The 56,202-nt window shown below is 72.0% G+C and carries 50 protein-coding genes and 1 CRISPR repeat array (1 of these 51 only partly in view); of the genes, 20 read left to right on the plus strand and 30 right to left on the minus strand.

Annotation, left to right across the window (positions count from 1 at the left end):
- Positions 1 to 24 precede the first annotated feature (24 nt).
- Positions 25 to 1,205: direct repeats of the CRISPR family, unit length 37 nt; unit sequence GTTTCAACCCACGCTCCGCCCCGAAGAGCGGAGCGAC.
- A 183-nt stretch (positions 1,206 to 1,388) separates the two neighbouring features.
- The 10 genes from cas2 to U8525_RS18400 form a co-directional block, all read right to left on the minus strand.
- The gene (cas2, locus tag U8525_RS18355; RefSeq protein WP_374267429.1) at positions 1,389 to 1,679 is read right to left on the minus strand and encodes a CRISPR-associated endonuclease Cas2; all 291 of its coding nucleotides are present in this window, start codon (positions 1,677 to 1,679) and stop codon (positions 1,389 to 1,391) included.
- Positions 1,680 to 1,685: 6 nt separating this feature from the next.
- Complete coding sequence (gene cas1c / locus U8525_RS18360) at positions 1,686 to 2,714, minus strand: type I-C CRISPR-associated endonuclease Cas1c (RefSeq protein WP_374267431.1); 1,029 nt, start codon at positions 2,712 to 2,714, stop codon at positions 1,686 to 1,688.
- On the minus strand, positions 2,711 to 3,370 hold the full coding sequence (gene cas4 / locus U8525_RS18365) for a CRISPR-associated protein Cas4 (RefSeq protein ID WP_374267433.1): 660 nt from the start codon (positions 3,368 to 3,370) through the stop codon (positions 2,711 to 2,713). Before cas4 ends, cas1c begins: the two co-directional genes overlap by 4 nt.
- A complete protein-coding gene (gene cas7c / locus U8525_RS18370; protein WP_374267435.1) occupies positions 3,367 to 4,305 on the minus strand; it encodes a type I-C CRISPR-associated protein Cas7/Csd2 in 939 nt (312 codons plus the stop codon). The genes cas4 and cas7c overlap by 4 nt, the downstream gene beginning before the upstream one ends.
- A 42-nt stretch (positions 4,306 to 4,347) precedes the next feature.
- Positions 4,348 to 6,099 carry a type I-C CRISPR-associated protein Cas8c/Csd1 gene (gene cas8c, locus U8525_RS18375; protein ID WP_374267437.1) on the minus strand — a complete coding sequence of 584 codons (1,752 nt, stop codon included), beginning with the start codon at positions 6,097 to 6,099 and terminating at the stop codon, positions 4,348 to 4,350.
- Positions 6,096 to 6,758, minus strand: coding sequence for a type I-C CRISPR-associated protein Cas5c (gene cas5c, locus U8525_RS18380; protein ID WP_374267441.1), 663 nt, complete (start codon positions 6,756 to 6,758; stop codon positions 6,096 to 6,098). Before cas5c ends, cas8c begins: the two co-directional genes overlap by 4 nt.
- Positions 6,759 to 6,789: 31 nt before the next feature.
- Complete coding sequence (locus U8525_RS18385) at positions 6,790 to 9,033, minus strand: CRISPR-associated endonuclease Cas3'' (RefSeq protein WP_374267443.1); 2,244 nt, start codon at positions 9,031 to 9,033, stop codon at positions 6,790 to 6,792.
- A 112-nt stretch (positions 9,034 to 9,145) separates the two neighbouring features.
- Entirely contained in the window at positions 9,146 to 10,096 is a 951-nt protein-coding gene (locus U8525_RS18390) for a ribokinase (protein ID WP_374267445.1), read from the minus strand.
- Positions 10,093 to 10,794 carry a dienelactone hydrolase family protein gene (locus U8525_RS18395; protein ID WP_374267447.1) on the minus strand — a complete coding sequence of 234 codons (702 nt, stop codon included), beginning with the start codon at positions 10,792 to 10,794 and terminating at the stop codon, positions 10,093 to 10,095. Before U8525_RS18395 ends, U8525_RS18390 begins: the two co-directional genes overlap by 4 nt.
- Positions 10,795 to 10,814: 20 nt before the next feature.
- The gene (locus U8525_RS18400; protein WP_374267449.1) at positions 10,815 to 11,486 is read right to left on the minus strand and encodes a phosphoribosyltransferase; all 672 of its coding nucleotides are present in this window, start codon (positions 11,484 to 11,486) and stop codon (positions 10,815 to 10,817) included.
- Positions 11,487 to 11,791: 305 nt separating this feature from the next.
- Between U8525_RS18400 and adh the strand changes: the two genes are divergently transcribed.
- Entirely contained in the window at positions 11,792 to 13,318 is a 1,527-nt protein-coding gene (gene adh, locus U8525_RS18405; RefSeq protein ID WP_374267451.1) for an aldehyde dehydrogenase, read from the plus strand.
- A gap of 9 nt (positions 13,319 to 13,327) precedes the next feature.
- Positions 13,328 to 13,717, plus strand: coding sequence for a DUF779 domain-containing protein (locus U8525_RS18410; RefSeq protein WP_374267453.1), 390 nt, complete (start codon positions 13,328 to 13,330; stop codon positions 13,715 to 13,717).
- 24 nt (positions 13,718 to 13,741) lie between these two features.
- Here U8525_RS18410 and U8525_RS18415 read toward each other — a convergent pair whose 3' ends face one another.
- The 7 genes from U8525_RS18415 to U8525_RS18445 form a co-directional block, all read right to left on the minus strand.
- Positions 13,742 to 16,543, minus strand: coding sequence for a GAF domain-containing protein (locus U8525_RS18415; RefSeq protein WP_374267455.1), 2,802 nt, complete (start codon positions 16,541 to 16,543; stop codon positions 13,742 to 13,744).
- A 208-nt stretch (positions 16,544 to 16,751) separates the two neighbouring features.
- On the minus strand, positions 16,752 to 17,027 hold the full coding sequence (locus U8525_RS18420; RefSeq protein ID WP_374267457.1) for a DUF5985 family protein: 276 nt from the start codon (positions 17,025 to 17,027) through the stop codon (positions 16,752 to 16,754).
- Positions 17,028 to 17,039: 12 nt separating this feature from the next.
- A complete protein-coding gene (locus tag U8525_RS18425) occupies positions 17,040 to 17,297 on the minus strand; it encodes a DUF5985 family protein (protein ID WP_374267459.1) in 258 nt (85 codons plus the stop codon).
- Positions 17,290 to 17,697: a hypothetical protein gene (locus tag U8525_RS18430; RefSeq protein WP_374267461.1), complete on the minus strand. Its 408-nt coding sequence runs from the start codon at positions 17,695 to 17,697 to the stop codon at positions 17,290 to 17,292. The genes U8525_RS18425 and U8525_RS18430 overlap by 8 nt, the downstream gene beginning before the upstream one ends.
- A 128-nt stretch (positions 17,698 to 17,825) precedes the next feature.
- Positions 17,826 to 18,647 carry a hypothetical protein gene (locus U8525_RS18435; protein WP_374267463.1) on the minus strand — a complete coding sequence of 274 codons (822 nt, stop codon included), beginning with the start codon at positions 18,645 to 18,647 and terminating at the stop codon, positions 17,826 to 17,828.
- 39 nt (positions 18,648 to 18,686) lie between these two features.
- A complete protein-coding gene (locus U8525_RS18440; RefSeq protein ID WP_374267465.1) occupies positions 18,687 to 19,076 on the minus strand; it encodes a response regulator in 390 nt (129 codons plus the stop codon).
- Between the two features lie 14 nt (positions 19,077 to 19,090).
- Positions 19,091 to 20,563, minus strand: coding sequence for an RAD55 family ATPase (locus tag U8525_RS18445; RefSeq protein WP_374267467.1), 1,473 nt, complete (start codon positions 20,561 to 20,563; stop codon positions 19,091 to 19,093).
- A gap of 85 nt (positions 20,564 to 20,648) precedes the next feature.
- Between U8525_RS18445 and U8525_RS18450 the strand changes: the two genes are divergently transcribed.
- The 3 genes from U8525_RS18450 to U8525_RS18460 all read left to right on the plus strand — a co-directional run bounded on the left by U8525_RS18450 (position 20,649) and on the right by U8525_RS18460 (position 24,348).
- Entirely contained in the window at positions 20,649 to 21,995 is a 1,347-nt protein-coding gene (locus U8525_RS18450; protein ID WP_374267469.1) for a short-chain fatty acid transporter, read from the plus strand.
- Positions 21,996 to 22,116: 121 nt separating this feature from the next.
- Positions 22,117 to 22,620: a hypothetical protein gene (locus U8525_RS18455; RefSeq protein WP_374267471.1), complete on the plus strand. Its 504-nt coding sequence runs from the start codon at positions 22,117 to 22,119 to the stop codon at positions 22,618 to 22,620.
- A 375-nt stretch (positions 22,621 to 22,995) separates the two neighbouring features.
- Complete coding sequence (locus U8525_RS18460; RefSeq protein ID WP_374267473.1) at positions 22,996 to 24,348, plus strand: hypothetical protein; 1,353 nt, start codon at positions 22,996 to 22,998, stop codon at positions 24,346 to 24,348.
- Here the strand turns inward: U8525_RS18460 and U8525_RS18465 are convergent.
- Both U8525_RS18465 and U8525_RS18470 read right to left on the minus strand, forming a co-directional pair.
- Complete coding sequence (locus tag U8525_RS18465; protein ID WP_374267475.1) at positions 24,332 to 25,852, minus strand: Fic family protein; 1,521 nt, start codon at positions 25,850 to 25,852, stop codon at positions 24,332 to 24,334. The genes U8525_RS18460 and U8525_RS18465 overlap by 17 nt on opposite strands.
- A 178-nt stretch (positions 25,853 to 26,030) precedes the next feature.
- A complete protein-coding gene (locus U8525_RS18470) occupies positions 26,031 to 26,579 on the minus strand; it encodes a hypothetical protein (protein WP_374267476.1) in 549 nt (182 codons plus the stop codon).
- A gap of 285 nt (positions 26,580 to 26,864) precedes the next feature.
- On the opposite strand from U8525_RS18470, the gene U8525_RS18475 reads away from it, so the two are divergent.
- Both U8525_RS18475 and U8525_RS18480 read left to right on the plus strand, forming a co-directional pair.
- Positions 26,865 to 27,071 carry a cold-shock protein gene (locus U8525_RS18475; protein WP_014393434.1) on the plus strand — a complete coding sequence of 69 codons (207 nt, stop codon included), beginning with the start codon at positions 26,865 to 26,867 and terminating at the stop codon, positions 27,069 to 27,071.
- 262 nt (positions 27,072 to 27,333) lie between these two features.
- Positions 27,334 to 27,687 (plus strand): hypothetical protein, encoded by a 354-nt coding sequence (locus U8525_RS18480; protein WP_374267479.1) that lies wholly within the window; start codon positions 27,334 to 27,336, stop codon positions 27,685 to 27,687.
- Positions 27,688 to 27,857: 170 nt separating this feature from the next.
- Here U8525_RS18480 and U8525_RS18485 read toward each other — a convergent pair whose 3' ends face one another.
- Genes U8525_RS18485 through U8525_RS18500 form a run of 4 tightly spaced genes read right to left on the minus strand, consistent with a single transcriptional unit; the run spans position 27,858 to position 33,652 of the window.
- Positions 27,858 to 30,977 (minus strand): efflux RND transporter permease subunit, encoded by a 3,120-nt coding sequence (locus tag U8525_RS18485; RefSeq protein WP_374267481.1) that lies wholly within the window; start codon positions 30,975 to 30,977, stop codon positions 27,858 to 27,860.
- A 50-nt stretch (positions 30,978 to 31,027) separates the two neighbouring features.
- Positions 31,028 to 32,134 (minus strand): efflux RND transporter periplasmic adaptor subunit, encoded by a 1,107-nt coding sequence (locus U8525_RS18490; RefSeq protein ID WP_374267483.1) that lies wholly within the window; start codon positions 32,132 to 32,134, stop codon positions 31,028 to 31,030.
- Positions 32,131 to 32,892, minus strand: a complete 762-nt coding sequence (locus U8525_RS18495) for a TetR/AcrR family transcriptional regulator (RefSeq protein ID WP_374267485.1) — start codon at positions 32,890 to 32,892, stop codon at positions 32,131 to 32,133. Before U8525_RS18495 ends, U8525_RS18490 begins: the two co-directional genes overlap by 4 nt.
- Positions 32,893 to 32,950: 58 nt before the next feature.
- On the minus strand, positions 32,951 to 33,652 hold the full coding sequence (locus U8525_RS18500) for a DUF2293 domain-containing protein (protein ID WP_374267487.1): 702 nt from the start codon (positions 33,650 to 33,652) through the stop codon (positions 32,951 to 32,953).
- A gap of 129 nt (positions 33,653 to 33,781) precedes the next feature.
- On the opposite strand from U8525_RS18500, the gene rnz reads away from it, so the two are divergent.
- Entirely contained in the window at positions 33,782 to 34,705 is a 924-nt protein-coding gene (rnz, locus tag U8525_RS18505) for a ribonuclease Z (RefSeq protein ID WP_374267489.1), read from the plus strand.
- A 41-nt stretch (positions 34,706 to 34,746) separates the two neighbouring features.
- Here rnz and U8525_RS18510 read toward each other — a convergent pair whose 3' ends face one another.
- Positions 34,747 to 35,268 (minus strand): hypothetical protein, encoded by a 522-nt coding sequence (locus tag U8525_RS18510; RefSeq protein ID WP_374267491.1) that lies wholly within the window; start codon positions 35,266 to 35,268, stop codon positions 34,747 to 34,749.
- 215 nt (positions 35,269 to 35,483) lie between these two features.
- Between U8525_RS18510 and U8525_RS18515 the strand changes: the two genes are divergently transcribed.
- Complete coding sequence (locus tag U8525_RS18515; RefSeq protein ID WP_374267493.1) at positions 35,484 to 36,257, plus strand: rhomboid family intramembrane serine protease; 774 nt, start codon at positions 35,484 to 35,486, stop codon at positions 36,255 to 36,257.
- Positions 36,258 to 36,366: 109 nt separating this feature from the next.
- Complete coding sequence (locus tag U8525_RS18520; RefSeq protein ID WP_374267495.1) at positions 36,367 to 37,773, plus strand: NAD(P)/FAD-dependent oxidoreductase; 1,407 nt, start codon at positions 36,367 to 36,369, stop codon at positions 37,771 to 37,773.
- A 77-nt stretch (positions 37,774 to 37,850) separates the two neighbouring features.
- Here U8525_RS18520 and U8525_RS18525 read toward each other — a convergent pair whose 3' ends face one another.
- Entirely contained in the window at positions 37,851 to 38,507 is a 657-nt protein-coding gene (locus tag U8525_RS18525) for an HAD family hydrolase (RefSeq protein WP_374267497.1), read from the minus strand.
- A gap of 185 nt (positions 38,508 to 38,692) precedes the next feature.
- On the opposite strand from U8525_RS18525, the gene U8525_RS18530 reads away from it, so the two are divergent.
- A complete protein-coding gene (locus U8525_RS18530; RefSeq protein ID WP_374267688.1) occupies positions 38,693 to 40,372 on the plus strand; it encodes an amidohydrolase in 1,680 nt (559 codons plus the stop codon).
- On the opposite strand, the gene U8525_RS18535 is transcribed toward U8525_RS18530, so the two are convergent.
- Complete coding sequence (locus U8525_RS18535) at positions 40,373 to 42,394, minus strand: hypothetical protein (protein WP_374267499.1); 2,022 nt, start codon at positions 42,392 to 42,394, stop codon at positions 40,373 to 40,375.
- 135 nt (positions 42,395 to 42,529) lie between these two features.
- Here U8525_RS18535 and U8525_RS18540 point away from each other — a divergent pair, with 135 nt between their 5' ends.
- Positions 42,530 to 42,718, plus strand: a complete 189-nt coding sequence (locus U8525_RS18540; RefSeq protein ID WP_374267501.1) for a DUF6068 family protein — start codon at positions 42,530 to 42,532, stop codon at positions 42,716 to 42,718.
- 102 nt (positions 42,719 to 42,820) lie between these two features.
- On the plus strand, positions 42,821 to 44,071 hold the full coding sequence (locus U8525_RS18545; RefSeq protein WP_374267503.1) for a DUF6068 family protein: 1,251 nt from the start codon (positions 42,821 to 42,823) through the stop codon (positions 44,069 to 44,071).
- Here U8525_RS18545 and U8525_RS18550 read toward each other — a convergent pair.
- Entirely contained in the window at positions 44,065 to 45,900 is a 1,836-nt protein-coding gene (locus U8525_RS18550) for a patatin-like phospholipase family protein (protein ID WP_374267505.1), read from the minus strand. The two genes, U8525_RS18545 and U8525_RS18550, sit on opposite strands and share 7 nt — an antisense overlap.
- A 171-nt stretch (positions 45,901 to 46,071) precedes the next feature.
- On the opposite strand from U8525_RS18550, the gene U8525_RS18555 reads away from it, so the two are divergent.
- Positions 46,072 to 46,953: a bestrophin family protein gene (locus U8525_RS18555; protein ID WP_374267507.1), complete on the plus strand. Its 882-nt coding sequence runs from the start codon at positions 46,072 to 46,074 to the stop codon at positions 46,951 to 46,953.
- 93 nt (positions 46,954 to 47,046) lie between these two features.
- Here U8525_RS18555 and U8525_RS18560 read toward each other — a convergent pair whose 3' ends face one another.
- Together U8525_RS18560 and U8525_RS18565 are read right to left on the minus strand one after the other, a co-directional pair.
- Entirely contained in the window at positions 47,047 to 47,493 is a 447-nt protein-coding gene (locus tag U8525_RS18560; protein WP_374267509.1) for an organic hydroperoxide resistance protein, read from the minus strand.
- 36 nt (positions 47,494 to 47,529) lie between these two features.
- Complete coding sequence (locus tag U8525_RS18565; RefSeq protein ID WP_374267511.1) at positions 47,530 to 47,970, minus strand: MarR family winged helix-turn-helix transcriptional regulator; 441 nt, start codon at positions 47,968 to 47,970, stop codon at positions 47,530 to 47,532.
- A gap of 150 nt (positions 47,971 to 48,120) precedes the next feature.
- On the opposite strand from U8525_RS18565, the gene U8525_RS18570 reads away from it, so the two are divergent.
- The 4 genes from U8525_RS18570 to U8525_RS18585 all read left to right on the plus strand — a co-directional run bounded on the left by U8525_RS18570 (position 48,121) and on the right by U8525_RS18585 (position 50,868).
- Positions 48,121 to 48,903 (plus strand): HipA family kinase, encoded by a 783-nt coding sequence (locus U8525_RS18570; RefSeq protein WP_374267513.1) that lies wholly within the window; start codon positions 48,121 to 48,123, stop codon positions 48,901 to 48,903.
- The gene (locus U8525_RS18575) at positions 48,881 to 49,279 is read left to right on the plus strand and encodes a DUF3037 domain-containing protein (protein ID WP_374267515.1); all 399 of its coding nucleotides are present in this window, start codon (positions 48,881 to 48,883) and stop codon (positions 49,277 to 49,279) included. Before U8525_RS18570 ends, U8525_RS18575 begins: the two co-directional genes overlap by 23 nt.
- A gap of 149 nt (positions 49,280 to 49,428) precedes the next feature.
- Positions 49,429 to 50,400, plus strand: coding sequence for an endonuclease/exonuclease/phosphatase family protein (locus U8525_RS18580; protein ID WP_374267517.1), 972 nt, complete (start codon positions 49,429 to 49,431; stop codon positions 50,398 to 50,400).
- 75 nt (positions 50,401 to 50,475) lie between these two features.
- A complete protein-coding gene (locus U8525_RS18585) occupies positions 50,476 to 50,868 on the plus strand; it encodes a DUF488 domain-containing protein (RefSeq protein WP_374267519.1) in 393 nt (130 codons plus the stop codon).
- 1 nt (position 50,869) lies between these two features.
- Here U8525_RS18585 and U8525_RS18590 read toward each other — a convergent pair whose 3' ends face one another.
- Positions 50,870 to 51,721, minus strand: coding sequence for a DnaJ domain-containing protein (locus tag U8525_RS18590; RefSeq protein ID WP_374267521.1), 852 nt, complete (start codon positions 51,719 to 51,721; stop codon positions 50,870 to 50,872).
- 166 nt (positions 51,722 to 51,887) lie between these two features.
- Here U8525_RS18590 and U8525_RS18595 point away from each other — a divergent pair, with 166 nt between their 5' ends.
- On the plus strand, positions 51,888 to 54,497 hold the full coding sequence (locus tag U8525_RS18595) for a M1 family aminopeptidase (protein ID WP_374267523.1): 2,610 nt from the start codon (positions 51,888 to 51,890) through the stop codon (positions 54,495 to 54,497).
- 207 nt (positions 54,498 to 54,704) lie between these two features.
- On the plus strand, positions 54,705 to 56,202 hold the 5' portion of the coding sequence (locus tag U8525_RS18600; protein ID WP_374267525.1) for a PAS domain-containing protein. Its footprint extends 446 nt past the window's final position; only the first 1,498 of its 1,944 coding nucleotides appear in the window; it begins with the start codon at positions 54,705 to 54,707; the stop codon falls past the right edge of the window.

The following is a 56,202-nucleotide window of genomic DNA, read 5'->3' on the forward strand; positions in this document are numbered from 1 at the left end:
GCAGAACTTTGTGCCTTTGATGGTGTTTCAACCCACGCTCCGCCCCGAAGAGCGGAGCGACTCCAGCCGCAGCCGGTCCAGCTCGGCTTCCGACTGGTTTCAACCCACGCTCCGCCCCGAAGAGCGGAGCGACACTGACTTCGACGTGGCCAACCTGTTCAGCGCCTCAGTTTCAACCCACGCTCCGCCCCGAAGAGCGGAGCGACTCGACGAGCTGCCGCGAGTGCTCGACCGTCGTGGCGTTTCAACCCACGCTCCGCCCCGAAGAGCGGAGCGACTGATGGGAAGCAGCGCGGACTGGTCCTTTGAGCTGTTTCAACCCACGCTCCGCCCCGAAGAGCGGAGCGACGAGCTGTGGCTGGCGCGACGCTCGCTCAGGTTCAGGTTTCAACCCACGCTCCGCCCCGAAGAGCGGAGCGACTCCACGCGCTTCGCGATTGCCGGGCGCATGGTGGCGTTTCAACCCACGCTCCGCCCCGAAGAGCGGAGCGACGACGCATGCCGCGCCGTAGCCGAGTAGCGCGCCGACGTTTCAACCCACGCTCCGCCCCGAAGAGCGGAGCGACCACCACGTCCGGTCCCATTGGTCATGGTCGCCAAGTTTCAACCCACGCTCCGCCCCGAAGAGCGGAGCGACGGCGGACAATGCGACGTTGGTTGATGGCATCCGGTTTCAACCCACGCTCCGCCCCGAAGAGCGGAGCGACCGACACGGCTGAGGCTCAGGTGGAGGAGTTGAAGTTTCAACCCACGCTCCGCCCCGAAGAGCGGAGCGACTTCTGCTCCAGGTTCTTGAGCGACTGGGGCACGTTTCAACCCACGCTCCGCCCCGAAGAGCGGAGCGACGCTTGCCCTCCACCACGGTGTCTCGCATCACGGGGTTTCAACCCACGCTCCGCCCCGAAGAGCGGAGCGACGAGGCGCAGCTCTACACCACGATGCGACCGTTCGGTTTCAACCCACGCTCCGCCCCGAAGAGCGGAGCGACGTCGCCTGCCCGATGTCCCCCAGCGCGTCTGCGTCGTTTCAACCCACGCTCCGCCCCGAAGAGCGGAGCGACGCAGCCGCCGCAACAGCGCCGCCAGATGCTGCTTGCGGTTTCAACCCACGCTCCGCCCCGAAGAGCGGAGCGACTGACGTTCGCCATCGATGGCCTGACGCTCTACGAGTTTCAACCCACGCTCCGCCCCGAAGAGCGGAGCGACCCTACTGGTCATAACCTATGAAGTTTCCAAAGAAAATCCGCCCATTTCCGCGAACCTCCACGCCCCCACTGTCCATCCTCGACAATCGGACCACGCCCTCCTCGCAACCCCGCGGACCCGCTCGGGTTTCTCCGAGCGCGAACCTCGGGCGGCCGCTCCGTCCATCCAGGTTCGCGGCGCACATCACACGATGAGCGGCCCCGTGGGATCCAGGGGCGGCCTCACTCCGTGGTGCTCGCACCGGGCCTCCTCGTCCGCGTGCAGGAAATAGAAGCGCAGGCTGTCCTTCGTCAGCTCCGCCTCATCCAACAACCGCTGGCGCAAGGCCACCCATTCGCGCTTCCCCACCCGACACTCAAACAACGAATACTGCACCCGGACCCCGTGGTCCTTGCACGCCTCCGCGATGCGCCGCAGCCGCCGGGCCCCCGCCGCGTCATCGTTCGCCACGTCGTAGCAGACCAGCACGAGCATCCCCTCTCACCTCACCCGGAAGGGCGGATACACCTCCAGGTCGCCCCGGATCACCCGCGCCAGCAACAGCGCCTGGAGATGCGGCACCCGGCCCCAGGGCACCTGCTGCCCGAGGAACTCGTGCTGGACCTCCACCTGCTTCGCCTCCTGGTATGCCACCAGGAACGTCTTCCTCGCCGCGTCGCTCATCCTCCACCCACCCGCGGCATCCTCCACGAAGTCACCCGGCCCCACCTGTCCCCGGTTCACCAACGACAACACCAGCCGGTCCACCACCGCCGCCCGCAGCTCCTCCATCAGGTCCAGGGCCAACGACAGCCGGCCCGGCCGCTCCTCGTGCAGATACCCCACCGCCGCGTCCAGCCCCACCCCCGCCGCGGCTCCCGCGCAGTCCTGCGCCAGCAACGCGTACCCGAACGACAGCAGGGCGTTGATGCGATCCTTCGGCGGCCTCCGGCTCCGCCCCCCGAACCGGAACGCCTCCTCCTCCCGCTTCACCAGCAGGGGAAACGCCGCGAAGTACTCCCGCGCCGCGTTCCCCTCCACACCTCGCACCGCGTCCAGCGTCCCGGCGCGCCCCAACGCTCGCAGGCTCGACGCCAACTGCTCCGCCGCGTCCGCCAGGCCCTGCCTCCGGACCTCCGCCGCGTCGCGCCTCGCGTGCAGCAGGAACTGCCGCGCGTTGTAGACCTTGCCCGCCACCATCGCCCGCGCCAGCTCCAGCGTGCGGGCCGCGTCGTCCGCGCACCGGAACTGCCCCCGGCGCAGCACCACGTTCCCCCCAGGCACGCCCTCCACCCGCGCCAGGGAACGCCCCGTGGGAGAGAAGAACGCCACGTGCACGCCCGCCTCCGCCAGCGCGGACATCAGCTCCGGCGACACACCCACCCGGCCAAAACACACCACCGACGCCAGGTGCTGCAACGGCACCTGGATCCGTGTCGTCTCCTCCACCCGGACCACCACCGTCTCGTGGTCCTTGCGCAGGTACGCCCCGTCCGTCGTCACGAAGAGCGTGTTGAGCTGAAGGCTCACTCCCCCTCCTCCAGGTTCAGCATCCGCGCCAGATGCCGGGCCGCCCGTCCCGGCTGGGACACCGGCTCCGGCAGACAGCGCGCCCGCAACGAGCACGGCGGGCACCGCGCGTCGAACACCGCGCGCGGCACCCGCCGCTCCTGGATGAAGCCCGCCAGCCGGCGCGCCGCGGCCTCCGTCTCCTGCCGCAGCGCCACGTCGAACCGCACGCCCACCCGCCGGTGGCTCGCGCCGTAGAAGAGCGCGCCCTCCGGCACCGCCACGCCGTGCATCTCCTCCAGGCACAGCGCCTGGGCGCACAGCTGCACCCGGTCCGCGCGCTCCGACTTCAGCCGCCCCCGCTTGTGCTCCACCGGGAAGGGCCGCCACCCTCCCGGCACCGACGCGTCCGCGTGGTACTCCACCGCGTCCGCCTGCCCCACCAGACCCAGCCGCTCCGAGCGCAGCGGCAGCGCCCTCACCACCCTCCCGGCCCCACGGCGCTCGCTCCCCGCCCGGTCCACCCGTTCATGGAAGAGCCTCCCCGCCACGGTCGCCGCGTCCTCCTCCCAGACCCGCTCGACGTGGATGTGCGCCGCCTGCCGCTCGCAGTACACGAGGTGCTGCAAGCCAGAGATGGGCACCAGGGCATCGGACTCGCTGGGCCCTCCGCTCATCCGCCCAGCTCCATCACCTCCACGCCCTGCGGGACGCTGCCCACGCTCAGCGCGTAGTCCGCGAAGTCACGCGGCGGCTTCGAGTCGTCCTTGCGCCGCACCGACACGGCGTCGAACAGCTTGTGCGCGGGCGCGTTGCCCAGCTCACTCGCGTGCCGGAACACCAGCAGGCGCCGCGTCGCCATCAGCCCACGCGCGGCGCTCCGGTCGTGGTCGAACATCTCCACCAGCGCCTTCCACAGCAGGTCCAGGTCCGCCTCGCCGAAGCCCGTCTGCTTCGCCAGCGACGGCGACACGAAGCCGTGCGCACGGTACAGGCCGTAGGGCACCGTGGTCTTGCGGCCCATGGTGCGGTTGTCTCCGCCCTGGTTGTCCGCCTCCTTCTGCGTCGCCACCGCCATGCGCGTGATGGTGTGCTCCGCCGACACCACCGGGTCCAACGACCGTCCGAACGTGAGCTGCACCGGCCCCCGCACCTGCCCCGCGTTGGCCTCCTTCAGGGACATCACCGCCCCGAAGGTCCGCACGTCGAAGTAGCGCCGGCACATCTCGCCGCGCACCTTGCGCACCACCTCTCCTTCCGAGGACTTGCGCGGCTTCTTCTCCGCCTTGCCCTTGCCCTCCCCCTTCGGCGAGTCCGCCGCGGCCTCCGCCCCGGGCTCCTGCGCCTTCAGCCCCAGCCGCGCGTACGCCTCCGCGTGGAGCGCGGAGAGCACCCCGCGCTCCTTCACGTAGATGTCATGTCCATCCGCGTCGCCGTGGACGAGCTGCACGTAGTTGCGCACCTTGCGCTTGAGGCACACGTCGGTGACGAGCCCGTGGCCCGTCTCCGGGTCGATGCGCGGCAGGTTGCCCGCGTCGGGGTCACCGTTCGGGTTGCCATCCTTCACATCGAACAACAGGACGAAGTCGTAGCGGTTCTTGAGGTCGGACATGGGTCATTCACTCCAAAAAGACAGACAGGGGAGAAGGTGGGTTCAGGTCTCGGGCTGCTCGGCGTCCGCGGATGCCGCCTTGCGGAAGAAATCCTCGCGTTGCTGGTAGTAGCCCACGGCGAACAGGCCCTGGGCCTCCAGCGTCAGCGTGTGGGGCCAGGACTTCGAGGGGAACCGGTCCATGATCTGCCCCATCAGCTTGTCCAGCCAGCGGCCCGAGCGATCCGCCTTCGCCGCGTGGGCCGTCGAGAGCCGGATCAGCCTGGGCATCACGACGCCCGGGTTCGCCATCGCGGCGCCGAAGTAGCGGTCCTTGATGCTGGCGTTCACGTTCCCCAGCGCCGCGTACTGGAGCCGCTCCAGCACGGCGAACAGCCGGCCCAACTGATAGGACACCTCGGGACTGTCTGGGTTCAGCGCCATGGATACCTCCGGGAGTCGAGGGGAGAGCCGCCGCAGCCGGAGCAGCGTGGCCTTGATGAGCGCGCAACGCGCGTACAGCAGGAAGCCGGGGGCATCGCCCTTGTCGGGCACGCGCAGGCGGCGCAGGGCCGCCGCCAGCAGCTCGCGAGGCAACGGGCGGCGCATCATCGCCGCGCCCAGGAGCTTGCCGGCCAGATCCGGCGGATTGCCATTCCGCCCCGGCGGCTCCACGGCCCGCAGCAACTGCCACAAAGGCAGGGGCCGGCCCCGGCCTCCCTCCAGCCGTAGATCGTCGAACCACTCCCCCAGGCTCTGCTTGAGGTCGCGGACCGAGGACTCGAACCACTCGCGCACCACCACGCGCGCCGCGTTGCCTCCCAGCACCAACGCATAGAAGGGCCTGTCATCGAACGCCGCCGGCTCCAGGCCTCGCAGCGGAGCCTCCGCGAAGTGGAGCGCCTGCCGCACACCCGGCGGGCTCGAGGTCTCCTGCTGCGTGGCCGGCGCGTCGAGCAGGGCCAGCAGCGCATCCACCGCCTGCTCGGCCTCGCGCGTCCAGAAGACCGCCACCGCGTCCTCGCCGAGCGCCACCCCTCGCCGGAAGCGCCGCTCGCCATCTCCCGACAGCATGTGGTTGAGCGCCGTGACGTAGCCCTCCGCCACGGGCCGGGAGATGGGCGCGTTGTAGCCCTGGTCCAGGCCGTGGGAGCAGAACGCCTCCTCGTTGAAGGACACCAGCGACGCCCCCGCAGGCTGGGCGTTCGGCACCCGCTTGATGGACGGATGCAGGCGGGCCACCGGCCCCCACCGCCCCGTCACCAGGCACCGCATCGGCGGTCCTCCGTCTTCCTCCTCCGCGCTCCGCTTCCGGCGCCAGGCCTCGCGCAGCGCGGGCCGCTCATGCACCAACTGCACGTCATCCCCGGACCACCGGAAGGCCAGCCGCTCCTCACCGGTCCACTCGGCGCGCTGCTTCAGGATGCGCGGCAGCTCCGAGTCGAGCCGCCCCAGGAACGCGGCCACGGCGCGCGCCGCCGGGTCTTGAGTCTCCTTCGCCGCCGCGTCCACCAGCTCTCGGAACGCCGCGTTGCGCTCGGGGTTGCGGCGCGCCTTGGCCTCATCTCCACCGTGAGCCAATACATACTTGGCGTTGTCCACGAAGAAGCCGGGCAGGATGGCGTTGGCCCGCTTGGGGATGCGCGGCACATCCCGTCGGGGAACCCGGCCCTTCTCATCCGCGGTGGGCACCAGCGTGAGGAAGCGGCCGTCGTCCGCCACCACCAGGAAGAAGTCCACGGCCAGCGGCTCGACGTCGGGGTCCTCCAGCAGCCCCTCGCGCAGCGCATACTCATACAGCGCGCCAACCATCATGGGCGCACCTCCCCACCCTGCTCGCGCAGCACGGCTTCCAGTGGCGGCACCGTCAGCCGCCCCCCGGTCAACCTCGCGTCGAAGAACAGCGGCACCACGCCGTCCTGCCGATAGTCGAAGTCGTAGAACATCAGGCCCAGCGGCCGATCCACCTCCGGCTGGATGGGCACCACCTCCTCGGGCGCGGGCTCCACCGCCGCCGCGAACTCGCGGCAGCCCAGGTACGGGGCCTGGAACGTCTGCCCCTTCTCCAGCCGGCGCTCGAACATCTCCTCGAACTTGCGCAGGTTGTCCTCGGGCCCGGCGCGCTCCGTCAGGTGGAAGGAGGCGGACACCACGTAGTCCACGTTCTTCAGCGCCACCGTGTTGCGCTGGGCCCGGCGGTCCGGGTCGCTCGCGTAGAACTCCGTCCCCAGCGACATCCGCTGCTTCACCTCGTTGCGGCGGAAGCTCACCCACTGGATGGGCGCCAGCACCGCCACCTCGTGCACGCGCCAGCGGATGGCGGGCTTCCACAGCACCGACTCCACCAACCCCCGCGCCGCCGAGGGCGTCATCACCTCGTAGCTCACCCGCTCCACCTTCATCTCCGGCCGGCTGAAACACGCCACCGGCCCCCGGGCCCGGAGACGAAACACCCGGCTCACCTGTGCACTCATGTCGCCCTCCCGCGTGTCGTTCGCGCGTTCATCAACTGACCAGCTTCTCGGGGGCCCACGTCCCCACGCGCTCGGGCACCAACCCCAGACGCTTGTCGTAGGCCCCCTCCGCGGCCTCCAGGACCACCACCGTCTCCGCCACCCAGCGGGCGCAGTGGCTCTTCAGCCAGGCCTCCCGCTTCCCCTTCTCCACGTTCACCGTGAAGCGTTGCAGGCGCCGCAAGCGCTCACGCGAGGGCCCCAGCCGCTCCAGCTCCGCGACCGCCTCCCGCGCATCGCCATACGGAACGACCACCGGCGCGGACCAGTCGTCCTCGATGAACTGGAACAGCTCCGCCGTCGTCCTGAAGCACAGGGCCTCCCGGAGCGGCAGGAGGCCCTTCGCGTCCAGGGACTTCGCGCTGTAGAGCCCATGGAAGTAGCGCTGGAACAGGGCCGGGTCGAAGAGGTCCAGGTCCGGCGCCTCCGCGCGCAGCCCCTGCGTCACCGCCATCGCGGTCCGCGCCACGCCCCTCGGCGGCTTCGTGGGCGACAGGAACACGCGCAGCTCTCCGCCCTCCTCCAGCCGGCCCTCGCGGTTGCACCGGCCCGCGGCCTGGGCCAGCGCGTCCAGCCCGCCCAGCGCGCGGTAGACCACGGGGAAGTCCAGGTCCACGCCCGCCTCCACGAGCTGCGTGGACACCACGCGCACGGAGTCGCCCCTCGCCACCGCCTCGCGGATCCTCCCCAGCACCTCGCCCCGGTGCGCCGCGCACATGAGCGCGGACAGGTGGAAGGTGGATTCGTCACCCAGCCGCCGGTCCAACGCCTCGCAGACCTCGCGCGCATCCGCACGCTTATGCACGATGGCCAGCACGCTCCGCTCCGCCGCCAGCTCCTCCGCCAGGTGCTCGTGCGACAGCGGCTCCTCCGACGCGGGCCAGCGCACCCGGACCCGGCGCAGGCGCCCGAAGGCCTCGCGCGGCTCTGGCGCCAGCTCCCGCACCTGCTCGAAGCCCTCCAGCAAGCCGGGGCGTCGTCCCAGCGCGGGCTGGGTCGCGGTGCAGATGACCACCGACGCGCCGTAGTCCGTCACCAGCGTTCGCAGCACGTCCAGGATGGGCGCGAGCAGGTCGGGCGGCAGCGTCTGCGCCTCGTCCAGCACGATGACGCTGCCCGCCAGCCGGTGCAGCTTGCGGCACGGCCCGGGCCGGTTCGCGAACAGGCTCTCGAAGAGCTGCACGGTCGTCGTCACGATGACCGAGCGGTCCCAGTTCTCCGCCGCCACGCGGTTGCGGCTCGTCTCCCGCTGCGGGTCCCCACCGGAGTGGTGCTCCAGCACCGCGTCCTCGCCCAGCGCCTCCGCGTAGACGGCCGCGTTCTGCTCGATGATGGAGGTGAATGGGATGGCCACCACCACCCGCTCCAGCCCGTTGCGCGCCGCGTGCTCCAGCGCGAACGCCATCGACGCCAGCGTCTTGCCGCCCCCCGTGGGGACCGTCAGGCTGAAGATTCCAGGGCGCTCCGCGGCCTTGGCCAGACACGAGGCCAGCACCTCGGAGCGCACCCGGTTCACCTCCGACAGCGGTCCGCGCGCCCGCACGCGCGCCTCCAGCCGCTCCAGGTGCGCGCGCAGCCGGTCGCGCAGCGCTTCGATGGAGGGACCACCGCCGCGCAGCGCGGCCCTCCCGGCGTCGAAGAAGGCCTCCGTGTCCAGGAAGTCCGCGTCACAGAGCGCGGAGAAGCTCATCCGGATCCACATCTCCAACCGCCGGCTCCGCTCGCGCGCCGACTCCTGGCCCCCCGGCCTGGGGGCCAGAAAGGACGGAACCGCCGGGCGCGCATGGGGGCGCAGCAGCCCCTCCGGGATGGGCCACTTCAGGGCCTGCGCGTACAGCGCCTGACGGTCCGGCGCGTTGAGCCGGTCCAATTCGAGCTGCTCCTTGTCCGCCAGGCCGCTGTGGTGTCCCGCGATGATGAACGCCAGGAACAATCCCTGACCGCCCAGCATCGCCCGCGCATGCAGCGCTCCCGCCGTGGAGTGGTCTCGCGGGCCCACCGGCCCCTGCTGCTCCAGGTGGGCCTCGATGCCGTTCTCACGGCGGATCATGTTCTGGAACGCGACCGTGTACTTCCCCAGGTCGTGCCACCGGCCCGCGAGCCGCGCCCACTCCTCGGAGCCGAAGCGCCGCGCGAACCGCGCAGCCAGCTCGCCCACGGCCTCCAGGTGCTCCTCGAGCAGGTGCGGCCGGCCCTGCTCATCCACGTGTGCCCAGGCCGCGTGTGCATCAGACAAAATGTGCCCCCCTGGCGATGAGTGGCGTCAGCATGGAGCAAGGCCCATGCGCGCCGGCATCCCCCAGAAGAGGCATGGTGAGACAGCGGACGATGTGTCTTGAACGTCTCCGCTACGGCGGCCCGACCTGGACCTCCAGCTGCACATCCGAGAGCAAGCCGAGCACCTCGTCCCGATAGGGCAAGCCCCCCTGCGCCCCCAACCGCGTCGTCGCGATGGCCGCGGCCGCCTGAGCGAAGCGCGCGGCGGTGAGCAGCGGCTGGGACTCCGCCAGGGAGACGGCCAGCGCCGCGGAGAACGCATCCCCCGCTCCGGTGGAGTCCACGCTGTCCACCGGCAGCTCGGGCAGCCACGCCTCCTCCTCCCGTGACAAGAGCAGGCTGCCGCCCGGCGCCGCGATGATGGCCGCGCCCACGCCGCGCATCAGCAGGTTGCTCGCGGCACGGCTCGCGGAGGCCCGGTCATGCACCGGGATGCCCGTCAGCGTCCGGGCCTCGGCGGCGTTGGGCCGGATGACGTGGACATCTTCCAGCAACACCTCCGGCAGCGTCATGGCCGGCGCGGGATCCAACACCACCCGCACACCGGCGGCTCGCGCCAGCCGGACCGCCGCCTGGACCGCGGACAGCGGCACCTCCAACTGCACGAGCAGGACCTTCGCGGCGGCGATCCGCTCCGCGCTCCGCAGCACATCCCGGATGGAGAGCCTGTGATTGGCGCCCGGCGCGGAGAAGGTCTGCTTCCTCCCGCGCCCATCCACCATCACCAGCACCGCGCCAGCAGGCGCCTCCGGCTCGGACACCACCGACTCCAGCGACACGCCCTCCCGCTCCAGCCACGTCAGCTGCTCCAGGCCGCGCCGATCCGTCCCGACCCTCGCCACCAACGTGGCATCCGCCCCCAGCCTCACGGCGGCCACCGCGCCGTTGGCCCCCTTCCCTCCGAGCGCCTCCTGGAAGAGGTCCCCCTCCGCGCTCCCCCCCGTCTCCGGCAGCGACGGGCCGCGCACCAGGTAGTCCGTGGCCACGCCCCCCAGCACCGCGATGCGAGGACGCGGGCTCATGGCGGGACCTCGCCGGACAGGCGCTCCCGCGCGGCCGGAGCCAGGTGCTGGAGGAACCAGTTCCGGGCCAGCCCCGCCGCCTGCTTGAGCGTCCCCGGCTCCTCGAAGAGGTGGGTCGCGCCGGGAACGATCTCCAGCCGCTTGTGCGCGCGCAGCGCCTGCATCGCCTGACGGTTGAGCGCGATCACCTGCGTGTCGTCCCCACCCACGATGAGCAGCGTCGGCGCCCGCACCGCCGGCAGCACGGCGCCCGCGAGGTCCGGACGGCCGCCTCGGGACACCACCGCCTGAATGGCTTCGGGCGCACGCCCGGCGGCCACCAGCGCCGCCCCGACCCCCGTACTCGACCCCATCAACCCGAGTGGCTGGCTTCCCAGCTCCGGCACCCGCGCCAGCCACCGCGCGGCCCCCAGCAGCCGCCGCGCCAGCAGCTCGATGTCGAAGCGCAGGTGCCGCGTCCACCGCTCGGCCTCCTCCTCGTCCCGCGTGAGCAGGTCCATGAGCAGCGTCGCCAGGCCCGCGTGCTGAAACACGCCCGCGACGTACCGGTTGCGCGGGCTGAAGCGGCTGCTGCCGCTGCCGTGCGCGAACAGCACCACGCCCGAGGGCGCCTCCGGCACGCTCAGTGTCCCGTCCAGCCACACGCCGGGCTCCGCCTCCATCCGCACCGTGTGCTCCGTGATTCGTTGCTCAGCCATCCTTCAACCCTCCGCCGGGCTCACGGCGCCTGCGAGGCAGCCCCTTCTCCGTGCGCCGCTCGCGCCAGCAGCTCGCGCACCTCGTCGTCGGTGGTCTGCGTGAAGTCCTCGTACCATTGGCCCACCGCGTAGAACGGCGTCGGCGTGTGGACGCAGAGGACCGCGTCCGCCTCCCCCTGGAGCGACTCGCAGGTCTCCGGCGCCGCCACCGGCACGCCCATCACGATGCGCGCGGGGCGCTGCTGGCGGAGCGCTCGGAGCGCCGCCCGCATGGTGGAGCCCGTGGCCAGCCCGTCATCGACGAGGACCACCGTCCGCCCCTCCACGCGCGCCTGGGGCCTGCCGTCACGGAAGAGCCGCTCCCGCCGGAGCAGCTCCCGCGCCTCGCGCTCCGCCACCGCCGCGATGGCCGCCCCGGGGATCCCCAGCCTCCGCACCACGCCCTCATTGAGGACCTGGACCCCGCCCGTGGCGATGGCTCCCATGGCCAGCTCCTCGTGCCCCGGCGTGCCGAGCTTGCGCACCACGAACACGTCCAGCGGCGCGCCCAGCGCCCGAGCGACCTCGAACCCCACCGGTACGCCGCCGCGCGGCAGCGCCAGCACCAGCCGGTCCCCCCCACCCCCGAGCCGCACACGCAGCCGTTGGCCCAGCGCTCGGCCGGCGTCGAAGCGGTCTCGAAACAGTTGCATGTCATGCTCCCAGGACCTGCGAGACGTCCTCCCTCTTGAGGTGGAAGACCTGGGGGGCGGCAGCAAGGGCACCCTGCCTGCCCGCTCGCATCGCGCCCGGGTGACGGCGCGCTCGCCCAGCGCCCACCGCCCCGGGGCGGACACGACCGCGCCGTGTATGCCTTTGGGGCACCTGACCCGGCGATCAACCATTAACAAACATTTACATCCGCCCCTGCGCACATGACGCAGAGCGTCACCTGCCTATGGTCTGTTCCGCGTCAAAACCCCTCAGGAGTGCGTCAAAACCAACGCAGGGAGCCCCCATGTCGAAGGTCTATGAAGCGCCGGGTCAGAAGGGCAGCAAGGTCGAGTACAAGAGCCGCTACGGCAACTACATCGGCGGTGAGTTCGTCCCGCCCGTGAAGGGCCAGTACTTCGAGAACATCAGCCCCGTCACCGGCCGCCCCTTCTGCGAGATTCCGCGGTCCACGGCGGAGGACATCGAGAAGGCGCTGGACGCGGCGCACAAGGCGAAGGACGCGTGGGGCCGGATGGCCGCGGGCGAGCGGGCCAACATCCTGCTGAAGATCGCCGACCGCATGGAGCAGAACCTGGAGATGCTCGCCGTCTCCGAGACGTGGGACAACGGCAAGCCCGTCCGCGAGACGCTCGCCGCGGACCTGCCGCTCGCCATCGACCACTTCCGCTACTTCGCCGGCTGCATCCGCGGGCAGGAGGGCACGCTCAGCCAGCTGGACGACAACACCGTCGCCTACCACTTCAACGAGCCGCTCGGCGTCGTGGGGCAGATCATCCCCTGGAACTTCCCGCTGCTGATGGCCGCGTGGAAGCTGGCCCCCGCGCTGGCCGCCGGCAACTGCGTGGTGCTCAAGCCCGCGGAGCAGACCCCCGTCACCATCCTCAAGTTCGCGGAGCTGGTGGGCGACCTGCTCCCGCCCGGCGTGCTCAACATCGTGAACGGCTTCGGCATCGAGGCCGGCAAGCCGCTCGCCAGCAACAAGCGCATCTCCAAGATCGCCTTCACGGGTGAGACGACCACCGGCCGGCTCATCATGCAGTACGCCTCCGAGAACATCATCCCGGTCACCCTGGAGCTGGGCGGCAAGTCCCCCAACATCTTCTTCGAGGACGTCTTCGCCAGGGACGACGACTTCGCCCAGAAGGCGCTGGAGGGCTTCGCCATGTTCGCCCTCAACCAGGGCGAGGTCTGCACCTGCCCGTCGCGCTCGCTCGTCGCCGAGCGCTTCTACGACGAGTTCATCGCCAGGGCCGTGGAGCGCACGAAGCGCATCGTGCAGGGCAACCCGCTGGACACCGCGACGCAGATTGGCGCGCAGGCGTCCAACGACCAGCTGGAGAAGATCCTCAGCTACCTGGACATCGGCAGGAAGGAGGGCGCGAAGGTGCTCACCGGCGGCGGTCGCAAGACGCTGTCCGGCGCGCTGGCGGAGGGCTTCTACGTGGAGCCCACCATCTTCGAGGGCCACAACAAGATGCGCATCTTCCAGGAGGAGATCTTCGGCCCCGTCGTCGCGGTGACGAAGTTCAAGGACACGGCGGACGCGCTCGCGCTGGCCAACGAGACGCTCTACGGCCTGGGCGCCGGCGTGTGGACGCGCGACACCAACACCGCGTACCGCATGGGCCGCGGCATCCAGGCGGGCCGCGTCTGGGTGAACTGCTACCACCTGTACCCCGCGCACGCGGCCTTCGGCGGCTACAAGCAGTCCGGCATCGGCCGCGAGACGCACAAGATGATGCTCAATCACTACCAGCAGACGAAGAACATGCTCGTCAGCTACGACCCGAAGCCCATGGGCTTCTTCTAGGCCACGCCCATGCCCGTGCCGCGCGTCGACGTCACGCCGGCCGCCGAGGCCCTGCTCCGCAAGATGCAGGGCCTCCACGGCCCGCTCCTCTTCCACCAGTCCGGCGGCTGCTGCGACGGCAGCGCGCCCATGTGCTTCCCGCGCGGGGACTTCCGCGTGGGACAGGAGGACGTGTACCTGGGTGAAATCGTCGGCACGCCCTTCTACATCTCCGGCCCGCAGTTCCAGCTCTGGCGCCACACCCACCTCACCGTGGACGTGGTGCCCGGGCGCGGCAGCGGCTTCTCCGTCGAGGCCCCGGAGGGCGTGCGCTTCCTCATCCGCTCGCGCCTCTTCACCGACGACGAGCACCGCGCGCTCGAACAGGAGGGGCCGCCGCCCAAGGGGCCCCAGCACTGAAGGACAGGCGGGCCCCGGCCTCCCTCACGGCTCCGGGGGAGGCCGCGCCTCCGCCGCGCTCCGGGGCAGCCGCAGCGTGAAGGTGGCGCCCTGCCCCGGCTGGCTGTCCACGTCGATGCGGCCGCCCAGCGCCTCGACAATCTGGCGGCTGATGTAGAGCCCCAGCCCCATGCCGCCGTAGTGCCGCTCGCTCACCGCGCGCTCGAAGCGGCCGAAGAGGCGCGGCAGCGCGTCCGCCTCGATGCCGATGCCCTCGTCGCGCACCTCCAGCCAGGCCTCGTCGCGCGCGTCCACGCCCGCGCGCACCGTCACCGGGCAGCCCGCGCCGTACTTCGCCGCGTTGGTGAGCAGGTTCACCAGCACCTGCTCCAACCGCAGCGCGTCCCACTGGCCCGTCAGCGTGCGCGGCAGCTCCAGCTTCAAGGGACACCGCGCCTGCGCGAACACGTCCTCCAGCCGCTCCACCGCGTCGCGCGTGAGCTGCGCCAGGTCCACCTCCGCGCGCTCCAGCGACAGCTTGCCCAGGGACAGCCGGCTCACGTCCAGCAGGTTGTCCACCAGCGCCATCAGCCGCAGCACCTGCCGCTGCGCGGTGTTGAGCCTCCCCGTCACGGGCCCCGGCGCGCCGGCCGCCTCCAGCGCCCGGCCGATGAGGTTGTGCTGGAGGATGAGGCTGGTGAGCGGCGTCTTCAGCTCGTGGCTCGCCACGGAGAGGAACTCGTCGCGCAGGCGCACCGCGGCCTGGGCGTCGTGGAACAGGCGCGCGTTCTCCAGCGCCACGCTCACGCGCCGCGCCAGCTCCTCCGCCATGGTCACGTCCGCGGCCACCAGCGTGCGGTGGGGCTCGGCGGTGAACAGCGTGATGACGCCCAGCGTGCGGCCGCGCGCGCGCAGCGGCACCGACAGCACCGACGCGGGCGACAGGCTGTCCACCAGCGCCCGGTGCGCGTCGCTCGTGGAGACGGCGTCGCAGCGCTTGAAGTCCAGGCGCGACAGGAAGCAGACCTCGCCGGAGCGGAAGCACTGGAGCGCCGGGTGCGCGGGCCCCCGGCCCGTGCCGCCCAGCGCCGCCTTGAGCCGCGCGTCGTGCGTGGCCACGCGGTGGGCCGCCGTCACCCGCCGCAGCGTGCCGTCCGGCGCGGCCAGGTCCACCAGGCAGCCGGTGGCCACGTGGTCCACCACCAGCCGCGCCACCTCCGGCAGCGCCTCCTCCACGTCGTCCAGGCGCAGCGCCAGCACGCGGCTCGCGTCCAGCAGCAGTTGGAGCCGCTCCTCGGCCTCCTTGCGCCGGGTGACGTCCGCCATGGCGCCGGTGAACTCCGCCACCTTCCCGTCCGGCCCGGCGAAGGACTGCCCCACGCTGTGCAGCCAGCGCACGCCTCCGTCGCGGCGCACCACGCGGAACTCCAGCTCGAAGAAGCCCGGCGCCTCGCGCTGGAAGCGGAGGAACTCCGCCTCCACGTGCGGCCGGTCCTCCGGGTGGAGCTGCTCCAGCATGTCCCCCATCGGCACCGCGGAGTCCACCGCGGGCAGCCCCAGCATGTGGTTGAGCGCCGCGTCGCGCAGCTCCTTGCCGCGCACCAGGTCCAGGCGCCAGGTGCCGATGTCGCCCGTCACCAGCGCCTGCCGCAGCCGCTCCGTGCGCTCGCGCAGCGCTTCATAGAGCGCGGCCCGCTCCAGCGCCTGCGCGCACTGGTGCGCCAGCGCCTCCAGGAACGCGCGCTCCGCGGCGGGGAGGACGCGCGGCTCCGGCCACCCCAGCAGCAGCAGGCCCCGCGAGCGCGTCTCCCCCCACAGCGGCACCACCGCGCGGGCCCCCGGCCCCTGGCGGCGCGCGAGCGCCGCGTCCTCCGGGTAGCACGCGATGAACTCCTCCAGCGTCCCGAACCACTTCGCCTCGCTCCGGGGGGCCGGGGCCCCCGCTGGCGGCCGGGTGAACGCGGCCAGCGCCTCCTCGGCGTAGCCCAGCACGCGCAGCGGGCGCAGCCGGCCGTCCTCCTCCAGCGCCAGCACCGCGACGCGCGTGGCGCCGCTCGCCTCAAACACCTCGCGCGCCAGCACCTGCGCCACCGCGTCCTCCGTGGCCGCGCGCGACAGCGCCGCCGTCACCGCCTGCAGCCGCGCCGCGCGCGCCTCGGCCTGACGGGCCTCGCCGTACAGCAGCGCGTTGTCCAACGACAGGGCGGCCCGGCGGGCCAGCTCGCGCGCCAGCTCCAGGTCCTGCTCGCCGAAGCGGCCGGCCGTGCCGGACATCAATGACAGACAGCCCAGCACCCGCCCCCGCGCCACCAGGGGCACCAACATCGCGGAGCGGCAGCCCAGGCGCCACGTCTCCGCCAGGGCCTCGTTCCCCCGGGCCACCGCCTCCCGTATCCGCGGCTCCGGCACGTCGGCGAAGAGGCGGGCCTCCCCGGTGCGCAGGACATGGGCCACCCCCTCGGGGCCGTCCGTCCGCGGGGGCCAGCGCTCGACAATGGCATACACGGCGGGCACGAGCGCGGGGTCCCGGTGCGCCGCGGCCCGCCGCACCACCGCGCGCGCTGGCGAGACGAGGTCCACCGCGCACCAGTCCGCGAGCTCCGGCACCACCAGCTCCGCCAGCTGGCGCAGCACCGTGGGCTCATCCAGCGACGACGCCAGCACCTCGCCCGCGCGGGCCAGGAACGCGAAGCGGCCCTCCTCCCGGACCGGGGACGCTTCGCGCGGGCCGGCCGGGGGCACGGCGGCCACGTCCCCCACGAGCGGACCGCCCTCCGCCGTCGCGGCGGACCGCGGCGGTGGCTCGCCAACAGGCTCGGTCGAGGGCTTGAGGGACGGTTCAGGCATGGAGCGCGATGGGAGGAAGCCTCACCCGGGGGACGCTCCGATAATGACGGTCTCCGGCCTGCCACAAGCCTCCGTGGCCGCTGGATGCCCGGCGAGTGTCCGACAGGCAACCCGCTGGCCCACACGGCGACTCAGCCCGCCGGGACCTCGGGTGCGGGCGAGCGCATTGTCGATGGCGAACATGCCCTCGCCCCGGCGGCGCGGCGGCTCACCGGGAGCCGCGCCCCGCGCGGTTCTTGTCCCAGATGGCGCCCAGGATGAGCAGGTAGGACATCAGACGCACGACGTACAGGTAGTGGATGCGCTCGGCATCCAGGGTCGGCGCCAGCAGCGCGCCCAGCAGGTTGTGCACGCCCATCAGCATGAAGGCCAGGGAGAACAGCGCGAACAGCCGGTCCTTCGACTGGAGGTAGAAGCGCAGGAAGAACAGGGCGCACGCCAGGTACGCCATCAACACCACGCCATCGAGCAGGGTCTTCAACATGGTGTCCCCCCCTCAGGACACGTCCCAGATGAGGCCGAACAGCAGCACGCCAGCGCCAATGACTGACGTGACGGTACGCTCCATCGACAGGTCCCCCTCCGGGATGAGCACCAGGTCCACGAAGAGCAGCACGTTGTTGAAGGTGAAGAGCGTGAAGCACAAGCCGCTGTAGAGCAGCAGCTTCATCCGCGTGCGCCGCCAGGCACGCAGCAGCAGCACCGCGCACGCCAGGCTCGTCAACGCGCACAGGATGTAGACTGCCTCAGCCATGGTCGTCGCCGTCCCTGTCCTTCTTGAGCACGAACGCGTCCGCGAAGCCCCTCACCCTGTCCATGGGGCGTGAGAAGATGAACGAAATCACGCTCACGCGGCGCGCGGCATACGTCGTCGCCAGCTCCGCCGTGGCCTGAACGTCCTCCGACCGACCGGGACTGAACCGGTAGGCGTCCTCCGCTACGCCATCCTGGAGAAGGAGCCCTCCCGTCTTCAGCTCCGCCAGACGGCGGGCCGCGGAGGCTTCAGTGATGCGCAGTTCCAGAGCCACCGCCGGCGCCGTCCACGCCCGCTCCGCTCGGGCGCGAAGCAGGAGGAGCACCTCCAGCTTCTCGATGGAATCGATGTGCGTCGTGAGGAAGCGCTGGACCCGTGGTGAGAGGCCGGCGTCAGTCACGCCTCCACCTATGGACCCATGTATTTTGTGAATCAACCTTTATAGCAACGGCGGTTGTTCACAGTTTCACACAAGCCTGGCTGCCTGCCTGGTCGGGGTGCGTCATGGCAGAGGGTGCCTGATTCCGCCTAGTTACGCACGCGGGGGGCGGGGGCGCGCACCCGGACGTCCATGTGGGCGTCGCCGGCGACCATGCTGCTGAGGGCCTCCGGCCGGGCCGGGGACAGGCGGGCCACGGCGCGCAGGGCGGCCACCAGGATGAGGGACTCCAGGCTGGAGGGCACCGACAGGCCCTGGGGACCGGCCTTCACGGGCAGGGGCAGCCGGGGCACGCGGCCGGCGGCGGACAGCGCCTCCACGGCGTAGGCGGGGCGGGCCTCCAGCGACACGGTGATGGCGGGCAGGGCCTGGGCCTCCTTGTCCGCGCCGTGCACCTGGAGCTCCAGCAGCCGCCCCAGGGAGCCGGGGGACAGGTAGAGGGCCAGGCCCGAGGGCCCCGCGTCCTCGCCGTGGAAGACGCAGCCCTCGTAGGTGTGCTCGTGCGCGCCCGTCACCTCCACGGTGAAGGCCTGGCTGTCGTCCCAGTGCGTCCAGGGCTTCGCGTCCCAGAACTCGGTGGCGGCCTGGACGAAGAGCAGCGCCTTGTCGCTGCCCAGCCCGGACACGCCCAGCTGGCCCCACGCGAGGAAGGTGGCGATGGCGGCCCGCGCGGAGAGCGCCGCGGTGGACGGGGGCGCCACGGCCAGGCCCAGCGCCTCCGCGGCGTCCGCCAGGGCGGGCTCGCACGCCACCTGGGACGGCTCCACGCCGACGAGCAGGGCGCGCACGCCCGCGACGTCCGTCTGTTCGAAGACGGGGGCGGACGGGTCGCCGGACTCGCCGATGCGCAGGTAGACGCCCGTGGTGCCCATGGAGAGGGGCACCGGACCCAGCTTGAGCAGGTGGAACATGGCGGCTCCTCCTCCGGGCGCGCGGAAGCGGCGCGCGCCTCACCCTCCCCGGACGCGGGAGTTGGCGTCCAGGGACCTGCGCACCAGCCTCATCAGGGCGCGGATGTCGAACGGCTTCTGGAGGAACTCCATGCCCGGGTACTGACGTTTGAGGCCGCTGACGTCCACGGCGCTCATGCCCAGCACGGGGATGTGGCGCAGCGCCGGGTCCTGCTGGAGGCGGGCGATGAGCGCGGGGCCGTCCAGCACGGGCATCATCCAGTCCGTGAGCACCAGGTCCGGCCGCACCTCCGCCATGCGCTCCAGGGCCTCGCGGCCATGGGACGCCGTGAGCACGCGGTAGCCCTCCTCCCTGAGAAGGTCCGCGAGCGCCTCCAGGATGCCCTGTTCGTCGTCCACCACCAGCACGGTCTCGGTCGCGGGAACCACGGGTCCTCTGGGGGTCAGGAGTGGTTGCCCGGGAAGCGGGCGATGCCGGTGAGCAGCAGCTCGGGCGACGGCTGGAAGGGCGGCTGGATTTCGATTCCCTGGGAGGTGATGTGGAACTCGCGCAGCGACGGGTCGTAGTCCGCGTCGCGCAGCTTGAAGATGGAGAGCAGCCGCCGCAGGCGGCCATTGAGTTCCAGGTGGCGCATGAACAGCAGGTTCTCCGCCACGCCGGACAGGCCCGTTCCCAGGGGGACGTCCATGTCCGGGCCGAAGAGGCGCGGCGTTTCCAGCGTGAAGACGGTCGTCACCCCGTGGCGTCGCAATTCCTGCGTGAGCGCGGCGAAGAAGGGGCTGATGCGCGCCGGCTCGTGGGTGGTCTCCACCATGGCGCTCAGCCCGTCCACGAACAGGCGCTTCACGTCGCGCCTGCGCACGTCCTCCAGCATCGCGTGCGCCACCAGGTCCAGGTTGCACTCGGCGGGCATGTTCCACTGGAGCACCAGCCGGCCGTCCTTCACCGCGCTGCCCAGGGACAGCCCCACGTTGGCCGTCTTGTGCAGCAGCCGGTCCGGCCCCTCGTAGAAGCTCACCATCAGGCCGGGCTCGCCCAGGCGCAGGCCCTCCGCCAGGTGGCTGGCGCCCAGGAGCGTCTTGCCGCAGCCCGGCGGCCCCATGACCAGCGTGGTGGACGCCGCGGCGATGCCCTCCGGAATCATGGCGTCCAGCGTAGGCACTCCGAAGCGCACGCGCTGCGTGCCCCAGTCCGGCGGCTGCGCGCGGCTGACCAGGGTCTCCAGGCGGGGGAACACCTCCAGGCCCGCCTCGGAGATGCGGAAGTGGTGCGCGCCGTTGAGGCTGGCGCTGCCCCGGAACTTGCGCACCTGCAGCTCGCGCCAGGAGCGCATGGCCGCCGTGCGCTCGCGCAGCTCCAGGATGCCGTCCACCATGGTGTACTCCGGGTGCACGGTGGGGCCCACGCTGCTCGTGAGCAGGAGCGCGGTGAAGCGCGACAGGCCGGCGGACACCTGGAGCTCGTGGATGAACTTCTTGAAGTCGCGGCTGCTGCCCGCGGCCTCCTGCGCCTGCACCAGGCCGTCCAGCACCAGGATGCCCGCGCCGTGGTTGCGCATCTCCCGGCGCAGGAGCTCCAGGAGGCCCGGCAGCCCCTGCTCCTCCAGCATGCGGAAGCCGCTGACGTAGTAGATGCGCTGCGGCAGCTGGGCGGCGTCGAAGAACGCCATGCTGCGCAGGTTCGCCAGCATGCGCGAGTGCGACTCGGCCAGGAGCGTCACGTACAGGCAGCGCGTGCCCTGGCGCGCCTGCGAGTAGCACAGCTGGTTGGCGAAGATGGTCTTCCCCGCGCCGGGCTCCCCCACCACGATGTAGACGCCTGAGGCCACCAGGCCACCGCCCAGGATGGGGTCCAGTCCGGGCACACCTGTCGCGATGCGCTCGAAGACGGGGGGGTGCTGCTCGCTAGGGGACATGGCGACCGCTCATACCGTAAAACCCGAGGCGTCGCCCTGGGAGATTCACGCCGGGGCCCGCTGCCCCCCTGGGAGAGCCCTCACCGTGGAAACCCTCGTGCGGTTCGCCGAAGGCCTGGGCCGCTTCTCCGCGCGCTTCGTCCCCAGCGCCTTCGCCATCGCGGTGCTCCTCACCCTGCTCACCATGGCGCTGGCCCTGGGCTGGGTGGGCACCACGCCGCCCGCGGTGCTGGACGCGTGGGGCGGCGGCTTCTGGGAGCTGCTCACCTTCTCCATGCAGATGGCGCTGGTGATGTTCACCGGCTACCTGCTCGCCCTCACCGCCCCGGTGAAGGCGCTGCTCGAAGGCGTCGCGAGCCTGCCCCGGAGCCCCCGGAGCGCCACCGCGCTGATGGCGGCGGTGTCCATGGCGCTCGCGTACTTCAACTGGGGCCTGTCGCTGGTCGCCAGCGCCATGCTGGTGCGCTTCATCGCGCGCAGGCGGCCGGACGTGGACTACCGGCTCCTGGTGGCGTGCGCCTACTTCGGCCTGGGCGCCACGTGGCACGCGGGCCTGTCCGCCTCCGCCCCGCTGCTCGTGGCGACGCCGGGCCACTTCCTGGAGAAGCGGCTGGGGGTCATCCCCATCGACCGGACGCTCTTCTCCCCCTTCAACGTGGGCCTCACGCTGGCCGCGGTGGCGCTGCTCACGGCGCTGGCGTGGGCGCTGCACCCGGCACCGGAGCGCACCGTGCGCGTGGAGCCCCGGGTGCTGGAGAAGCTGGGCGACTTCGTCCCGCCCAAGAAGCCGCACGGGAGGCTGAGCCCCGCGGAGTGGCTGGACCACGCCTGGCTGCTCAACGTCCTCTTCGGCGCGCTGGGGCTCGCGTGGTTCGCGCGGCACCTGTGGCTCCACGGCGGCTGGAAGGCGCTCAACCTCAACGTGGTGAACTTCACGTTCCTCACGCTGGCGGTGCTGCTGCACGGCACGCCCGCGCGGCTGCTCAAGGCGAGCGAGGAGGCCGCGAGCGTGCTGCACGGCATCGTGCTGCAGTTCCCGCTGTACGCGGGCATCTACGGCATCTTCAAGGCCACGGGGCTCACGGACCGCATCGGGGAGCTGTTCGTGTCCCTGTCCACGCAGAAGACCTTCCCGGCCATCGTGTACCTCTACAGCGGCGTGGTGAACTACTTCGTGCCCTCCGGCGGCTCCAAGTGGGCCATCGAAGCGCCCTACCTGCTGGACGCGGCCGGGCGGCTGGGCGTGGCGCCGGAGAAGGTGGTGCTGGCGTATGCGTGGGGCGACATGGCCACGGACCTCATCCAGCCCTTCTGGGCGCTGCCGCTCCTGGCCGTGGCCCGCCTGGAGTTCAAGGACATCCTCGGCTTCCTCCTGGTGGCCTTCCTCGCGTACCTGCCGCTGGTGACGCTGGGCTTCTTCCTCTTCGGCTAGCGCGGCGTCCCCGGCGGGGCGCCCGCTCGGGGAATGGCCCGGGATGTTTCATGGTAGACAGGCACACCGAGGGGCCGGACGTGGGCCGGCCGCCTTCAACTCATCGAGGGGACCCCAAGTCATGAAGAGCGTGTTCAACGGAAGCGTGCTGTGCGCGGTGCTGGGTGTGGCGACGGTGGCGGGTGCACAGGAGGCGGCGCCGCCGGCGGCGGAGTCCGTGAAGGCCCCCAGCGCGGACGCGGTGCGCGACACCTGGAACTACTTCTACAAGGGCCAGGGCCAGGGTCCCGTGCTGGTGGAGGCCAAGCTCTGCACGGACGTGGCCAAGGACGGCCCCAACAAGTACGAGTGCACCGCCGAGGTGGGCCCCGAGGGCGTCAAGGCGGGCACCAACGTGCTGCTGTGGCAGAGCTACCTGGTGCCCCAGGGCGACTCCATCGACGACCTGACGGTGCAGGTGAAGCAGGGCACCACCGTGCGCGAGACGAAGGACGTGAAGGTGAAGGGCGAGGGCTGGCGCGCCCGTCAGTGGACCGGCGTGCGGCTGCCCAAGCCCGGCGCGTGGACCGTGTCCGTCATGCGCGGCGACCAGGTGCTCAAGGAGGTGCAGGTGAAGGTGCTGTAGTCCCTCGCCCGCCCTCCAGCCCCTGCGGCACCGACGCCCGCCCGGGACCTCTCCCAGGCGGGCGTCGCCGTTCACGGCAGGGAGGCGCGGGCGTGAGTGATGACTTTCGCGCGGTCCAGGAGCCCGCCCGGGTGTCTGGGCGATTTTTCACCCTGACCCGCCCCCGGAGCAGGAGTTTTTTCAGACAGGAGGACAGTCCCCCGGGCCACGCGGGAGGGGTCCTGCCGGCTTCCCGAGGGGACACCTTTGCCAGGCCACGTTGGCCGTGCGCTTGCACAAGGACCTGGGCGCGGTTGAAGGGCGGGGGAGTCGGGGTAGGTGGTGCTGGGACCGGGACGGGGGGCGGCGGTGGCGTGGTTTCGGATGGCGGTGTGCGTGGGGGGACTCTTCCTCGTGGGGTGCGGGGAAGCCCGGGCCACGGCACCGCGCATCCCGGTGCTCGGCGAGGTGGGCGGACAGGAAGCGCGAGCGGGCGAGGAGGCCCACGTGTGGTCGCGGAGCCTGAGGGTTGGGGCCCCCCAGGCGCCGCACGCGGTGGTGACCTCCGACGGAGACGTCCTCGTCGCGGCGACCTATCAAGAGCCGATGGACCTGGGGGCGGGTCCCCTGCCCTTCAATCGCGACGTGGTGGCGCCCCACCTGCTGGTGGCGCGGTACTCGCCAGACGGCACGCTGAGGTGGGCGCGCGGCTGGACGCCCCGGCACGCGACGCCTGCGCGCGTGGGAGGGCTGGCGGTGGACGCCGAGGGTCACGTCTTCCTCACGGGCCTGTCCGCGGGCTTCAGCAGCGACGGCGCCACGCTGCCAGAGGGGCCGTTCCTGGCCCGGCTGGACGGCGGCGGCGCGCTGGACTGGGTGCGCGCGCTGCCGGGGGAGGGGCCGGTGGCGGTGAACGGCGTGGCGGCCACCCCGGACGGCGGCGCGGTGCTGGTGGGGGACTTCTCCGGCGCGCGCGATCTGGGGGAGGGCTTGAAGACCGCGCCTCGCGGCCGGCACGCGGGCTTCGCGCTGCGCGTGGGGCCTCGGGGCGAGCAGCGCTGGAGCCGCGTGTGGATGCCCGCGGGCGAGGGCGAGGTCTCCGCGCGGGCGGTGGCGGTGGATGTCTTTGGCGACGTGCACGTGGTGGGTGGCTACGCGGGGGCGGTGTCCCTTGGCGACGCCACCTTCGTCACCGTGCGCCAGCACACGCCCTTCGTGGTGAAGCTCACGCGCGACGGCGAGCACGTCTGGAGCCACGACGTGCGAGGCACGGACGGCACGGCGGTGTCGGTGGCCGTGGGGGCGGACCGCGTCTTCGTGGGCGGCGGGTTCAGCGGCCGGCTGTACTTCCGGGACACCTTCCACCGCGCGGACTCGCGCGACGGCTTCCTGCTGGCCTACGACGCGCGCGGCGGCCAGCGGTGGGCGCGCACCTTCCCCGCCGGCGCGCCCCTCGTCGCCACGGACGACGCGGGCCAGGTGACGGTGGCGGGAGGCCATGACGGCGGCCTCGCCCTGGGCGGAGGAGCCCTGCCGCCCGGCCTGTACGTCGCGAAGCTGTTGCCGGAAGAGGGCGCCGCGCTCTGGGTGCGCGGGTTCGCGAGCCCCAACGCCGTGGCCCAGGCCCGGGCCGTGAGCGTGGACGCGTTCGGGGGCGTGCTGCTCGCCGGCGGCTTCAGCCGGCCCGCCCCGGAGGACGGGCCGTCGCGGCGGCTTCAGGATGGCTTCGTGCTCAAGCTGAACCCTTGAAGAACTGCTCCTGGATGATGGCCTCCAGCGCATGAACCTCCTCGTCGGTGAGGCGTTCGAAGTGTGAGGCGCGCTTGGTGGCGGAGAGCCTGCCCTTGTTGTGGAGGGCCACCTGGATGAACAGGTTCAATTGCCGGTCCGGCATGTCCACCACCTGCTCCATCTGCTCGCGGGCCTGACGGTAGCGGACGATGAACTCCAGTTCCTTGCGGAACTCCGTACGGATGGTCTCCCCGGTCCATGCGTAGAGGTCCTCTGCCATCCTCGTGCAATCGATTGCACGGTACAGGTTGCGGGTCCTGCCCTTCACCGTGACCTGCCACTCCTCGTCGTGCGCGTAGTCGACCTGCTGCATGAGCGGGACGGAGAAGGACTCGAGGCAGGCGTCATATTCGGAGCGCTTCTGCAGCATCACCGCGGAGACGGGGAAGATGAGCCCCTGGGGCGTGAACCCCGAGCGAGACAGGATGTAGTGGATGAGCAGGCGGTGCAGGCGCCCGTTTCCGTCCAGGAAGGGGTGGATGAGGACGAAGCCGAAGGACACCGCCGCGGCTTGAACGATGGGGTCCACGCGAGCCTTCGCCATCCGCTCGAGGCTGGCCAGCAGCCCCTTCATGAGGGGAGGGACGTCCTCGGGACGGGGCGGCAGGTAATGGACCTTCTGCTCGGTGAAGCTCACCGTCTCGCCGACGTAGTTCTGTTCCTTCCGGTAGCCCGTCTCCGCGTAGCGCGGATCCACGGTCTGGTTCTGGATGGCGATCAACGCCGCCTCATCCAGGGTGTCCCATTGGGGAACCCGACGCAGGAGGGCCACGTACCGCTCGGTGCGGTCCGGGCTCGGCTTCTCCCGCTCGATGGCGAACGAGGAGCGGGTCTCCTTGGCGTAGAGGTAGTTGATGGCCCGGCGGAGCACGTCCTCGTCGTACGCGTCCATGAGCCGGGCGGCCTCCTGCGTCAGGTCCAGGCTCGCGAAGTGCTCCAGCTTCTCAGTGCGCCGCACCATGGGGCAGAAGTCCACGGTGCCCAGCAGGTTGTTGATGACGCGATGGCGCCGGCTCCGCTCCTCCGTCGCGGTGAAGTACACCTGGGGCTCCAGCAACGGGACATAGTTGCCGCTCGCCGCATCCGGCAGGTCCAAGGTGTTTCCGGTGAGGAACTCGTAGAGGAACCAGAGCCGCCGCGAGTACTGCCCCGTGGGCCGTTGCTGGATGTACTCCAGGAGCTGGGGCTCCAGCGTCTTCCGGGGCACCTTCTCGAACAAGGCGGAGAGGATCTCGAGCGAGACCCCCTCGTACTTGAGGGCGAACTCCAGCTGAGGGAAGAGCGCCGGCTCCGGAGCGTAGGTCAGGGGATAGAGGACGATGCTCCGCCCGCCCTCGATGCGCTCGCGCTTCCCACTTCCAGGTGCGGCAAAGGACACCTGGTGATGCGGCAGCACGACGAGCGAATGCGCCAGGATGACCCACGCATAGCCGATGGGTTCCGACTTGGGAGGAAGGCCCACTCCCAGGTGTGCACGGCTGGCTCGACCAAGCGGGTCCAGAAATCGTTCTCCCGGGGAGAACGTAACCAAAATAGTTGGGCGGCTCCAAAAATCGTTACCGCGGAGCCCTCAGCAACAAAATGGCTTACGCCCCAGGCCTTCGAGCAGCCCGGGGCGGCATCCCTCGAACGGCAGGCCCTCATGCCCCGATGCCCTCGGGGTCCGTGGCCAGCTCTCCGCCCAGGTGCATGCCCGTCTGGCAGCGGTAGTCCGTGATGAGCGACGCGGCCAGCACCTTCACGCCCACGAGCACGTGCAGCGCCGCCGCCACGGGCGAGCGCTTCGCGTACCCCAGCACGAAGGGCGCCAGCACCGCGCCCAGGCCATAGGCGTAGTCCGCCAGCTCGTGCGCCTCGATGGGGATGAGCTTTGTGAGGCTCAGCCGGTAGTCCGTGAACAGCGACACGCCCACCGCCGCGCCGCCCAGGGCCCAGCCGGCCGCCTTCGCCGCGCGGTCGCCTGACGCGCTCCCCACCACCGCCAGCGCCGCCCCTCCCACGTAGTCCAGCACCGAGTGCACGTCCTGCGGCACCCAGCGGCGCAACGGCAGCCGGCCGAACAGCGGTCGCGACAGGATGCCCGCCGCCGCGCTGTGGTCCCGCAGCCGGCGCCACTCGCGACGCACGGCCCCCTCCGGGCGCGGAGGAACGGGGGGCAGCAGCGGTTCGGGGCCTCGGACCTCGTACATGACGTGACTCCTCTCCCGGCCGTCGTGGCCTTGCCCCGAAACGGTAGCCACGCCCCCACGCCCGGGCGCCGGAACCACCCCTCCCCCATGCCCGCCTGCCTGTGCCCGCAATGAGTAGGGCGGATGCCTACCCCATGAACTGTTGGCTGCTAAGCAAGGGGGCTTCCACCCACCCCTCCCCGCCGGGCAGACTGTTGTCTGCACTCGGGCCCTCACATTTCGAGAGGGCCGGCCGCTCCCGGGCGGTGGGTGCCGCGCCCCACCCAACTAAAGAGAAGACGATTCATGGCTACTGGTACGGTGAAGTGGTTCAACGATGCGAAGGGCTTTGGCTTCATCACGCAGGACGGCGGTGGTGAGGACGTGTTCTGCCACCACAGCGCCATCAACATGGACGGCTTCCGCACCTTGCAGGAAGGCCAGAAGGTGGAGTTCGAGGTGACGCGCGGCCCCAAGGGCTTGCAGGCGCAGAACGTCCGCGCAGTGGGTTGATCCCAACCCGCTCCGGGTCAATCTGGAACACCGAAGCCCGGTCCCGCTCACGCGGGCCGGGCTTCTTCATTTTTACAACCCGCGGAGAAGGGGGAGCACGCAATTCTTTTCAAACCTTCCACTCCACCAGGAATCACCGGAGGGCTGGTGAAAGTCCGAAAGACGTCTGTTAGTCTTTGATCCTGCGAGGGAGGGCGCACCTATGTTCGAAGTCACCAATGATGTGAGCCGTCGGACCATCACAGCCCGGATGAGCGGTTTCATGCGTCCGGCTGAGATGAAGGAGTACGTGGCCGTCTACAAGAAGGCCACGGACAGCTACGGCGGAGGGCGGCACCTGGTTCTGGCTGACATGCGGGGGCTTCGCCCGCTGGAGCCGGAGTCCGCGAAGCTGTTCTCCGAGATCGTCGACCACGGGCGCAAGAATGGCTGCGCGATGTGCGCGCACGTGTCGGATTCCACCATCGCGCGGCTGCAGACGGCCCGCGTGGCGTCGGAGGCATCCCCCAACGACGACATCACCGTGGACTGTGTGTCGCTGGAGGAAGCGCACAACCATCTCGCCAAGGCGCGCGTGCGCCTGCTCAACGGCGAAGGCATGGCGGTCGCGCGCTAGAAGCCTCCCCGGGCGGGACGCCCGCGAGTGCCCCGTCTCCGGCGAGGAGCCCGGAGCCGGTGGCCTCCCGTGAAGGACGCCCACGCCGGGACCTGTTTCATCCCCCTTGTTTCAAATGAAAGGCGCGGGTGACGACACCGTCACCCGCGCCTTCGTGTTTCCGCGGGCCCTCAGGCCGCGCGGTCGTGCGCGGCGGGCGCGTCCGCGTGCGGCGCGGCGAGCGCCCCTTCAGCGCGGGGCTTGCGCTTCTTGAAGGACAGCTTCTCCATGGCCGCGAACACCACCGGCACCACCAGCAGCGTGAGGAAGGTGGAGGTGATGACGCCGCCGATGACGGAGATGGCCATGGGGGCGCGGAACTCGGAGCCGATGCCCGTGCCCACGGCGGTGGGCACCATGCCAATGGCCATGGCCGCGCTCGTCATGAGGATGGGGCGCAGGCGGCGGGGGCCGGCCTTGAGCAGGGCCTCGTCCACGGAGTCGCCCTCGCGCAGGTGGTGGAGCGCGCCGTCGATGAGGAGGATGGCGTTCTTCGTCACCAGGCCCATCAGCAGGATGACGCCGATCATCGCGCCCATGCTGAGGTGGTAGTTCGTCACGACGAGCCCCAGCAGCGCGCCCACGAGCGCCAGCGGCAGCGACACCATGATGGTGAAGGGGTGCTTGAAGGACTCGAACTGGCTGGCGAGCACCATGTAGATGAAGACGAAGGCCAGGCCGAACGCGATGCCGAACGCGTCGTTCTGCTCATCCAGGCTCTTCATCTGGCCGTCGTAGACGATGGCGTAGCCGGGCGGCAGGGGCTTCTGGGCGATGGCGGCCTTGAGCTTCGCGGCCACGTCCCCCAGCGCGGCGCCCTTGGCCAGCTGGGACACGACGGCCACCTGGCGCTCGCGGTTCTCGTGCTCGATGACGCTGGGGCCGTTCTTGAGCGACACGTCCGCCACGTCCGTCACCTGGTGCAGGCCCCGGGGCGTGGCGATCATCAGCTGGCGCACGCGCTCCGGCGTGGCCCGGTCCTCCTCGCGCAGGCGCACGCGGATGTCCGTCTCGTCCGTGCCCTCGCGCAGCTTGGCCGTCACGTCGCCGTCGATGGCGAGCCGCAGCTGCGCGGCGAGCGCCCCGGCGGACAGGTCCATGTCCGCGGCGCGCGCGCGGTCGACCTGGATCTGCAGCTCCGGCTTGGCCGGGTTGGAGTCCACGCGCACGTCGGAGGTGCCCAGGGTGCGCAGGATGCCGGCGACGCGCTCGGCCTCCTCGTTGACGCGCTTCAGGTCCGGGCCCACCACGCGGACCATGATGGGGAACCAGTCGCCCAGGCCTTCGATGGACGGCGGGTCGGACAGGGTGATGGCGGTGGAGACCAGGTTGGGGACCAGCAGCGCGCGCGCCTCCTCCTTGAGGGTGGCGATGCTCTTCGCGCGCTGCTCCTTGGACACGGTGAGCACGCGCATGCGCGCCTTGTAGACGTCTCCGCTGGGCCCCACGGTGGTGTAGATGTCGGTGACCTCCGGCAGCTGCTTGAGGAGCGCCTCCGCCTCCGCGGCCCGCTCCGTGGTCTGCGCGAGGTTGGCGGAGTCCGGCAGCTGGAGCTCGACGATGAGCTGCGAGCGGTCCTCCGCGCTCATGAACTCCACGCCCAGGCGGCTGGCGGCGCCGAAGGACAGGACCAGCGCCAGCACGGTGAGGCCCGCGGTGGTCCACTTGTGGCGCAGCACCCAGCCCAGGATGCGCGAGTACGTGGCCTCCGTGGCCTCCAGGAGGCGGCGCAGCGCGCGGAAGACGGCGGGCTCGCGCTGCCGCTCCCCCGGCTTGTGCGCCTTGGCGAAGCGCGCGGACAGCATGGGGTCCAGCGTGAAGGAGATGAACAGCGAGATGAGCACCGCCACGGAGATGGTGATGCCGAACTGCTTGAAGAACTGCCCCACGATGCCGGGCATGAAGGCCACGGGGATGAACACCGCCACCAGGGCCAGCGTGGTGGCGAGCACCGCCAGGCCCACGTCCTTCGTGCCGTGGTACGCGGCGCTCATCGGGTCCTCGCCCTGCTCCAGCCGGTGGGTGATGGCCTCGCGCACCACCACCGCGTCGTCGATGAGCAGGCCGATGGCCAGGGACAGCGACAGGAGCGTCATCTGGTTGAGCGAGTAGCCCAGCACGTACATCACGAAGAACGTGCCAATGACAGACGTGGGCAGCGCGAGCGCGGAGATGAACGTGCCGCGAGGGTCCAGCAGGAACATCAGGATGATGAGGACCGCCATCAGGCCGCCGAAGACCAGGGCGATCCACACCTCGTGGGTGTTGGCGCGGATGAGCTCCGACTGGTCGATGAGGAGCGTGGCCTTGAAGCCCTGCCCCACCACGGGGCCCATCTGCGCGAGCGTCTTCTTCACCGCGTCGCTGACGCTCACGGTGTTGGAGCCCGGCTGCTTCACGATCTCCAGCACCACGGCGTCGCGGGAGTTGAGGCGCGCGGTGGTGCGGCGCTCGGCGACGCCGTCCGTGACGGTGGCGATCTCCTCCAGGCGCACCTGGGCGCCGGTGGTGCCGCGGGCGATGGGCAGCTGGCGCAGGTCCTCCACGCTGGCGAACTCGCCCATGGCGCGCACGGTCAGCTCGTTGGGCCCCAATTGCAGGCGGCCCGCGGGCAGGTTGAGGTTCTCCATCGCGATGCGCTGGGACACCTGGGAGGGCGTGATGCCCACCGCGCGGGCCTTGTCCAGGTCGATGTCGACCTGGATCTCCCGCGTGTCGCCGCCGGTGATGCGCACCTCCGCCACGCCGGCCAGCTGCGCGAGCGCGGGCTTGATGCGGTCATCCAGCAGCTTGCGCAGCGACTGGGACGTCATCTCCGCGGAGACGGCGTAGGTGAGGATGGGCGCGGCGGACAGGTCCACGCGGCTGACGATGGGCGCGTCCGCGTCCGTGGGCAGCTTGTTGACGGCCTGCCCCACCTTGTCGCGCACGTCCTGGACGGCGGTGTCCAGGGCGGTGCCCAGCGTGAAGGACACCACCACGGTGCCCACGTTCTCACGGCTGTAGGAGTGGATCTTGTCCACGCCGCTGATGCCGGCGACCGCGTCCTCCAGGGGCTTGATGACCTGGGTCTCGATTTCGCCCGGGCCCGCGCCCTTGTAGAGGGTGTTGACCACCACCACGGGGAAGCTCACGTCCGGGTAGAGGTCGGTGCCCAGGCGCTTGAGGCCCATCACGCCCAGCACGATGAGCAGCAGGGACACCATGGCCGTGAACACCGGCCGTCGGATGGAGACGTCACTGAGAATCATTGGAAGAGCTCACGCACGCCGCGACCGCGGCGAGAAGGGGCGGCTTGCGGCTACTTCACGGAGACGCGGGTGCCGGGGGTCAGGGTGGGCGTGGGGTAGTCCACCACCTGCTGGAGGGCGGCGGCGGCGCGCACCACCACCTCGCGGTCGCGGCGCTCCAGCACCTGCACGTCCACGCGCTGGAGGGCGCCGTCGCTGACGACGAGGACGTGGTCCCCGTTGGAGGAGGACAGCGCCGTGGTGGGCAGGAGCTGCGCGTCCTGGGTCTCGCCCAGCTTCAGCAGGGCGCGCGCCAGCGTGTGGGCCACGAAGCGGCCGTCCGCGTTGGGCACGGCGATCTCCACCGGGATGCGGCGGGTGGTGGGGTCCGCGGAGGGCAGGATGGTGCGGACCACGGCCTCGTCGGTGGACGCGCCCTGCCCCACCGCCGTCACGCGCACCTTCGTGCCCGGCTTGAGCAGCGCGCGGGCGCCCTCCGCCACGGTGGTGCGGAAGAGGAGCGTGTCCAGCTGCTCCAGCGTGAAGAGCGGCGTGCCCGGGGCCACCGTGGCGCCCGTCTGGTCCGGGGACTCGATGAGGGTGCCCGCGAAGGGCGCCTTCAGGTCGTGGCGGCGGCGCGCCGCGCGGGCCTGCGCGAGCTGCGCCTTCGCGGCCATCACCTGCGCCTGGGCCTGCGCGGCGGCGGCCACGGCGTTCCGGTGCTGCTGCTCGCTGACGCCTCCGCCGGTGCTGAGCTTCTCCGTGCGCTCGGCCGCGTCCTGCGCCATGGAGGCGGCGGCCTCCGCGGCGGCGACGGCGGCCTCCGCGCCGGCCACCTGCGCGTCCACGATCTCGGAGTTGAGCTGGGCGAGCGTGTCGCCCTTCTTCACGGCCTGGCCCTTCTGGGCGCGCACCGCCTCCAGGCGGCCGCCCACCTCGAAGCCGACCTGGAGGCCCTGGGCGGGGTACAGCGTGCCCGTCACCTCCTCCGACTGCGAGGCCCGCACGCCGCGCGCGGCGACGACCTTCACGGCCGGCGTCGGCTTGTCCTGGCCGGGGGCCGCGGCGGCGGGCGGCGCGGACGCGTCCGCCTTGTCACAGCCGGTGAGCGCGAGCGCGGCGACCATCCCCAGGGCGGTGAGGGCGCGGGAGGCGGAGGGCTTCGTGGACGGTTTCACGGGTGTTTCCTTGGCGGTCGGTGCGGGTTGGCCGCGCGGGCGTGGCGCCGGCGCGTGGAGGGCGGGGAAGAGGGGCGGGCGAGGGCGGCGGGCTCGGGCACGGCCTCGCGGGGCAGCGTGCCCTCGTGCATCAGGCGCTGGAGGCCCACGGCCCAGTTGGCCAGGTCCGGCTTCCGCGTCAGCCGGCCCATGCGCCGGGCCAGCAGCAGGTACGTGCCCACGACGAAGGAGCCGAAGAGGCTGGGGTCCACGTCCGGCGTGTCCGGCTGCTGGCCGCGCAGGTGGTGGAACTCGCGCGCGATGCGCTCCACCTCGCGGTCCACCACGTCCCACATGACGGACTCGAAGGCGGTGCCCGCGCTGCCCACGATGAGCGCCGTGACGAGCTCACGCTGCGCCCACATGAGCTCCAGCATCTCCACGTCGAGGCAGGCCTCCATGCGCAGGAAGTCGCGGTAGCGCTCCGAGCGCGTGGCGACGTCCCGGGGGCCCGGCAGGCCGCCGTGCCGCGCGCAGAAGCCGTCCATGCGCGCCTTGCGCTCCGTGGCCAGCTGCTCCAGCGCCGCCAGGAAGTCCTCCACCAGCGCCGCGAAGAGGGCCTCCTTCGAGGGGAAGTGCAGGTAGAAGGCGCCCTTGGACAGGCCGCTGGCGGCGGTGATGTCGCTGATGCGCGCGCCCGTCACGCCCCGCTTCGCGAACTCCGCCCGCGCGGAGGCGATGAGCGCGCTGCGGGCTTTCGGATCGGCGGGGCGGGGCATGGCGGCCGCATTCCTAACCCGCCGGTCAGAAATAAACCAATCGTTGCTGAACGCCGGGTCAGGAATCCGAGGGGCGTGTCGGCGGAGGGCGCAGGAGGGCGGAGCAGAGCGGACACGCGGGCGGGGCGTGGGGGGTGTCCCGGCGGTGCAGGTCCAGGACGGCGCGGGAGAGGTCCGCCAGCTCGCGGCGCACCTCGCGGCGGGCGCCCTTCACGCGCTGGATGCGCATGTCGTCGTAGCCGGTGGTCTGGTGGCGCATCCAGGCGATGACGGCGGCCTCCGCGCGCCGCTCGATGGGGATGCGCTCCGTGCGGGCGACCGTGCCGCTGCCCACGGGGGTGGCGTGGCCGGCGACGAGCACGGCCAGGCGCTTGGCGTGGGGGAGCCACGCGGGGCTGAAGGCGAGGAAGCGCAGGACGGCGTTGGCGAAGTCGACCTCGTACTCGGCCTGCTCCCTGGCGCGGCGCTCGCGGCCCTGGGCCAGCTTCTTCGCGTAGGCGGGGGTGGCGCGCTCCTGCTCCAGGGCGGCGCGGGCGCGGAGGATGTGGGCCTCCGGCGCCCACACGCCCCGGGAGAAGAGCTTGCGGCCCACCTTCTCCACCACGGTCCAGGTGGGGCCGGCGGCCTTCACGCGGCGGGTGAGGCCGGCGTCGCCAGGGGGGAGGAGGGCCCAGCCGTCGGGGACGGAGAGGAGGCGGCCGTCCGGGGCTTTCACTCGGCGGGGGTCGGCCGTGGGGCCGACCGTCAGGGAATCAGGCATGGGGGCGGGTCCGAAAGGGCCGGCTGCATAGCACGCCCCCTCGCACCCTGGTAAATGCCCCCGGAAACGCGCGCGCGGGGGACGGACTCCGCGCGCGAGGAGGCCACTCTCGACGTGGGAAGCGCTGGCATGTCCCTACTGAGGCTCACCTTCCTCGGCACCTCCGCCGCGCAGCCCACCCTGCATCGGGGCCTGTCCGGCCTGGCGGTGAAGGCGGACGCGGACCTGCTCCTGTTCGACTGCGGCGAGGGCAGCCAGCGGCAGATGGTGCGCTTCGGCACGGGCTTCACCGTGGACGCGGCGTTCTTCACGCACTTCCACGCCGACCACTACCTGGGGATCATCGGCTTCCTGCGCACGCTGGGGATGATGGGCCGCGCCGCGCCCATGCACCTGTACGGGCCGCCCCCCGCGCGGCGGCTCCTGCACCAGGCCGTGCACCTGGGGCTGGAGTCGCTGGCCTTCCCGGTGGAGATCCACGAGCTGAAGGACGGGGACGCAGTGCGCCGCGACAGCTACACCGTGCAGGCGGTGGGCGTGGACCACCGCATCCACGCGCTGGGCTACGTGCTGGCGGAGGACGGCCGTCCGGGGCGCTTCCACCTGGAGAAGGCGCGGGCGCTGGGCGTGCCGGAGGGGCCTGCCTTCGGGAGATTGCAGAAGGGGGAGTCCATCACCCTGCCGGACGGGCGCGTGGTGAAGCCGGAGGACGTGCTGGGGGAGGCGCGGCCCGGGCGGCGGCTGGTCATCTCCGGCGACACGCGGCCCTGCCCGGCGCTGGTGCAGGCCGCGAAGGACGCGGACCTGCTGGTGCACGAGTCCACCTTCTCCGACGACGAGCAGGAGCGCGCCGTGGAGACGCGGCACTCCACCGCGCGCGAGGCGGCCCAGGTGGCGCGGGACGCGGGGGCGAAGCGGCTCATCCTCACCCACCTGTCCAGCCGCCACGACACCGACCCCGGGCGGCTGCTCGCGCAGGCGCGCGAGGCGTTCAAGGGCCCGGTGGAGGTGGCCTTCGACGGCCTCACCGTGGAGCTGCCGCTGCGCGACTGAGGCTCGCGCCGCGCGGGCGGCCTTCTCCACGGTGGGGGGCGCTACTCGAGCTTCTGCGCCTCGGCCTTGAGGGCGGAGGCGGCGTCGGGGTCCACCTTCTGGAGCAGCTCCCACTCCAGCTCGGAGTCGCGCTTCATCTGGGAGCTGCCAGCCCCGACCACGGACTCCCGCTGCTCCGTGGGGCGGCCGTCGGTGTTGTCGGCGGCGCGGGTCTCGGAGCGGTCCTGGCGGCGGAACTCCACCGCGCACTGGCCGGGCCCGCGCTCGAAGCCGCGCACCAGGTAGCGCGCGTAGGAGGTGCCCAGGGACGAGGGGGCGCTGGTCATCAGCCACTCCGTGGTGGTCTCGAAGCCGGTCTGGGTGTTCGTCACGGAGAAGCCCTTCTCCTTGAGGAGGGCGAGCGCCTCCGGCCACACCTCCGCGATGGGCCTGCGGTAGACGTGCCCCATGGCCTTGTCCTCCAGGTACGCCTGCTGGCGGCGCGCGGCGCAACCGCTGAAGGCGAGGGCGAGGACGGACACCACCAGCAGCGCCGAGGCGCGAGACGATTTCGAGGGGTTCATTGCTGCGGACTCCATGAGAGGGAAGACGGCTGCTGAATTTCGCCCGGCGCGGGCCCGAAAGCCAAGCCCGGGACCGGCCGGGAGGGAGTTGCCCCCACCGGGCAACCTTCGTTTGGTAGAGCCCCCCTGCCTCCCGGTGATGCGTCCGGCGGCGCACATCCCTCCGCACGAGGCCGTCCGAGAGGCCCCCGGCGGGGCCATGCTGGCGAGCGAACATGATCCCCATCAGTGACGACAACCCGACCCTGCGCACCCCGGTGATGACGTACCTGCTGCTCGCGGCCCTGGGGCTCACCTGGGTGTTCCTCCAGGGCGCGGGCTTCAACGTGGTGGCCCTGGCCACCAGCATCTGCGAGCTGGGCATGGTGCCCGGGGAGCTCACCGGCCGCGCGCCGCTGGGACAGGCGGTGCCGCTGGGGGACGGGCTCGCGTGCGTCGTGGACAACGCGGCCATCAACCGCCTCACCCCGCTCACGTCCATGTTCCTGCACGGCAGCTGGGGGCACCTCCTGGGCAACGCGCTGTTCTTCTGGGTCTTCGGCAACAACATCGAGGACAGCATGGGCCGCCTGCGCTTCCTCGTCTTCTACCTGGTGTGCGGGCTGGTGGCGGCGGCGGCGCACGTGGCGGTGGACCCCACGTCGCCGGTGCCCACGGTGGGCGCGTCCGGCGCCATCGCGGGCGTACTGGGGGCGTACCTGGTGCTCTACCCGCGCGTGCGGGTGAACATGCTGTTCATCATCGTCATCCTCATCCGCGTCATCCCCGTCCCCGCGTGGGCCGTGCTGGTGTGGTGGTTCGTGCTCCAGGTCATCACCGGCCTGCCGCAGCTGATGACGCTGCGGCCGGAGGTGTCCGGCGGCGTCGCCGTCTGGGCGCACGTCGGCGGGTTCGTGGCGGGCATGGTGCTGATCAAGCTCTTCGAGAACCCCCGCTACACCGCCCAGCGCACGACGTGGCGGCACCGGCTGCACCCGGACCACCCCTGAGGCCCCGCCGGGCGGACGGGCGGGCAGGCGTCCTCCAGGCGCGGGATGCGGACGCGGGGGAGCGCCCCGACATTGGAGGGGGTGCTCTTCGCGCCGTGAGGAGGCGGGCATGGGGGCGAGCGGGAAGTCGAAAGGGCTCTGCGTGGGGGCGCCGCCGCGGCGCAAGCGGGTGCTCATCCTGGGGGGCGGCTTCGCGGGCATGTACGCGGCGCTGCACCTGGAGCGGCGGCTGGGGAAGCGGGACGACGTGGAGGTGACGCTCGTCAGCCGCGACAACTACTTCCTCTTCACGCCCATGCTCCACGAGGTGGCGGCGAGCGACCTGAACGCGACCGCCATCGTCATCTCGCTGCGCAAGCTGCTGCCGCACCTGACGTTCGTGGAGGGCGACGTCAGCGGCCTGGACCTGGAGGCGAAGAAGGTCACGGTGGCGCACGGCGGGCTGGACGGCCACAGCCACACGCTGGACTACGACTGCGTGGTGCTGGCCCTGGGCTCGGAGACGAACTTCTTCGGCAAGCCGGGCCCGCGCGACCACGCGCTGACCATGAAGACGCTGGGCGACGCGATGCTCCTGCGCAACTGCCTCATCGACCGGCTGGAGGAGGCGGACGCGGACTGCGTGACGGCGGGGCAGCGCGACGCCATCGTCACCTTCGTGGTGGTGGGCGGCGGCTTCGCGGGCGTGGAGACGGCGGGCGCCATCAACGACTTCATCCACGGCGCCCTGCCCTTCTATCCCAACATCCAGCACGCCAACGTGCGCGTGATGCTGCTGCACGGCGGCCAGGAGGTGCTGCCGGAGCTGGGGAAGGACCTGGGCGCGTACACGCGCAAGAAGCTCATCGAGAACGGCGTGGAGGTGCGCACCGGCATCCACGTGAAGGACGTGACGGAGGCGGGCGTGGAGCTGCCGGACGGCACGGTGGTGCCCACCAAGACGGTGGTGTGGACCGCGGGCGTCACGCCGCCCCGCCTGCTGGAGACCCTCCCGTGCGAGAGGGTGCGCGGCCGGCTCAAGGTGAACGAGCGCCTGGAGGTGCCCGGCTTCCCGGGCGTGTGGGCGCTGGGCGACTGCGCGGCGGTGCCGGACCTCACCCGCGGCGGGGAGCCCTGCCCGCCCACCGCGCAGCACGCCCTCCGCCAGGGCCTGGCGGTGGCGCGCAACGTGTGCGCGGCGCTGAAGGGCCAGCCGGGCAAGGCCTTCCGCTACCGGATGCTGGGGCAGCTGGCGGCGATCGGCCAGCGCTCGGGCGTGGCGCGCGTCCTGGGGCTGAAGTTCTCCGGCACCTTCGCGTGGGTGCTCTGGCGCACCATCTACCTGTTCAAGCTGCCGAAGCTGGAGACGAAGGTGCGCGTGGCCATGGGCTGGACGCTGGACCTGTTCTTCCGCAAGGACGTGGTGCAGGTCATCGGCCCGCGGGAGTTGGATCAGCTCACGCTGCCGGCCCTGCCGCTCGGCAGCCGCGAGCAGGTGCGCCAGGTGCAGGCACTCCAGCCCCACGCCCAGAGCTGACCGCGCGGCGTGCGTGAAGTGGGCCGGTGGGTTCGCTCACGACGGCCCCCCTGGCTCGGCCCAGCGGAGCGACGTGCTCAGACGCGCGGCGGCAGGTGGTGCAGCAGCCGCTCCAGGTCCGGCTGGAGGTCGTCTGGCGTGGCGGTGGCCAGCTCCTCCTGCGCGTGCGTGCCCCAGGTGACGCCGTAGGTCTTGAGGCCCGCGGCCTGACCGGCGCGCAGGTCCAGGGTGGTGTCGCCCACCATCCAGAGGCCGCCGGTGCCCAGGGCCCTCAGGGCGTGGTGGATGACGTCCGGCGCGGGCTTGTGCGGAAAGCCATCCGTGCCCTGCACGTGGTGCAGCAGGCCGCCCAGCCCCATCGCGTCCACGAAGCGCCGCGCCGTGTCTCCGCGCTTGGTGGTGGCGACGGCGAGCAGGTAGCCCCGCTCGCGCAGCGTGCGCAGGACGCGCTCCACGCCGGGGAAGGGCCGGGAGCGCCGGTGGTAGTTGAGCGGGTAGTGCTCGCGGTAGGTCACGCAGAGCGTGGTGGCGTGCTCCGGCGCGAAGCGCGTGTACATGTCCTCCAGCGGCTGACCGATGAGCGCCCGCACCTCCGCGACGGTGGGCGCGGGCAGGCCGTGGTGGGTGAAGCCGTGGAGGAAGCTGTCGATGATGTCCGGCAGCGAGTCCACCAGCGTGCCGTCCAGGTCGAAGCAGATGCCGCGAGGGGTAACGGTGCTCACCCGCTGCTCCATACGCCCTTCGCGTGTGGCGTGCACGCCTCGCGCGCCGCGGGTCGGCCGGCGCCCGCCAGGCAGGCATCCCGGACTGGCCGTGGGGCGGGGCGTGCGTCAGAGTGCCCCGCGCGAGGTCCCGGGACGAACCGCCCGGGCGAACGGTCATGGCGGGTGCGCGGATGATGCGAGGACGTCTCGGTTGGATGCTGGGGGCGCTGGTGCTGTGGGCGGGCGCGGGCTGCTCGCGGCGCGTGCCGGAGGGAACGGCCGCGGAGCAGGCGGTCGCGGACGCGCCCACGGTGTACGTGGCGAAGCGGATCCGCACGCTGGACGCCGCGAGGCCGGAGGCCCAGGCGCTGGCCGTGCGCGACGGCAAGGTGCTGGCCGTGGGCACGCGCGAGGAGGTGCTCGCCGCGGCGGGCGCCACCGCGCGCGTGGTGGAGCTGGGCGACGCGACCGTGGTGCCCGGCCTCACGGACTCGCACGGGCACCTGGCGGGGCTGGGCCAGGCGCTCTCGGGCGTGCGGCTGGAGGGCACCACGTCGCTGGCGGAGGTGCGCCAGCGGCTGGAGAAGGCCCCCTCCACCGCGTACCAGGGCGACTGGCTGGTGGGCCAGGGCTGGGACCAGAACGACTGGGACACGCCGCGCTTCCCCACGCACGCCGACATGGGCGAGCACCTGAAGGACATGCCCGTGGTGCTGTGGCGCATCGACGGGCACGCGCTGTGGCTCAACGGCGAGGCGCTGAAGCGCGCGAACATCACCCGCGACACGAAGGACCCCGAGGGCGGCACCGTCGTGCGGCTGCCGGACGGCGCCCCCAGCGGCGTGCTCATCGACAACGCCGTGGAGCTGGCGCTGAAGGTGCTGCCCCAGCCCACGAAGGAGCAGCATGAGGCGCGCATGCGGGCCGCGCTGGAGCACTGCGCGCGCGTGGGCCTCACCGGCGTGCACGACGCGGGCATGGACCTGCGGACGTTCCGGCTGTTCCAGGCGTGGGACCGGGCCGGCACCCTGCCCCTGCGCGTCTACGCCATGGCGGACGGGCAGACGGAGGACCGCGTGCAGTACCTGAAGGACGGCCCGTTCCAGGGGAAGCTCCTGACGATGCGCGCGGTGAAGCTCACCCTGGACGGCGCGCTGGGCAGCCGGGGCGCGGCGCTGGGCGCGGCCTACAGCGACGAGCCCGGCCACCGCGGCCTGCTGCTGCTGTCCCCGGAGGAGTACGCCGCGCGCGTGCACGCCTTCGTGGGCCGCGGCTTCCAGGTGGCGACGCACGCGATCGGCGACCGCGCCAACACGCTGCTCCTGGACACGCTGTCGCGTGAGCTGGCGGCCACGGGGACCCGGGACGCGCGCCCCCGCGTGGAGCACGCGCAGATCATGACGGCCGCGGACCTCCAGCGGCTGGGCGCCAGCGGCTTCGTGGCGAGCGTGCAGCCCACGCACGCCACCAGCGACATGCCCTGGGCGGAGAAGCGCGTGGGCCCGGAGCGCATCCAGAACGCCTACGCGTGGCAGAAGCTGAAGGCCGCGGGCGCCGTGCTGGCGCTGGGCAGCGACTTCCCGGTGGAGCGGCCGGACGTGCTCGCGGGGCTGTACGCGGCGCGCACGCGGCAGGACGCCAGCGGCCAGCCGCCGGGCGGGTGGCACCCGGACCAGCGCCTGAGCGGTGAGGAGGCGCTGGAGGGCTTCACGGTGGGCGCGGCCTACGCGTCCTTCGCGGAGGGACGGCGCGGCCAGCTCAAGCCCGGCATGGACGCGGACTTCGTGGCGCTGTCGGTGGACCCGGTGGACGCGCCCCCCGCGGACCTGCTCACCGGGCAGGTCCGGCTGACGGTGGTCGCGGGCCGCGAGGTGTTCCGCGCGGACGCGAGGTAGCTACAGGTCCGCCTCGTAGGTGAGCGACTCGATGCGCTGGGTGGCCTCCGCCTGGAGGCGGGTGCGCTCCTGCGCGAGTCGCTCCAGCTCCCGGCCGATGCCCTCCAGCCGGTCCTCCTGCGCGTTGAGCTTGGTGACGAAGCGCTCCACCAGCTCGCGCTGGGACGCGCCGCTCTTGAGCGAGTCGATGTTGGAGCGGATCCGCTCCTGGTCCTTGAAGAGCTGGGCGCGCTCCTCGTCGAGGCGCTGGATGTCGCGGGCGACGCTCGCCTGCTTCTCACGCATGGCCACCACGTCGCGCAGCGCCTGGGCGACGCGCGGGTCGATGAAGCGCGAGTCGAGGAAGAACGTCACCTCCTCCAGCCCCAGGTTGCCGAGGTAGTACTGGCGGTGACCCCGGGTGCGCTCGGTGATGACGAGCGTGTCGGAGGTGCCCGGGGCCAGCTCCCGCTTGAAGCGCCAGAAGCCGTCCGTGGTCTCCGCGGGGGTGGCCGTGTCCTTCAACTCCCAGCCGGTGCGCGGGTGCTCCACGAAGAGCGCCTGGGGGCGCTTCGCCTTGTTGCGCGCGAGGACCCGGGTGCGGCGCTGGTGGAAGAACTCCACCACCAGGGTGCCCCGGTTGAGGCGTGAGCGGAACACCGGGCCGTCCTCCGGGTCCTCCTCCACGGACACGACACAGGACAGCTCCACGGCGTAGGGGACGAAGCGCGTGTCGTCGGGCTTGAGGGTGTCGAGCATCGCCTCGCCCACGTAGGTCTCGTCCTCGGTGATGGTGACGGGGCCGCCCTCCAGCGTGAGGCCGGTGGTGTTCTTGAACTCGATGCAGGCCATCGGGTTCTTCTCGCGCGTGGCGCGGTTGTAGAGCAGCACGCGGCGGCCCTCGAAGGGGCGCTGCAGGATGGGCACGAGCGCGCTCTGGTTGCGGTGCACGGTGACGGGGCGGTCCACGCCGTACTCGAAGAGGTCCCCGACCTCCTTGGTCAGCGTCGTCACCGTGGTGCTCTGCTCCAGCGTCTCGCGCATGCCGCGTCCGCTGCCGCCAATCATCGGGCCGCCCTTGGCGCGCATGCGGCGGGCCGGCGCGGGCGCGGCCATGGCGGGCATGAGGGTGGACGGGGCCGCCACGTCGGCGGCGCCGTAGGTGCCCCCCTCCTCCGCGTCCATCATGGGCTCGGCGGCGCTCCCATGGGCCTCCTGGGGGATGACGGGCGCGACGCCGGTCTCCGAGCGCACCTCCACGACGGGGCGGCGCAGGTAGCGGGGGTTGTAGAGGTCGTGGACGAAGGACACGGGCAGGCCCGCGATGAGGGACAGCTCCACGTCCACCCAGTCCTCGTCACCGGTGTTGTCCACCAGGGCCCAACCCTGGAGGAGGGGCGGCTTTCCCTCGTCCAGGAGGATGCGGTAGCTGGTCTTCCACACGGGGGACTCCAGCACGTAGCTGACGAACAGCTCGCGCGAGCCCTCTCCGGCGGTGAGGATGGACAGCCGCTTGGAGTCCTTCTTGTACGAGGACATGACGGTGGCCAGGTAGAACTCCAGGTCCTTGCGCACGGCCTCGTCGAGGAACTCCAGCTCGCCCAGCTCCAGCACGTCGAAGGTGCGCAGGGACGCGCCGACGAGCAGCGTGAGGAAGGGGCGCACGACGCTGGCCTCTCCCTGGACGACGGGCAGGGACTCCAGGCCCACGATGGCGCCTTCGACCTGCGCGCCGCCGACGCGGGCGCGGACGCGGGCGCCCTTCACCTGGCCGAGCAGCGCGGTGAGGCTGCCGTGCTCGGGGATGCGGATGGTGGCTTCGGAGAGGAGCTGCTCCAGGGGCTTGGTGGAGTCATAGCTCACGGCGGACACGGAGCCGCCGCTCAGGTCCAGCACGGTCATGGACTTGAGGACGTCGTTCATGTCGCGCGCCTTGAAGTCCAGGTGCGCGGTCTCGCTGCCGGTCACCTTGCCCCGGCGCTCGAAGTAACCGACGCCGTGCTTGTAGAGGACGACACGGCGGATGGACAGGGGCGAAGGCATGCGCGGGGCTCCGGGTGCGGTGGGGACGTGGGGAGGGTCTAGCAGCGCAGGGGGATGGGGTTCCACTCCGGGTGGAGTTCCCTGGCGTCAGCGGGCGGGCGGTGAGTCAATGGCAGACAGGGGGAGCTCCGCCAGATGCAACGACAGTCGGACCCGTGGAGTCCCGTGCTCCAGGGGCTCCCGATGGAGGTGCGTTTCGACCGGCTTCCAGAAGGAGTGTATGAGCCAGCAGCGAGAGGAGGACGCGACTACCACTCCGACCGCCGGCTCATCCGCTGGGGCACGTGGCTGGAGTCCCCCGGGCTGTCGACCAGCGCACGTTGACGCCGCGCACGCGGTCATCGGTCGCGCGGATCCGCGCGTCGCTCCGTGTATCTAGCGGCCCAACCCGGGCGCATCCCGTCCCGTCTCGCCGAGGCCCACCGCATGCGACGCCCCCGCTTCCGCGCTTCCTTCCTGCTGTGCTCCGCGCTCCTCCTGGGCACGGGCTGCGAAAGCATGAAGCCCCGCGCCGTCTCCCCCTCCGACGGCACCCCCGCCACCGCGCCGCCCGACACCGCCCCCGAGGCCACCGTGGCGGACGCGGGCGCCGCCACCGCCGAACCCGCCACCACGACGCCTTCGCCGTGGCAGCGCGCCCGCGTGGGCGACCGCGTGGAGTACGCCTTCTCCGCCCACCGGAGCCGCCCCGGCGCGACCACCGGCGTGGGCGTGGCCGGCCATGTCGCGCTGGAGGTCGTCGCCGTCCAGGCGCCGTGGGCGTGGCTCACCGTCACCTTCACGGATGATCAGGGCAGGCCCCTTCCCCACCCGCGCCTCTCCCAGCCGCGCGTGCTGCCCATGCGCATGGAGGATACCCAGCCGTGGAAGGAGGACCACCGCGGCCAGCGCTCCACGGAGCAGACCACCGCCGCCGGCCGCGCCTGGGACGCGCGCCGCTTCCTGGACGACCGCCGCCCCAGCGACGGCCCCCTCCAGAACCGCCTCTACGCCACCGAGCCCGGACCGCTGTACCTCACCCACGGCCTGCTCGACGCCAGCACCACGCTCTCCGGCTTCGGCGCCAGCGGCAGCCAGCAGCTCACGCTCGTGTCGTTCCGCCGGGGCACCGACGGCGCGGGCGCCGTGCCCGCGCTCGACCGGCCCTGGGGCCCGGGCACCTGGTACGACGTGCGCCAGGACCTCTCCGGCACCTCCTCCGTGCGCCGCGTCTGCCTGGGCGCCGAACGCGGCTTCGTCCTGCGCAAGGAGCTGACCGCCCCCACCGGCGACGCGCCCTGCGCGGACTTCCAGGAGGCCGAGGCCCGGCCCCTCGAGGAGGCCCTGCTCGACGCCGTCAGCGAGGCCATCAACCAGCCGCAGCAGTGGCCCCCCGTCCCCGTCGGCACCGCGCCGTCGCGCCGGGAGACGTTCACCGCCGCCCAGCACGCCATCCCCGCCCTCGTCGTCGAATCACCCTCGGGCGAGGGCGCCGAGCGCCGCGTGCAGCTCACCGCCTACGCCGCCGACCCCTGGGGCGCCGCGCTGAACGGGCTCGCGGACGAGGCCCGCTTCACGCCCCTCGCCGACGCCGTCCACCGCGCCCCGCCCAGGGGCAAGCGCGTGCCCGAGGACGGCACCGCGCTCGCGGGCTGGGGAACGTGGGTCATCGACGGCGGCAGGCAACCACCTCAGTGACACGTGCGGCGCTCCGGCTTGTCCGCGCGGCACTGCGCCACGGACGGGAGCGCCTCGCGCGCCTCGTCCGCCACGTCCACCCCCTGGCGCGCGCACTCCTTCGCCGCCAGCGTGCCCTGGATGTCGAACAGGGTCAGCACCTCCGCGCAGCGCTTCTGCAGGGTCTCCACGCCGGCCACGAAGAGCGGCTGCATCACCTCCGGCGAGAACGAATAGCCGCTCGCCGTCGCCAGCCCCGCCTCCGGCTTGAACATCCACGCGCTGCGCCAGCTGGACGCCACCTGGTCGAAGCGCGCCGACCCCATCCACACCGCCTGCCCGGCCCCCGGCCCCGCCAGCGCGGGCGGCTGGAAGCCCGGCCCCTTGCGGCGGCAGAAGTCCTCCGTCGCGCCGCGCAGCGTGCAGACGTTGTACTCGCCCAGCCGGCGCGTCACCGCGAGCAGCTCCGCCTGCTGCACCTCGCCCACGCGCGGCTGCGCCACGAACAACTCAAGGGTGCGCATCAGCACGCTCACCGCGTTCTTCGGATCCACCGACGGCGACGGGTTCACCCCCCCCGTGGAGACCACCAGCACCCGCTCCGCCCCGCGCTGCACCGCCTGGAGCAGCGGCAGCCCCGAGCGCACTCCGCCGTCGTAGTACGTCCCCGTGCGGTCCCCCGCCGCCGACGGCAGCTTGCCCACCGGGTTCGACAGCACCGGCTCCGCGATGGACGCCACGATGGCGTTCGCCATCCCGCCCTTGCGCAGCATGTCCGACGCGCCCGGCTTGAAGTCCGCCGGATCCTGGTCGCTCACGCTGAACACGTCGCCCGTCTGGAAGTCCACCGACACCGCCACCAGCTCCGTGCCGTTGTGCAGTTGCTCCGGCTGGATGAACTGCTCCAGCTTCGAGTAGATGCCGTCGAACTTCACCAGCCCCCGCGTGTCGTCCGCCAGGTTCCACAGCCACGTGGAGTTCACGCAGTACAGGTCCGACTCCACCGTGCACGTGTAGTTGCCCAGCAGTTGCTGGCGCGCCTTCGCCTCCTGCCCCGGCGTGTGGAACAGGTCCACCAGCGTGCTGATGAGCGCGCCCGTGCTCGTCCCCGCCGCCAGGTCGATCCTCGCGTCCCCGCACCCCTCCGGCGCGGGCTTGCCCCGGCACTGCTCCAGGATGCCCAACAGCCGCCAGATGACCCCCGCGCTGAACGCGCCGTTGGCCCCGCCGCCGCTCAGCACCACCGCGTTGCTGGGCCGCTGGAGGTCGCGGCGCCACGAGCGCGCCCGCACATACGCCGCCGCGGACGCCGCGCCCCGCTGGATGCCCTGCGCCAGCACCTCGCGCGTCAGCGGCACCTCCAGCGACTGCTGGAGCGCCGCGAGCGACGGCCCGATGCCCATCGCGTTCGCGAGGAAGCGCTGCGCGTCCACCTCCTCCTCGGCCGGCGCCGCCACGGAGAAGGACTGCGCCGGCAGCGGCACGCCCCACGCCGAGGCCCTCACCGTCCGGTCGACGTAGCCCGTGCGCGCGTCGTTCTCATAGCAGGACGCCGTGTCCTGCCCCGCGCGCTGGACGATGCACGCCGTCATGTCCAGCACCGCCTCCGGGGACGCGCCCAGCGCCTCCATCCACGCGCCCGCGCGCGCGGGGTCCACGTAGGAGTCCGTCAGCTGCGCGCGCGTCAGCCCCGCCACGCGCTCCACCGCCGGCACCCGGACCGGCAGGTCCGCCGGCTTGGGGGACGCCGGCGCGTTGAGCGTGTCCAGGAGCGTGTCCGTGCGCAGGAAGCTGCAACCGCTCGCCGTGGCGGCGAGGAACATCAGCAGGGGCGTGAGGTGACGGCGCATGGGGAGGCGCCTCCTTGACGGAGAGGTGGACGGACACCCACCTCCTTAGCTGATGCCGCCGACGCCCGGCCATCACCCGGAGCGCCCGGCATTCGCAATCCCGCAAAGCACCGCTCGCGACGCGTCGCGGTGCGGTTAGCATGCGCCCCCGCCCCGGAGGGTATCCCCCACATGGTTGAGTATGATCCGCATCGCTGGTGGAGCTACTTCCACTACCTGCGCGGTTCGATGGTGAAGGAGATCGTCGGCCGCGTGCTGCTGTGCGTGCTCTGGGCCGCGGTCGTGGTGGGCTTCCACCGGCACGTGCGCGACGTGGGCACGCCCCCCACGGTGCACACGCTGGCGGGCATCTCGCTGAGCCTCCTGCTCGTGTTCCGCACCAACGCCTCCTACGACCGCTTCTGGGAGGGCCGGAAGCTCTGGGGCGGCATCGTCAACGAGACGCGCAACCTGGCCCGCGCGGCGGAGGTCTTCCTGGGGAGGACCCCGCTCTACGCTGCGCTGGTGCACTGGACGGCCGCGTTCCCCTTCGCCACCGCCGCGTGGCTGCGCGGCCAGCAGCGACACCTGGGCGCCCACACCGACGCCCTGCCCGCCGGAGAGGTGGCGGACGTGCTCAAGGCCCAGCACGTGCCGCTCGCCGTGGCCCGCCGGATGACCGCCGTGCTGGACGCGGGCCGCCGGCGGGGGCTCTATCCCGAGTACGTCCAGATGCAGCTGGACCAGAACGTCCAGCAGCTCATCGACTACCTGGGAGGTTGTGAGCGCATCCACCGCACGCCCATGCCCTTCGCGTACATGGTGCACCTGCGCCGCGCGCTCATCCTCTACTGCTTCACGCTGCCCTTCGCGCTGGTGGACACTTTCGGCTGGGTGACGGTCCTGGCCACGTTCGTCGTCGCGTATGTCTTCTTCGGCATCGAGGAGATCGGCGTCGAGATCGAGGACCCCTTCGGCACGGACGACAACGACCTGCCGCTCGACGCCATCTGCCAGAACGTCCAGAACAACCTCCTGGCGCTCCTGCCGGCCCCGGACCGCGAGGCGCCTTGACGACACCCTCCGGGTGCCGCTGGAGCGCATCGCGGAGGTGGCTCCGCGACCGGCCCGCCAGGAGGGGCGCCCCGCGTTCACGCCGACGGAGGACTACTCCGCGACGGAGACCTTCACCTCGATGTTGCCGCGCGTGGCGTTGGAGTACGGGCACACCTGGTGGGCCGCCTCCATCAGCTGCTGCGCCTCCTCGCGGGGGATGCCGGGGAGGATGCCCTGGAGCTCCACCGCCAGGCCGAAGCCGCCCTCGGGCGTCTTGCCGATGGTGACGGTGGCCTTCACGCCCGCCTTCTCATCCAGCTTCTTGCCGGCCTTGCCCGCCACGAGGCGCAGCGCGCTCTCGAAGCAGGAGGAGAAGCCCGCGGCGAAGAGCTGCTCGGGGTTGGTGGCCGTCGCCTTGCCGGAGCCGCCCAGCTGCTTCGGCATGGCCAGCTCCAGGCCGTCCAGCGGGCTGTTCTCCAGGAGCAGCCTGCCGTTGCGGCCGCCGTGCGTGACGGCGGTGGTGGAGTAGAGCTTCTCGGCGATCGTGACCTGGGCCATGGCGTTGCTCCTTCGTGAGTGGGTACCGCGTGTGTCTCAAGCGCTGCGTGAAACCTTCTCGAACAGCCGCTGGATGTCCCGGCGCAGCCGCCCGAGCTCCTCCAGCGTCAAGCCCGTGCGGCAGGCGATGGCCTCCGGGATGGACGCGGCCTTGCGGCGCAGGGCCCGCCCCTGCGCGGTGAGCGACACCGTCACCGACCGCGCGTCCTCCCTGGAGCGCTCGCGGCGCACGAAGCCCAGCGTCTCCAGCCGCTTGAGCAGCGGCGTCAGCGTCCCCGAGTCCAGGTACAGCCTCTCCCCCAGCGCCTTCACCGTCACCCCGTCCGTCTCCCAGAGGACCAGCATCACCAGGTACTGCGGGTAGGTGAGCCCCAGCTTCGCCAGGAGCGGCGTGTAGGCCTGCACCATCGCGCGCGACGCCGCGTAGAGCGGGAAGCACAGCTGCAGGTCCAGCCGGAGCAGGTCATCCGTCGACATGGGGGAATATGTAACGCGCAATTCAATTGTGCGCAACTAAATCTGGGGCGCGCGGGGAAGGAGGTGGGGGCGCGGCGTGTTCCCCCGGCGGGCGGGGCCGTGCTACAGCCGCGCCTCCCGGGGTGCCCGGGAACCGACGAGGACGGAAGGATGCTCAGGACGGTCACCGCCACGCGCTACGTGACGCCCTTGCGCGAGGGGGGCTCGATGCCCGCCATCGTGGAGGCGAACGACGCGGGGCTCTATGTCGTGAAGTTCCGGGGGGCGGGCCAGGGGGCCAAGGCGCTCATCGCGGAGCTGTTGGCGGGCGAGCTGGCGCGGGTGCTGGGCCTGCGGGTGCCGGAGCTGGTGTTCGTGGAGCTGGACGCCTCGCTGGGGCGCAACGAGCCGGACAGCGAGATCCGCGAGCTGCTCAAGGCGAGCGCGGGGCTGAACCTGGCGCTGGACTACCTGCCGCGCTCGGTGACGTTCGACCCGCTGGCGGTGCCGGTGCCGGAGGCGCAGGTGGCGTCCGCCATCGTGGCGTTCGACGCGTACGTGACGAACGTGGACCGCACGCCGAAGAACCCCAACCTCCTGGTGTGGCACCGCAACCTCTGGCTCATCGACCACGGGGCGGCGCTGTACTTCCACCACGCGTGGGACGGGTGGGAGGAGCGCAGCCAGGGGCGGTTCGCGCCCATCAAGGACCACGTGCTCCTGCCGTGGGCGCACGCGCTGGCGGAGGCCGGGGACCTGCTGCGCCAGCGGGTGACGCGGGAGGTGGTGGAGCGCATCGTGGCGGCGATCCCGGAGGCGTGGCTGGGCCAGGAGCCCGCGTTCGCGTCCACGTCCGAGCACCGCGCGGCGTACGTGACGTGGCTGCTGCGCAGGCTGGAAGCGGCGCCGGCGTTCATCGAGGAGGCGACGCGTGCCCACGCCCAGCTCGTTTGATTACGCCATCATCCGGCTGGTGCCGCGCGTGGAGCGCGAGGAGTTCATCAACGTGGGCGTCGTCCTCTTCTGCGTGCAGCACCGCTTCCTGGGCGCGCGCGTGGAGCTGGACGTGGCGCGCCTGAAGGCGCTGTCGCCGGACGCGGACGTGGAGCTCTTGAGCGGCCACCTGGAGAGCTTCCGCCGCGTGTGCGTGGGCGGGAAGGACGCGGGGCCCATCGGGCGGCTGCCGCAGAAGGAGCGCTGGCACTGGCTGGTGGCGCCCCGGAGCACGATGCTCCAGACGGGCCCGGTGCACGCGGGCCTGTGCGACGACCCGGAGCGCGCGCTGGCGCACCTGCTGGACACGATGGTGCGGGTGAAGCCGGCCCCGTGAGCAGGCGGGCGGGCGAGGCCTTTTTCGACTGCCGGCACATCGCGGCGGGCGCTCGCGCATCCCATGGTGAAGAGAGGGGGGAGGCCTGGACGTTCGTCCCGGGGCTTCCCATTTTTCGCCGCGAGGCACGGGGAGGTGGCGACCGGACCATGGAGCCGTCAACGCTGCGCATCGTCACGTACAACGTCCGCTACTTCGGACACATGCTGAGGGGGCTCGCGAGCACCCTGGGCCCCAAGCGCCGGGTGGCGGCCGCGCTGGCCACGCTGGACCCGCTGCCGGACATCGTCTGCCTCCAGGAGGTGGAGACGTCCTCGCTGCGCAGCAACATCATCCACCGGCCCACCCACCCGGGTGAGACGCAGCTGGAGGCCTTCATGACGCGCGTGGAGGAGACGTTCGCCCTCCAGGGGAGGGAGATGCCCTATGAGGCGTTCTACTTCCGCGCGCACCACTACAAGGTGGGCGAGGTGTCGCTCTACACCACCGGCCTGGCGATGCTCGTCAACACGCGCACGCTGCGGGTGGACACGCACAACGTGCAGGCGCCGGAGCACATCACGCACCACCACGTGCAGGGGCTCAAGGAGCGCAAGCAGAGCCGCATCTGCGCGCACATGCGCGTCATCCGCCGCTCGGACCAGCGCGCGTTCCACATCTTCAACACGCACCTGAGCCTGCCCACGCCGTTCGCTCGCGAGTTCTGGGCCACGCGCGACAAGATGGGCTGCGGCGTCAACCAGCTCCACGAGGCGAAGAAGCTCTCGGGCTTCATCGGGCTGCACGCGAAGGATGAGCCGTTCGTGGTGTGCGGGGACTTCAACTCGCCGCCGTCGTCGCCGGTGTTCCGCTACCTCACGGGGGACGCGCACCTGACGTGCGCGCAGGCGGCGGTAGGGCAGATCAACCCGGCCGTGTCCCGCGCGTTCCCCACCGCGGGCTTCATGCACATGCGCATGCACCTGGACCACCTGTTCTCCGGGGGCGGCGTGAGCTGGCTGGACACGGACGAGACACGGCCCTTCGGCGACCTGACCAGCCGCTTCCACGGCCTGTCCGACCACGTGCCGCTCATCGCGCGGTTCCGGCTGGCCGCGCCGGCGCCCGTGCTGCTGACCTGAGGAGCGGGCCGCCGCGTCCCCGTCGGGTGCTCCCCGTGCGAGACGTGGCCAGCGTTTCCTCCAGGAGGCTCGCCGATGATTCGACTCCAGCGCGTTTATGAGGAGCACCGCCCGGACCCTCGGGCGGGGACCCGGTTCCTGGTGGACCGGCTGTGGCCGCGGGGGATCAAGAAGGTGGACCTCCGACTGGACGGCTGGCCCCGCGAGGTGGCGCCCAGCACGGAGCTGCGGCGGTGGTACGCCCACAACGTGGAGTGCTGGGACGAGTTCCGGTCCCGCTACATCCACGAGTTGGACGCGCACCCCGACGCGTGGGAGCCGCTGCTCCAGGCCGCGCGCCACGGCCGCGTCACGCTGCTCCACGGCGCCCGCGACACCGAGCACAGCAACGCCACCGTGTTGAAGGAGTACCTGGAGGCCCGGCTGAAGCGCTCCTCGCGAAAGCAGCCGCGCCCCACGGTGCACTGACTCACTCCGCGTCGCGCTCCACCGCCTCCCAGGCGTCCAGGATCTCGCGCGTCTTGCGCTCGGCGAGCGCGTGGAACTCCGGCGCCAGGTGGGCCACCTTGTCCGGGTGGTACTGCGCGATGAGCGCCCGGAAGGCCTTGCGCGCCTCGTCCCGGGGCGTGCCCCGCGCGATGCCCAGCACCGTCCAGGGGTCCGTCGCCTCGGGCTCGGCCGCGACGGCGCGATGACCGCGCGGGGGCGTGGCTTCGTCGGCCCGCCACGCGCGGGCCCTGCCGGAACCCGCGCGGGCCTCCGCGCCGCCTCGCGAGGACGCGTCGCCCCGGCGGCGGGACCCCGCGCCCTCTTCCGGCGCCCCGGTGTCGCTCGCGGGTCCGTAGCGCGGCGGCGCGCGGGGCGCGGGTTCGGGGCGGCGATGGCCGGGGCGCTTCGCCGGGTCGGGGGCGGGGATGCCCTGGGACAGGCGGCTCAGGGCATCCTGGAGGAACCACGCGTCTTCCGCGGGGCTGGCGTGCTTGCGCACCACCGCGCGCGGCCTCCCGCCCTCCAGCAGCACGTAGCCCGTGGCCGCCGCATAGGCGCGCTTCTTGTCCTCCGGGTAGAGCCGGTCGCCCAGGTCCCCCAGCGGGTCGCGCCACATGCCCTCCGTGGTGCCCTCGTCCGCCACGATGACCTGCGACAGCACGTCCCCGAACAGGCCCTCCAGCGCCGCGAAGGGCTCGCGCGCCTGGGGCGGACGCGTCATCCCCGCGCCGTGGCGCACGCCCGCCACCAGCAGCAGCCCCTGCGCCGCGTCCACGAACGCGAAGAGCTTCTCGCGCACCTGCTTGTCGGAGAAGTAGAGAACGGCCTGCACGGTCCTCCCATCCTGGGGAAGCCCCCGCCGTTTCTCAACCACCGGCTCGCGGCCCCCGGCCCCGGTCACCTCCCGCCCCGACAGGTCCGGCTCCAGGAATTCCGACAAGACCCGGTTCGAAGCGTCTCGACCCGGGGGCGGGCTTGCGAAAGAGTCGCCTCCTCTTATGCGCTGCTGCCACCGCCACGCCCCCGCCGCCACCGGGTCGTCCTCCGACCCGCATCCGTTCAGCCTCCCCGGCGCCACCGAGCACTACGCCGCGCCCCGCCCCGTGCGCGCCGAGCACGTGCGCATCGAGCTGGACCTGGACTTCGCCCAGCGCGCCCTGGCCGGCACCTGCACCACCCGCGTGTCCGCCGTCCGCGCCGTGTCCACCGTCACCTTCGACGCCGTGGACCTGGACGTCACCGAGGCCCGCGTCGACGGCCGCTCCGTCTCCTTCTCCAACTCCGGCGCGCACGTGCGCGTGGAGTTGCCGCGCGCGCTCGACGCGGGACAGGCGTGCGACATCGCGCTCACCTACCGCGCCCGTCCCCGCCGCGGCCTCTACTTCTGGGGCCCCGACGCGGGCTACCCCGACCGCCCGCTCCAGGCGTGGACGCAGGGGCAGGACATCGACGCGCGCTGCTGGTTCCCCTGCCTGGACACGCCCGCGCAGAAGGCCACGTCGGAGGTCATCGCCACCTTCCCGGCGCACATGACGTCGCTGTCCAACGGCGTGCTCGTCAGCGACCTCACCACCGGCGACCGGCGCACCCAGCACCACCGCATGGCGCAGCCGCACTCGCCCTACCTCGTCACCCTGGTGGTGGGCGAGTTCGACGAGGCCACCGACACCGCCGGCACCACGCCGCTGCGCTACCTGTTCCCCAGGGGCCGCCGCGAGGACGCGCTCCGGTGCGTGGCGCGCACGCCCCAGATGATCGCCGCGTTCGAGGCCCTCACTGGCGAGCCCTTCCCATGGAGCGGCTACGCGCAGGTGTTCGTCACGGAGTTCATCCTGGGCGGCATGGAGCACACCACCGCCACCACGCTGGTGGACACCGTGCTGCACGACGCGCGGGCGCACCAGGACTACACCGCCGAACCGCTCATCTCCCACGAGCTGGCGCACCAGTGGTTCGGCGACCTGCTCACCTGCCGCGACTGGCCCCACGGCTGGCTCAACGAGGGCTTCGCCACCTACTTCGAGGTGCTCTGGAAGGAGCACGGCGACAGCCGGGACGAGGCGGACCACCACCGGGCGCTCGACCTGGAGGCCTACCTCGCCGAGACGCGCGAGCGCTACGCGCGCCCCATCGTCGCGCGGAGGTTCCACGCGCCCATGGACCTGTTCGACCGCCACTTGTACGAGAAGGGCGGGCTGGTGCTCCACGAGCTGCGCCGCCGCGTGGGGGACGCGCTCTTCGTGCGCGCCCTGCGCCACTACGTCGCGTCCCACCGCCACGGCGTGGTGGAGACGGTGGACCTGGCGCGCGCCTTCGAGGAGGCCACCGGCCACAACCTGGACCCCGTCTTCGACCAGTACGTCCACGCCCCCGGCCACCCGGAGCTGAAGGTGGAGGTCCGCTACGAGGCGGACGACGCGCGCCTGCGCATCGCCGTGCGCCAGACGCAGCGCACGGACTCGGGCACCCCCGTCTTCCGCCTGCCGCTGGAGGTGGTGGTCACCGTGAACGGCGAGGACACGCGCCACCGGCTGGACCTCACGGACGCGGAGCACCGCTTCCACCTGCCCTGCCCCACCGCGCCCACGCAGGTGCGCGTGGATCCGCGCCGCGACGTGCTGGGCACGCTGGACGTGGACAAGGCCGTGGGGCTGTGGCGCGAGGAGCTGGCGAGCGCGCCGGAGGCCCGCGCGCGCACGGAGGCCGCGCACGCGCTGGGGAAGGACGGGGGCCCGCGGTCGGTGGAGGCGCTGGGCCGCGCGCTGAAGGACGCGAAGGGCTTCTGGGCCACCCGCGCCGCGTGCGCGAAGGCGCTGGGCCGCATCCGCACTCCGGAGGCCCGCGCGCTGCTGCTGGACGCGGTCGCCACCGAGCACCCGCGCGTGCGCCGCGCCGTCGTCGCCGCGCTGGGCGAGTTCCGCCACGACGTGGAGGTGGCCGGGAGCCTGCGCGCGCTGCTGGAGGCCGGGGACGCCAGCTACTTCGTGGAGGCGGAGGCCGCGCGGAGCCTGGGCCGTGCGCGCGCGCCGGACGCGCTGCCCCTGCTGGAGGCCGTCGCCGCGCGGCCGTCCTTCCAGGACGTCATCGGCGCGGGCGCGATGGACGGGCTCGCGGAGACGCAGGACGCGGCGGCGTTCCCGGTGGCCGTGGCGCGCACGGCCTATGGCCAGCCCGCGTTCCTGCGCCGCGCGGCCGTGAGCGCGGTGGCGAAGCTGGCGGAGGTGGCGAACCGCAAGCGCGAGGCGGTGGACCTGTTCACCCACCTGCTGCGCGACCCGCAGTTCCGCGTGCAGCTGGCGGTCTGCGACGCGGCCTCCACCCTGGGCGACCGGCGCCTGCTGCCCGCGCTGGAGGGCACGACCTTCAGCGACCCGCGAGCGCGCCGCTACGCGCGCGAAGCCGTGCGCGCCCTGCGCGAAGGCGCCCCCCAGGCCCGCGAGGTCGCGTCGCTGCGCGAGGAGCTGGACGCCCTCAAGCAGGAGACGCGCACGCTGCGCGAGAAGCTGGAGACGCTCACGCTGAACGCGCCCCCGGCCGCCCCGGCCAGGAAGGCCGTGCGCAAGCGCGCGGCGAAGCGCGGCCGCACGCCGCCCAGGCGCCGGCGCTAGGCCGCCCGGACGGCCTCCAGGGGTGCTGGCGGCGTCCGGACTTCCGGCTTCCGCGCGCCGTTCCGGCCCACAGTGTGTATCTGTAGGCAAAGGGAACGCGCACGGGCGCCAAGACGCGCGCCCGCCACTGCCGGGGAGCCCCCGCTTCCGGCAGGGCCGGCCCACGCGGCGGAGAGGCGCGTGCCGGCCCCATCTCAGGAGCGAGGCATGGCCGGAGGAGCCGCACGGGAGCTGGAAGCCGTTCTGGACGCAACGGTGGATCCCGTCATCGCGTGCGGTCCGGACGAGCACATCCTGCACGTCAACGCGGCGACGGAGCGGCTGCTGGGCTGGGATCGCGAGCAGCTCGTGGGCAAGCCCGTCACCGACCTCTTCCCGCTCCGCCTGCGCCGCTTCCACGGCCTCAGCCTGCCGCGCTACCTGCTGTCGCGCCGGAGGGCGCTCGGTGGCCGGGCCACGCGCGTCTTCGCCCGGCGGCGAGACGGCGTGGAGCTGCTGGTGGAGCTGACCGTGGGCGCGTCCGGCACGGATGGCTGGGAGCGCATCGTGCTCACGATGCGCCGGCTGCACGAGGTCATCGACTCGCTGGAGGAGCCGGTGGAGCACATCCCCGGGGGCCCGGACACGGCCGCGCACCAGGAGACGGCGGACCGGCTCTACCAGCTGCTCGTGGAGAACGCGCCCCTGGGCATCTTCCACTTCGACCGCACGCCCATCATCACCGCGTGCAACGAGCGCTTCGCCAGCGTCATCGGCACGTCGAAGCGCAGCCTGGTGGGCCTGAACCTCCTCACGCTTCAGGACGCCCGCATCATGGCCTGCGTGCGCGAGTCGCTGGACGGCCGCTCCTGCGACTTCGAGGGCACCTATCGCGCGCTCACCACCGGCAAGGAGACGCCCGTGCGCGTGCGCTTCGCCCCCTGCTACGCGGAGGACGGCACCGTGGAGGGCGGCGTCGGCATCGTGGAGGACATCACCGAGCGCCGCCGCGTGGAGGCCGAGCGCGAGGAGAACCTGGCCCAGCTGGACCTGCTCTTCCGCGGCGCGCCCGTGGGCATCGGCTTCCTGGACACGCACCTGCGCTACGTGCGCGTCAACGAGACGCTCGCCCGCATCAACGGCATCCCGGCGGAGGCGCACCCGGGCCACACCCTGCCGGAGCTGCTGGGGGAGCCGGGCGCCATCGCGGAGCGGGGGCCCCGGTCCGTGCTGCGCACCGGCGAGCCCCTGGTGGACCAGGAGAGCACCTCCGACGAAGACCTGGGCGCCCCGGGCCCCCGGCGCTGCTTCCGCGGCAGCTTCTATCCCGTGCGCACCCCCGACGGCCGGGTGCTCGGCGTGGGCGTGCTCGTGGAGGACATCACCGAGCGCCGCCGCGCGGAGGAGGAGCGCGCGCACCTGTACCGCGAGGCCCGGGAGGCCATCCGCGTGCGCGACGACTTCCTCTCCATCGCGAGCCATGAGCTGAAGACGCCGCTGACGCCCCTGAGCCTGCGCCTGGCCACGCTGGAGCGCCGCCTGGAGCGCGGCGAGCACCTGGACCCCAGCGTGCTGAGCCACGCGCGTCACCAGCTCACCCGCCTCACCGGCCTCATCAACGACCTGCTGGACGCGTCGCGCATCGAGGCCGGCCGGCTGGCGCTGCACCCGGAGGCCACCCGCTTCGACCTGCTGGTGGAGCACACGCTCGGCAGCCTGGAGGGCC

It is taken from the genome of Corallococcus sp. RDP092CA, assembly GCF_041903675.1.
Taxonomy (GTDB): domain Bacteria; phylum Myxococcota; class Myxococcia; order Myxococcales; family Myxococcaceae; genus Corallococcus.

What these genes read in the sequence shown, in the direction of transcription:
- cas2 (WP_374267429.1), bottom strand. Translation starts at nt 1,679, where the DNA reads ATGCTCGTGCTGGTCTGCTACGACGTGGCGAACGATGACGCGGCGGGG.
- cas4 (WP_374267433.1), bottom strand. Translation starts at nt 3,370, where the DNA reads ATGAGCGGAGGGCCCAGCGAGTCCGATGCCCTGGTGCCCATCTCTGGC.
- cas7c (WP_374267435.1), bottom strand. Translation starts at nt 4,305, where the DNA reads ATGTCCGACCTCAAGAACCGCTACGACTTCGTCCTGTTGTTCGATGTG.
- cas8c (WP_374267437.1), bottom strand. Translation starts at nt 6,099, where the DNA reads ATGATGGTTGGCGCGCTGTATGAGTATGCGCTGCGCGAGGGGCTGCTG.
- cas5c (WP_374267441.1), bottom strand. Translation starts at nt 6,758, where the DNA reads ATGAGTGCACAGGTGAGCCGGGTGTTTCGTCTCCGGGCCCGGGGGCCG.
- U8525_RS18390 (WP_374267445.1), bottom strand. Translation starts at nt 10,096, where the DNA reads ATGAGCCCGCGTCCTCGCATCGCGGTGCTGGGGGGCGTGGCCACGGAC.
- U8525_RS18395 (WP_374267447.1), bottom strand. Translation starts at nt 10,794, where the DNA reads ATGGCTGAGCAACGAATCACGGAGCACACGGTGCGGATGGAGGCGGAG.
- U8525_RS18400 (WP_374267449.1), bottom strand. Translation starts at nt 11,486, where the DNA reads ATGCAACTGTTTCGAGACCGCTTCGACGCCGGCCGAGCGCTGGGCCAA.
- adh (WP_374267451.1), top strand. Translation starts at nt 11,792, where the DNA reads ATGTCGAAGGTCTATGAAGCGCCGGGTCAGAAGGGCAGCAAGGTCGAG.
- U8525_RS18410 (WP_374267453.1), top strand. Translation starts at nt 13,328, where the DNA reads ATGCCCGTGCCGCGCGTCGACGTCACGCCGGCCGCCGAGGCCCTGCTC.
- U8525_RS18415 (WP_374267455.1), bottom strand. Translation starts at nt 16,543, where the DNA reads ATGCCTGAACCGTCCCTCAAGCCCTCGACCGAGCCTGTTGGCGAGCCA.
- U8525_RS18420 (WP_374267457.1), bottom strand. Translation starts at nt 17,027, where the DNA reads ATGTTGAAGACCCTGCTCGATGGCGTGGTGTTGATGGCGTACCTGGCG.
- U8525_RS18425 (WP_374267459.1), bottom strand. Translation starts at nt 17,297, where the DNA reads ATGGCTGAGGCAGTCTACATCCTGTGCGCGTTGACGAGCCTGGCGTGC.
- U8525_RS18435 (WP_374267463.1), bottom strand. Translation starts at nt 18,647, where the DNA reads ATGTTCCACCTGCTCAAGCTGGGTCCGGTGCCCCTCTCCATGGGCACC.
- U8525_RS18445 (WP_374267467.1), bottom strand. Translation starts at nt 20,563, where the DNA reads ATGTCCCCTAGCGAGCAGCACCCCCCCGTCTTCGAGCGCATCGCGACA.
- U8525_RS18455 (WP_374267471.1), top strand. Translation starts at nt 22,117, where the DNA reads ATGAAGAGCGTGTTCAACGGAAGCGTGCTGTGCGCGGTGCTGGGTGTG.
- U8525_RS18470 (WP_374267476.1), bottom strand. Translation starts at nt 26,579, where the DNA reads ATGTACGAGGTCCGAGGCCCCGAACCGCTGCTGCCCCCCGTTCCTCCG.
- U8525_RS18475 (WP_014393434.1), top strand. Translation starts at nt 26,865, where the DNA reads ATGGCTACTGGTACGGTGAAGTGGTTCAACGATGCGAAGGGCTTTGGC.
- U8525_RS18480 (WP_374267479.1), top strand. Translation starts at nt 27,334, where the DNA reads ATGCGTCCGGCTGAGATGAAGGAGTACGTGGCCGTCTACAAGAAGGCC.
- U8525_RS18485 (WP_374267481.1), bottom strand. Translation starts at nt 30,977, where the DNA reads ATGATTCTCAGTGACGTCTCCATCCGACGGCCGGTGTTCACGGCCATG.
- U8525_RS18495 (WP_374267485.1), bottom strand. Translation starts at nt 32,892, where the DNA reads ATGCCCCGCCCCGCCGATCCGAAAGCCCGCAGCGCGCTCATCGCCTCC.
- U8525_RS18500 (WP_374267487.1), bottom strand. Translation starts at nt 33,652, where the DNA reads ATGCCTGATTCCCTGACGGTCGGCCCCACGGCCGACCCCCGCCGAGTG.
- rnz (WP_374267489.1), top strand. Translation starts at nt 33,782, where the DNA reads ATGTCCCTACTGAGGCTCACCTTCCTCGGCACCTCCGCCGCGCAGCCC.
- U8525_RS18510 (WP_374267491.1), bottom strand. Translation starts at nt 35,268, where the DNA reads ATGAACCCCTCGAAATCGTCTCGCGCCTCGGCGCTGCTGGTGGTGTCC.
- U8525_RS18515 (WP_374267493.1), top strand. Translation starts at nt 35,484, where the DNA reads ATGATCCCCATCAGTGACGACAACCCGACCCTGCGCACCCCGGTGATG.
- U8525_RS18520 (WP_374267495.1), top strand. Translation starts at nt 36,367, where the DNA reads ATGGGGGCGAGCGGGAAGTCGAAAGGGCTCTGCGTGGGGGCGCCGCCG.
- U8525_RS18525 (WP_374267497.1), bottom strand. Translation starts at nt 38,507, where the DNA reads ATGGAGCAGCGGGTGAGCACCGTTACCCCTCGCGGCATCTGCTTCGAC.
- U8525_RS18530 (WP_374267688.1), top strand. Translation starts at nt 38,693, where the DNA reads ATGCTGGGGGCGCTGGTGCTGTGGGCGGGCGCGGGCTGCTCGCGGCGC.
- U8525_RS18535 (WP_374267499.1), bottom strand. Translation starts at nt 42,394, where the DNA reads ATGCCTTCGCCCCTGTCCATCCGCCGTGTCGTCCTCTACAAGCACGGC.
- U8525_RS18540 (WP_374267501.1), top strand. Translation starts at nt 42,530, where the DNA reads ATGCAACGACAGTCGGACCCGTGGAGTCCCGTGCTCCAGGGGCTCCCG.
- U8525_RS18545 (WP_374267503.1), top strand. Translation starts at nt 42,821, where the DNA reads ATGCGACGCCCCCGCTTCCGCGCTTCCTTCCTGCTGTGCTCCGCGCTC.
- U8525_RS18550 (WP_374267505.1), bottom strand. Translation starts at nt 45,900, where the DNA reads ATGCGCCGTCACCTCACGCCCCTGCTGATGTTCCTCGCCGCCACGGCG.
- U8525_RS18555 (WP_374267507.1), top strand. Translation starts at nt 46,072, where the DNA reads ATGGTTGAGTATGATCCGCATCGCTGGTGGAGCTACTTCCACTACCTG.
- U8525_RS18560 (WP_374267509.1), bottom strand. Translation starts at nt 47,493, where the DNA reads ATGGCCCAGGTCACGATCGCCGAGAAGCTCTACTCCACCACCGCCGTC.
- U8525_RS18565 (WP_374267511.1), bottom strand. Translation starts at nt 47,970, where the DNA reads ATGTCGACGGATGACCTGCTCCGGCTGGACCTGCAGCTGTGCTTCCCG.
- U8525_RS18570 (WP_374267513.1), top strand. Translation starts at nt 48,121, where the DNA reads ATGCTCAGGACGGTCACCGCCACGCGCTACGTGACGCCCTTGCGCGAG.
- U8525_RS18580 (WP_374267517.1), top strand. Translation starts at nt 49,429, where the DNA reads ATGGAGCCGTCAACGCTGCGCATCGTCACGTACAACGTCCGCTACTTC.
- U8525_RS18585 (WP_374267519.1), top strand. Translation starts at nt 50,476, where the DNA reads ATGATTCGACTCCAGCGCGTTTATGAGGAGCACCGCCCGGACCCTCGG.
- U8525_RS18595 (WP_374267523.1), top strand. Translation starts at nt 51,888, where the DNA reads ATGCGCTGCTGCCACCGCCACGCCCCCGCCGCCACCGGGTCGTCCTCC.